We start from the raw sequence: 57,671 nt of genomic DNA, 5'->3' as shown, positions 1-57,671 counted from the left end.
ACCCACATTAAAGCCTTTAGAGAAACGAATCTTAAAAGATTTTGAGCTGTCCAAATTTGTAGTCTGTACAGATGCTGGACTTTCTTCGCATGAAAACCGACTGTACAACTCGATGGGTGACCGTGCTTTTGTAACCACGCAATCGATTAAGAAATTAAAAAAGCATTTGAAGGATTGGGCGCTAGATTCTTCTGGATGGCAGGTCGCTGATGCCAAGCAAGTGACCACTGACAAGAAGAAAAAGCGATGGATTGATCTGGATGATCTCAAACTTGAAACCGATACACAAGTGTATTACAAGGAACGCTGGATCAATGAAAATGGATTGGAACAGAAACTGATCGTTACCTTTTCACCGAAACATAAGCGTTATCAAGCAGCCATTCGGGAAAAACAAATTGAGCGTGCCCAAAAGAAGGTGAACAACCCTTCCCAGATCGAAAAGAAACGCGCAAATACCCCGGATCGTTTTATCCAATCCACCCATGTCACAAAGGACGGTGAAATTGCTGAAAAAAGCAGTCACACCATCAATGTTGCAAAGATTGATGAAGAAGCGAAATATGATGGCTTTTATGGGGTTTGTACAAATTTAGAAAGTACGCCTGAGGAGATTGTGAAAATCAATCGCAGACGTTGGGAAATTGAAGAGACCTTTCAAATTCTGAAAAGTGAAATGCGAACACGACCCGTTTTCCTCCAAAAAGATGAACGAATCAAGGCACATTTTCTAGTATGTTTTCTTTCGTTATTGAGCTACCGACTGATCGAGAAGAAAATTGACGAATCGGCTACTTGTTGTGAAATCATTCAAACGTTACGGGATATGAAGGTGCTGGAATATACAAACGAAGGTTATGTCCCCACCTACACCAGAACAGATGTAACCGACAAACTTCATGATGTTTTCGGTTTCCGAACAGATACGGAAATAGTGACCATTCAAAAGATGAAAAAAATTTTGAAACAAGTTAAAAAGCAGAAATAGTACTCACTTTTAAAGACCAAAAAAACCACAGAAACGCCCATTACAAAGGCATTTCTGTGGTTTTCGCTGTCAAACATGAGATATTGTGACCTGCCGGAGGTGAATGAGGATGAGTAAATTGACACTTGGTTCCCTCTTTGATGGCAGTGGTGGTTTTCCTTTAGGTAGTTTGCTTTGTGGCATCGAACCGTTATGGGCATCTGAAATTGAGCCGTTTCCTATACGGGTTACGACTAAACGCATCCCTCAGATGAAGCATTATGGAGATATAAACAAATTAAATGGTGCGGAGCTTCCGCCTGTAGATATCATAACCTTTGGCTCTCCCTGCACGGATATGAGTGTGGCGGGTAAAAGAGCCGGTCTGGACGGAGAGCAATCCGTCCTTTTTTATGAAGCAATCCGAATTATTAAAGAAATGAGGTGTAAGACCAATGGACAATATCCAAGATACGCAGTCTGGGAAAATGTCCCCGGCGCATTCTCGTCAAATAAAGGAGAGGACTTCAGGGCAGTCCTCGAAACGGTCATCGGTGTCAAAGAACCGAACACCTCGGTGCCTTTTCCTGAAAAAAGACGATGGCCTTACGCAGACATCTATATGGGAGACGGATGGAGTGTGGCTTACCGAACTATCGATGCGCAATATTTCGGAGTCCCCCAACGTCGTCGTAGAATCTACCTTGTCGCAGATTTTGCAGACAGATGTGCCGGAGAAATACTATTTGAGTCCGAAGGCATGCCAAGGAATTTTACGCCGAGCGGCAGCCCGTGGCAAAGAACTGCCGACAATGCTAAAAAATGCACTGGAAAAACAGGCGATAGCATAACTTGCCTAAATGACCAAGGCGGAAGAGTGATGTCTGTTTCGAAGGATATTACTGCAACACTTCGAGCAGAGGAACATGGACACCAGCCTTGCGTAATGCAGTCAAGCGGATTTTGTACTGAACACAGTGCCAAGAGCAGAAGTGTAGGATATGAGGAAGAACGCTCCCCTACACTTAGAGCAGGCGTTGTCCCGGGTACAGTCATGTCCTTTGAACCTGGTGCGGCTTCTCGCATTGGGGGACATACTGACGAAAACTTAAGTGGATCACTTCGTGCAAACATGGGAGATAATCAAACAGCTGTTGTAATAGAAAACCATCCAACCGATAGCCGTGTGAAACTCTCGGAGGATAATAAAGTACAGACGCTAACCTCTCGGATGGGAACTGGTGGCGGGAATGTACCCCTTATTATGAACACTCCTAAAACGTTAAAAATCCGCTCTGGCTGTGAAGGCGGTGGTAAGGGTGCATTGATACAAGATGATAAGTCTGCAACTCTTGGATGCAATAATGATCAAACCGTTTTTGTGCCTACCGCATATGGCATATGTTCTGATAAAAGCAATTCCATGCAGTCAAGCAATCCACATAGCGGTATATATGAAGCGGATACTTCTCGAACTATTGATGCCAATGGAGGAAATCCGGGGTGTAATCAAGGTGGTATTGCAGTAGTTGCTCTGCAAGGCTCGATGATTGGAAGAGAGGATAAAAATGGTCCCAAAGGAAGCGGTATAGATGAAGAGGTCTCTTTTACGCTTAATACCGCTGATCGCCATGCTGTTGCCTATGCCATGACTACCGGAGCCTATGCACAGGTTGAAGAAGATAAAGCACCAACGTTATTGTCGAGAGATTATAAGGATGCTCCTGTTGTGACTCAGCCTTCTTACGGTATTGATCGGGCGGCTTTTAATCAAGGAAAGAACGCTCTATATAAACCGACTATAGATGAAGAACAGCAACCTACGCTCACAGCTAAAGGTCCTGGAGCAGTGGCGCAACCAGCTTCGTTTTATCCTCAGATGAAAGCTGAAAGTCAATGCTACAGACAGGATGGTACATCAAATACGATTATCAATGGCACCAATCCAGGTTATCAAAATGGCTTGGTTGAACCGGACTATATTGTTCGAAGGCTTACACCAACGGAATGTGCAAGATTGCAAGGCTTCCCCGATGATTGGTGTGTTGACCTTGGTACGGAAAATCCTATAGAAGATGAAATTTCATTCTGGACGGAGGTTTGGGAAACTCACCGCAAAATTATAGGTAAAAGCAAAAAGCCAAAAACAAGAAATCAGATTATAAAATGGCTTAACAATCCTCATTCCGATTCAGCTGAATACAAAATGTGGGGTAATGGTGTAGCACTTCCATGCGTTTGTTTTGTGCTGACTGGCATTGTGTTATCTACACAAAATACCGCCGATTAATGGAACAGTATTTTCTACAGAAAGATGCTCTAAATGACTTGATATTAACAGCTTTTAGAGTGATATATGTACGTACCGAAAGTAGAAAGGCGGTATGAAAATGCAGATTAACTATAATGTTACAGGACCAAAAAGAAAAGCACTGGTTAACGCAATCAGCCAAGAACTAAATGCCCCTGTAAAATATCTCGGGGCACCTACATTTGCATATGAGGTGGCAGACTACAATGTTAACAAAAACGGGGTACTTAGCGGACCAGATAATAAGGAACTGGTCGATGATCTATTGGGACTTCACGACTTCAAAGCAATTTCAGAAGAATTTGACACACCATCTCCGAAAGTAGAAACCAATGAAACTGAAGAATCTATCAATCTGATAATTCAAATGCCAAGGGCGGATTTTACCGACACAGCAATCGAGAACCTAAAAGGATTAGTAGAAAGTAAAGCTACTCTTATAAAGAAAGCACTTGATACGGACTCCATTCCCATCATTGAAGATGAGGAATATGTCGCCTTCCCTTGGTTTCAAGGTGAGTGCTCCTCAGAAGAGGTTAAGGCATACACCCATTTTGTCACGGCACTTTGCGAAATGGCGAAAAAACAGACCCGTGTCAACACCACCGAGAAATCAGTAGAAAATGAAAAGTATGCTTTCCGTTGCTTCCTGCTAAGGCTTGGTTTTATCGGCCCAGAATATAAGATGGAACGAAAGATTCTTCTCTCCAAGCTGTCAGGTAGCTCCGCTTTCAAAAGCGGAACGGCAAAGCAGGAGGTGAGTGAACAATGAATATCATTCACCCAGAAATGTTAAAGCAACTTAGAGGCTATTACACTCCAGGGACACGTGTCATGCTACTTAAAATGAACGACCCCTATACCAAACTTCAGCCTGGAGCGAAAGGTACGGTCACTAGTGTTGATGACATAGGAACGATTCACGTCAGTTGGGATTCTGGTGGTTCCCTTGGAGTGGCCTTTGGTGAGGATTTATGCAAGAGAATCGAAGAGTAAACATGAATCGGAGGAGGTAATAAATGAATGAGATAATCAAAGAACAAATCCTTTCCATCCGAGAAAGTGGAGTCACAAATATGTTTGATGCAAACCGAGTTCAGTATGAAGCAAATGAACGAGGGTTTTATGAATTGGTAGTCTATTTAATAGACCATAAAACGGAATATGCTCATTTCATACTGACGGGGGAAGTGGATGAAAAGAAGTAAATAAAATTTAACTAGGATAAGGAGAAGGGCTTCATCTATAGGATTGAGGCTCTTTTCTTTTGTCCTTTTTCATAAAAGGGGCGGTGTTTATGCGGAAACTGAAGAAATATAAGCCGACCGCCTTTATAGCTGATGGGTCATATTACGATAAGGATGCTGCTGATTACGCTGTAGCTTTTATCGAAGCACTCTCCCATACGAAAGGTTTATGGGCAGGTAAGCCTTTTGAACTTATCGATTGGCAGGAGCAAATAATCCGTGATTTATTCGGAATTTTAAAGCCAGATGGATATCGGCAGTTTAATACTGCTTATGTAGAAATACCTAAAAAGATGGGAAAAAGCGAGCTTGCCGCAGCAATTGCACTTCTCCTCACTTGCGGTGATGGGGAGGAACGGGCGGAGGTGTACGGTTGTGCCGCCGACCGCCAGCAGGCATCAATTGTATTTGAAGTAGCAGCCGATATGGTACGGATGTGTCCGGCACTAAATAAACGTGTAAAGTTGCTGGCTTCGACTAAACGATTGGTGTACCTGCCAACCAACAGCTTCTATCAGGTATTGTCGGCTGAAGCCTACTCTAAACACGGCTTCAATATACATGGTGTTGTTTTTGATGAACTTCATACTCAGCCAAACCGGAAATTATTTGACGTTATGACGAAAGGATCTGGGGATGCGAGAACCCAACCACTCTATTTTCTTATCACCACTGCGGGAACGGATACCCAGAGTATCTGCTACGAAACACACCAGAAAGCGGTTGATATTATTGAGGGAAGAAAATACGACCCCACTTTTTATCCCGTAATCTACGGAGCCAAAGAAGAGGATGATTGGACAGACCCAAAAGTGTGGAAAAAGGCAAATCCAAGCTTGGGAATTACAGTGGGGATTGACAAGGTAAGAGCTGCTTGTGAAAGTGCAAAGCAGAACCCAGCTGAGGAGAACAGCTTCCGGCAATTGCGCTTAAATCAGTGGGTTAAACAATCTGTCCGATGGATGCCAATGGCAAAGTGGGATGCCTGTGCATTTCCAGTTATACCAGAAAGTCTCGAAGGACGGGTGTGTTATGGAGGTCTTGACTTATCTTCTACAACAGATATTACAGCCTTTGTACTAGTTTTCCCACCGGAGGATGAAACAGATAAATACATTGTTCTTCCGTATTTTTGGATGCCAGAAGACAACATTGACCTCCGAGTTCGAAGAGACCATGTACAATACGATCTTTGGGAGAAACAGGGATATATTCTAACCACTGAAGGCAATGTAGTGCATTACGGCTACATTGAGCGGTTTATTGAAGAACTTGGAGAAAAGTATAACATTCGAGAGATTGCTTTTGACCGATGGGGTGCTGTTCAAATGGTTCAGAACCTTGAAGGAGCAGGCTTTACTGTCGTTCCATTCGGTCAAGGCTTTAAAGATATGTCACCACCAACCAAAGAACTGATGAAATTGACATTAGAAGAAAGAATAGCGCACGGTGGGCATCCAGTGCTTCGATGGATGATGGACAACATTTTTATAAAAACTGATCCGGCAGGCAACGTGAAACCGGATAAGGAAAAAAGCACAGAAAAGATAGATGGCGCAGTTGCGACTATTATGGCGCTCGACCGTGCAATCCGTCGTGGCTCAGGTAATAGTGGAGATTCGGTATATGACGATAGAGGTTTGATTATCTTTTAAACCTTAATGGTTGACACAATATTGTTAGTTTTTTATTCGGAGGTGAAGCCTATGAATCTAATAAAAGGACTGTTTCGGTCAAGGGACAAACCGCAAAACCGTGTAGGTAGTGCATTTTCCTTCCTGTTTGGTGGTACGTCATCTGGCAAAACAGTGAACGAGCGTACTGCAATGCAGGCAACAGCAGTGTATGCCTGCGTAAGGATACTAGCTGAAGCGATTGCAGGACTGCCACTTCATGTATATAGATATCGTTCTGATGGAGGTAAAGAAAAGATTCCTTTCCACCCGCTGTATTACCTTCTTCATGATGAACCAAATCCAGAGATGACTTCATTCGTGTTTCGAGAAACACTGATGAGTCATCTTTTGCTTTGGGGAAATGCCTATGCACAGGTGGTCAGAAACGGTCGTGGGCAGGCAGTTGCACTTTATCCCCTACTCCCCAACAAGATGGAAGTTAGCCGAGCAACAAACGGAGAGCTTGTCTATACCTATTACCGTGATACGGACGAAAGTGGTCTTAATCCAAAAGGTGGCTATGTCACACTCCGTAAAGATGAAGTCCTTCACATTCCTGGCTTAGGTTTTGACGGACTCATTGGTTATAGCCCTATCGCCATGGCGAAAAATGCAATCGGTATGTCACTTGCTACTGAAGAGTACGGTGCGGCATTCTTTGCCAATGGTGCTAATCCCGGAGGTGTTCTGGAACACCCAGGAGTAATCAAAGATATACAGAGGGTCAAAGATAGTTGGAATAGTGCCTACCAAGGCACAGGCAACGCTCACAAAATTGCTGTGTTGGAAGAAGGCATGAAGTTTCAAGCCATTGGTATCCCGCCGGAACAGGCGCAATTTCTTGAAACAAGGAAATTTCAAATTAATGAGATTGCGAGGATTTTCCGAGTACCGCCTCATATGGTGGGTGATCTTGAGAAGTCTAGTTTCTCCAATATTGAGCAGCAGTCTTTGGAGTTTGTAAAATACACACTCGATCCGTGGGTGGTGCGATGGGAACAAAGTCTCCAGCAATCGCTTATTTTGCCTTCTGAGAAAACTTCACTGTTTATCAAGTTCAATTTGGACGGTCTGCTTCGTGGTGATTACCAAAGTCGTATGAATGGCTACGCTACAGGTCGACAAAACGGCTGGATGTCAGCCAACGATATCCGTGAACTGGAGGATATGAACCGAATACCGGCTGAGGAAGGTGGCGATTTATATCTGGTTAACGGAAATATGACAAAACTGGCTGACGCAGGCGCGTTTGCCAAAACCGAAGGAGGTCAGTAAATGAGGAAGTTCTGGAACTGGGTGCGAGATTCTGATGAAGAACGTACCCTCAATTTAAATGGAGTGATATCCGAAGAAACCTGGTGGGGAGATGAGGTCACACCTAAGATTTTTAAAGATGAATTGCTGGCAGGCACCGGCGACATTACGGTGTGGATTAATTCCCCTGGCGGTGATGTGTTCGCGGCAGCTCAGATTTATAACATGCTGATGGAGTATACCGGAAAAGTCACTGTAAAGATTGATGGGCTTGCGGCAAGTGCGGCATCCGTTATTGCAATGGCTGGTGGAGATGTGTATATGTCCCCGGTTTCCATGCTTATGATTCATAACCCTTCAACTATTGCAATCGGTGACAGTGAGGAAATGCTGCGAGCAAAGGCTCTATTAGATGAGGTTAAGGAAAGCATTATTAATGCCTATGAGTTAAAGACAGGTCTTTCCCGAACAAAGCTCTCCCATCTTATGGACGCAGAATCATGGATGAATGCAAATAAAGCCATTGAACTTGGTTTTGCAGACAAGATCATGTTCATGGAAAGTGAAACACCGGATTTGACGGATAGTCTTATCTTTAGCAGGATGGCGGTTACTAACTCGCTTATCAGCAAACTGCCAAAACAACCAAAACAGAAAACAGGTACACCCATTGAGTCGCTGGATAAGCGGCTTTCTTTAATTTTGCACTAACTTAAAGGAGGAAATAACGATGAGTAAAATTCTTGAATTGCGTGAGAAACGCGCTAAAGCATGGGATGCAGCAAAGGCATTCCTTGATTCAAAACGTGGCGGTGATGGACTGTTATCCGCCGAGGACACGACAACCTATGAAAAAATGGAAGCCGATGTGGTGGCACTTGGTAAGGAAATCGAACGTTTGGAACGCCAAGCATCTATCGACTTAGAACTGTCAAAAGCAACCAGTAACCCAATTACGAACGAACCTACTAGAACTGGAGAGGAAAAGACCGGACGCGCAAGTGCTGAATATAAAAAAGCTTTCTGGAATGCAATGCGTGACAATGTCAGCTATGAAGTAAGGAACGCTCTAAAGATTGGCACTGATTCAGAAGGTGGATTCCTTGTACCAGATGAGTTTGAGCGTAATCTAGTAGAAGCCCTAGAGGAAGAAAATATTTTCCGTAGGTTAGCCAATGTCATCACAACATCTTCTGGCGACCGCAAGATTCCTGTTGTTGCAAGCAAAGGCACTGCAAGCTGGATCGATGAAGAAGGAGCCATTCCAGAAAGTGATGACAGCTTCGGTCAAGTATCGATTGGTGCTTATAAACTAGCAACGATGATTAAAGTCTCTGAGGAACTGCTAAATGATTCCGTGTTTAATCTCGAAAGCTACATCACGAGAGAATTCGCACGTCGTATTGGTAACAAGGAGGAGGAAGCCTTCTTTGCAGGTGACGGAACAGGTAAGCCAACAGGCATTCTTAATGCGACAGGAGGCGGCCAAGTTGGTGTTACTGCAGCAAGTGCCACTGCCATCACTTTGGATGAGGTTTTAGATTTATTCTACAGTTTGAAAGCACCTTATCGTAATAAGGCAGTATTCGTAATGAACGATGCCACTATAAAAGCTATCCGTAAATTAAAAGACGGTAATGGCCAGTACCTATGGCAACCTTCCATCCAAGCGGGAACACCTGATACTATTCTTAACCGTCCGCTGTACACCTCATCCTATGTACCTACTATTGAAGCAGGTGCAAAGACTGTGGTATTCGGTGATTTTAGTTATTACTGGGTGGCAGACCGTCAAGGACGAGTATTCAAACGATTAAATGAACTCTTTGCTGTCACAGGTCAAGTAGGATTTATTGCGACTCAACGAGTTGATGGAAAGCTTATCTTACCGGAGGCCGTTAAGGTACTCCAACAGAAAGCCTAACGGAGGTGCTTTATGAGTTATAACACGAAGAATTATACCGAACAAGGCGGAGAAAAAACTGTCATCGGAGGTGTTTTAGAAATTAAAGAAGGGGCCTCGGTTATGGGGCTTCCTGTTGCTGAAAACCAGGCAGACAGCACCGCCACCGATGTTGCTGGTCTAGTTACGGACTTTAATGCCCTGCTTGCCAAACTAAAAGCAGCTGGGCTTATGGAGGCTGACTAAGGTGGAATGTAAAGGAGGTTGGTGGTATGGCAGTGGCAGATAATCTCTTGCCTAAAGTTAAAGCGAACTTAATTTTAGCACATGATCAGGATGATGCCCTCCTTATTGGATTTATCACTGCTGCAGTCTCCTATGCACAGAGCTATCAGCACGTTCCTGAAAACCATTATGAAACACATGCTATGCCTCCAACAACAGAACAAGCAGTGATCATGTTGTCGAGTCATTTCTATGAAAGTAGAGATGGCTCGACGGCAGGTTTCTTTGCTGATAGCGTACAGGCGGGACAACAAGTATGGAATACAGTGAACTTGCTTTTACGACTTGATCGAGAGTGGGGTGTTTAGTGTGAGCTTTGGGAAGATGAACACCTTTATCGATATCATTTGCACGATACCCACAAAGGATAAGGAAGGCTTCGCCACAAAAGATGACAACATACTCGCAAGTGTACTTGCTTACAAGGAAGATCGGCATGGCAGTGAGCGATGGACGAATATGGCATCATTTTCATCTGCAACTTCCCTATTCAGGTTTAGAAAAATCTTCGGACTTAAGGTGACCAATGAAATGGTTATCGTCTGCGATGATGGCAGATATCAAATTTTAAGTGTTGAGGATGTAAGAAATCGAGGTATGTATGTCGAGGTTTTAGCCGAAAAGCTAGAACCAACTGTGAGGTGATGGATATGGCAAAAGTGAATATAAAGATGCCAGAAGAATTCCTTTTAAAGGTATCCCGATTAGCTGACCAGACCGATGTGATTCTTCCTAAGGTTTTGGAAGTTGGCGGTGAAGTGGTGCTGGATAAAGTCAAGGGAAATCTAAGTAAGGTGGTAGGCAATGGCACGAATTATCCATCCAAAAGCACTGGCGAGTTGCTATCTTCATTAGGACTCTCGAGTGCAAAGCAGGATAGAAATGGTAACTTCAATGTAAAAGTTGGCTTTGCTGAGCCGCGATCTGATGGTGAGAGCAATGCTAAACTTGCCAGCATCATTGAATATGGCAAACATGGTCAGCCTGCAAAACCCTTCCTAAAGCCTGCGAGGAATTCATCTAGGAAACCTTGCATCAACGCAATGGTCGCCAAGCTGGAGGAGGAGATTGAGAAGATATGAATATTTTAGAGGAATTGAATACCCTTGTTTCCACTATACCGCTCCCCGTGGAAACTGGGGTTTTTTCGGGTTTGGCACCAGATGAGTATGTCGTGATTCTCCCTCTTTCGGATATTTTTGAAGTTCATGCGGATAACCGTCCAGGCTTTGATGTGCAGGAAGCGAGGATATCACTGTTCTCAAAAAATAACTACCTAGAGCGGAAAAGACAGCTCACAACTGCTTTAATAAATGCAGATTTTACTTTGACCGAACGAAGATATATCGGTCACGAGGATGATACTGGATATCATCATTACGCCATCGATGTGGCGAAAAACTATAGATTGGAGGATTAACACATGGCAACGATTGGTCTTGATAGACTGTACTATTCAAAAATAACCGAGGACGCTAACGGTGAGGAAACTTATGCCCAACCTTCCGTACTTGCAAAAGCCATCACTGCTGAACTCTCGGTAGAACTGGTGGAAGCAATTCTGTATGCTGACGATGGTGCGGCTGAGGTTGTGAAAGACTTTAACAGTGGTACTCTCACTCTCGGTGTTGACGACATTGGTCCGACAGTTGCAGCGGATTTAACTGGTGCTTCTACAGATGACAACGGAGTATTAATCTCAGCCAGTGAAAATGTGGGTACACCAGTTGCAGTAGGGTTTCGTGCACAAAGGGCTAATGGAACATACCGCTATTTTTGGCTGTATCGCGTTAAGTTTGGACTACCAGCTACCAACTTACAGACAAAGGCTGATTCCATTACCTTTTCTACACCCACCATCGAAGGAACCGTTATGCGTAGGAATAAGCTGGATGGATTGGGCAAGCACCCATGGAAAGCGGAAGTTACAGAAGGTGATCCTGGTGTTTCATCGACCACCATAACAGGCTGGTTCACTGAAGTCTATGAACCTGTATATACACCTGAACCATAGGAGGGGAAATCATGGATAATGATAGAAGTGCCTCAATCAACATAGGTGACAAAGAGTATGAACTGGTTTTAACTACACGTGCAACAAAGGCCATTGCCGGTCGTTACGGTGGTCTTGAAAACCTTGGAGAAAAACTGATGAAATCAGAAAACTTCGAGATGGCACTGGACGAGATTGTTTGGCTAATCACGCTGCTTGCAAACCAGTCCATTTTGATTCGTAATCTTAAGAATAAGAACGCACCAGAAGAATTGCTTACAGAGGAAGAAGTGGAGCTTCTTACTTCACCGCTTGACTTAGCGGCATATAAAACTGCAATTACCGAGGCAATGTTCAAAGGTACAAAGAGAAATGTAGAAAGTGAGGAGGAAACTCCAAAAAACGTGGAAGTCGGGTAACGGACGCTGAGGTCTTTACCCGGCTTCTTTATTATGGAACAGTCCAGATGGGCATGGAGGCAGAGGAATTCTGGCTTCTGCCAATTGGACTGTTTTTTGATTTATGGGCTTGCCATAAGCAGTGGCATGGCATTGAAAAGCCAAAGAAAACTCAGACCATTGACGATATTATCCCACTAGGCATATAGGAGGAGGTGAAGGTATGGCGGATAATTTTGGATTAAAAATAGGTGTCGAGGGTGAGCGAGAATTTAAGAAGGCACTCTCCGAAATCAATCAATCATTTAAGGTACTAGGTAGTGAAATGGCCCTTGTAACCAGTCAATTTGATAAAAACGATAAATCCATTCAATCGATCACGGCTCGAAATGCCGTTTTAAATAAAGAAATTGACGCACAGAAAGAAAAGATTTCTACCCTTAAGGCTGCCCTTGATAATGCCTCCTCCTCTTTCGGTGAAAATGACCGTCGTACCCAAAACTGGCAGATACAATTAAATAGGGCTCAGGCAGAACTGAACCTTATGGAACGTGAACTTGAGGAGTCTACAATTGAAGCGGATAATCTCGGTGAAGAGTTAGAGGATTCCGGTAAAAGTGCAGAGGATGCTGGTGGCAGGTTTGAAAAGCTTGGCGGTGTACTCAAGGGAATTGGTGTGGCGATGGGTGCGGTTGCCGTTGCCGCTGGAGCCGCGGCTATTAAGTTAGGTAAAGAGGTAGTTACTCAGTTTGGAGAATTAGAACAAAACCTAGGTGGATCGGAGGCGGTTTTTGGAGCATATGCTGCATCGATTCAGAAAACTGGTGAGGAAGCCTATAAAAATCTAGGTGTTTCCCAAAGTGAGTACCTTGCAACTGCCAACAAAATGGGCGCGTTATTCCAAGGTTCTGGTATACAGCAACAGAGAAGTCTTGAGCTAACTGAAAAGGCTATGCAACGTGCGGCAGACATGGCATCTGTTATGGGTATTGATATGTCCTCGGCATTGGAGGCAGTCACTGGGGCGGCAAAGGGTAACTTTGATATGATGGATAACTTAGGTGTTGCGATGAACGCTACAAACATCGAAGCCTATGCTCTCGCAAAGGGTCTGGATTTCACTTGGAATACTGCAACACAAGCGGAAAAAGCCGAAGTCGCAATGCAAATGTTCTTTGAGAACACAGAGCAGTATGCAGGTAACTTTGCAAAAGAATCATCCGAGACAATCTCTGGTTCTATTGGGTTACTACAGGCCGCACTTGGTTCATTTACAGCTGGACTCGGTAATGCCAATGCTGATATGACGAATCTGACTGAGAATCTTGTTGATGCTTTCGAGGCGGTTGTCACTAATATTGTACCGGTTTTAGAAAATATCGTAGCCGCCTTGCCAACAGCGACAGGCGCAATATTAGCGGCGGTTGCAGAATTGCTACCAATGCTTCTTGAATTAGTTACAAATATATTCACGCAAGTACTGGAAACAATGTTAAATCTTTTACCGGAACTTATCCCAGCTGCAGTAAGTGCTCTAATGACGATTGTCGGTGCATTAATTGATAACCTTCCACTGCTAATAAATGCAGCAATTGAATTAGTAACAGCACTTGTGGAGGGAATCGGCATAGCGTTACCACAACTCATCCCTGCGGCAGTTTCTGCAGTTATGCAGATTGTCCAAGGATTGATGGATAACCTACCACTCATTTTGGATGCCGCTTTGCAGTTGATTTTAGGATTAGCACAGGGATTGGTAGATGCCATACCCCAGCTTACTTCTGCATTGCCTGTCATCATCAAAGCAATAGTGGATTTTATCATTAAATCTATTCCGCAGATTATTGAAGCGGGTATTCAATTATTGTCCTCACTGGTTACAGCTTTGCCTACCATTATTACAGCAGTTGTGGAAGCAATTCCGCAAATTATCGACAGTATCATCAATGCTGTTATTGGCTCGATTCCTTTGATTATTGATGCAGGTATCCGGCTTCTAGTTTCACTCATTCAGGCATTGCCGCAGATTATTACTACTGTTGTAGGTGCTATTCCCAAGATTGTTAGCTCGCTGGTCAATGCCGTTATTGGTAACATCGATAAGATTATCTTAGCGCGGGTGTACAACTGTTTGTGGCATTGATTGCAAACCTACCAAGGATAATCGTGGAGATTGTTAAAGCAGTACCGCAGATTATCTCTGGACTGATCAAAGCCTTTACTGGCTATATCGGTCAAATGGCTCAAGTGGGTGGCAATCTGATTAAAGGTCTATGGCAAGGTATTTCAGACGCAGGGGCATGGCTATGGAGTAAAATATCTGGATTTTTCGGAAATGTTGTTTCAAGGATTAAAGACTTCTTCGGTATCCGCTCTCCTTCAACCCTATTTGCTGGAATTGGCCGCAACATGGGTGAAGGTATCGGTGTAGGTTTTGAGGATGCAATGACAGCAGTTTCAAGGGATATGCAAAATGCAGTGCCAACCAGCTTTGACTTTAATTACAGAGGTGTATCTGGGCAAGGCAATGCCACTGGTGCAAGTATCACTCAAAACATTTCTGTAGTGACACCTAAGGCTCTATCAGAAAAAGAACTAGCACGGGAGTTTAAGAACCTATCCCGTAAACTGGCACTTGAATTGTAAAGGAGGTACGGCAATGGAACTAACATATACCAATAGAGATGGAGAGAGTATTACGCTAAAGCAAAGCCGACCGTACTTTCTTACGAAGATAGATGGTACTGGCAACATCCGTCAAACTGTTAACACTTTCAAGGCGCCAGACCAAGATGGCGCTTTTTATATTTCCTCCACACTAGATATGCGAAACATAACGATTGAAGGTACGGTTGTTGCTGATACTCCCGATGAAGCTTATAAAAGGAGACAACACTTCCTTCAAATATTCAGCCCAAAGCTACTAGGAACCCTTCAATACCGTGAGAGACAGATTTCCTGTGTGGTAGAGGAAGCAGGTTTTAGTGTTTCTAATCGGCAACGAATACCAAACTTCTTTGTCAGTCTGCTCTGCCCATCCCCTTTCTTTGAGACATTAAATGAGGTGCGAGAGGAACTGGCATCATGGATACCGCTATTTGAGTTTGAATTGGAAATTCCAATGACTGGGATGGAGTTCGGAATGCGTCAACCTAGCCAAATCATTACGGTGGAAAATATAGGGGATGTATCTTGTGGATGCGAGATAGTGTTTAGGGCCTTAGGTACTGTGTCGAACCCTGAACTATTAAACATAGACACGGGAGAATATATCCGACTTCTCACTACAATGAGCGCTGGGGATGAACTTCGTGTATATACCCATTTCGCTGGTAAGCGTGTGATCCAAGTTGATGGTTCAACGGTTACAAATGCTTTTTCACTGTTGGATACCAATTCGGTGTTCTTTCAACTGGCGGCAGGCCTTAATACACTGAGATACGATGCTTCTGTCAATATGGAATTGTTAGAGGTTAGTATTTACTTTCGTCCGCAGTTTCTGGGGGTGTGAAAATGGAACTGTATATCTACAATTCAAACCGGGAGCTTGCAGGCATTGTTGAATCCTTTGAGTACTTACGCTGGACGAGACGCTATTCCCAGTGTGGCTCATTTGAGTTAAAGGCGATAGCAACTCCAGAGAATACAGAACTCTTAAAGGAAGGGAATATCATCTGGAAAAATGATGATGAGGAAGCCGGGATCATTGAGCATCTGGAACTTTCTCAAACCGAGCATGAAATTATTACTGCAAGTGGTCGTTTTGCAACTTCCTTCCTCTCCCGCCGCATTGTTTGGCAAACGGAGAAACTGTCTGGTGACATATCTGTCTGTGTGGAGCAGTTGATAAATAATAATCTTATCAATCCTTCTGATACAGCAAGGAAGATTTCAAACATAACCTTTTCTGCTCCAAACTTAAATGTTCCCATCAGCACACAAATATCGTATAGAAATTTGATGGATGCGGTGACAGGACTATGTGTTGCTTCAGATATTGGCATTAAGACCGTGTTCTCTCCTGCGACAGGGGGATTTACCATATCGTTGTATAGAGGAAAGGAATCACAAGCAGTATTTTCTAAGGAATATGAAAATCTTACTGAACAGATTTATACGATAAGTGCAGGAGATTATGCCAACACTGCCCTTGTTGCTGGTGAAGGAGAAGGCACAGAGCGAACCTTTATTTCGATTACAGGTGGCTCAGGTGAGACAAGACATGAAATTTTTGTGGATGCTAAGGATTTGCGGGCGGAAGACTTTGGTTCGGATTACATTGATACACTAATCTTTCGAGGTCAAAGTAAGCTTAGTGAGCAGGCCATACGATATTCATTTGATACATCTATCAATCCACACGGCAATTTAACATATAAGATAGACTTCGATCTTGGGCAGACCGTCAAAGTTATTTCCAAAGCATGGGGTGTATCCATGACGACACGTATCACCGAAGTCGAGGAAACCTATGACGCAGACGGCCAGAGCATCAGTGTAGTGTTTGGAAAAGCGGAGTTAACGATAGCACAAAAAATCCGCTCTGACTTAAGCGAGGTTAAAACAGCGATATTTGCTCCAACGGGCATATCCGAAATTGCACAGGCTATAGGGACCGTGGAGGAAACGTTGGGAATTGTGGAGGAAACCTTAGGTGACTTGACTGAGGTAGATTCAGAGATTCAAGGAGACAGCGTAGCATCTACTATCAATAATCTGTATGGTAAACTACCAGCACTCGAAATCAATGTGGGCGGAGGTACTATATCCATTGGACAATATGCGTTGTACCATATGAACTCTGGGGATGCCTTTTATTTCACCTCATGGAGTGGCAATAAGTTTAGTGACCAGCCAAGTGATGACGGTCATGTCTTTTTGGTAAAGCATAACGGGGATAACACGGGGAATGGCTATCAGCGGGCAATGGGTTTCTTTATTTCTCGTAATACCATGACATTTTATGTGATTTCTGTTTTCGTATTTAACAACCCTTCTGGTCAAGCAAACTGGCTTAATATCAATAACGAACCTGTAACTACTGCAAGGATTGCCAATGGAGCAGTCACTGGCTTGAAAATTACAGACCGTACAATTACAGCCGCTAAACTGGCTTCTTCCTTTAGCGACTACTCAACTACAGAACAAAACACAGGGCGGCTATGGATAGATGGCAAGACGATTTATCGTAAAGAGATAAATCTCGGTTCGCTTACGGATACAACACCAAAACATGTACCTCATGGTATAGCAAACCTCAGCACTGTTGTCAGTTTAACCGGTTTTGTCACGAATGGGAGTGTTTTCTTGCCACTGCCCCTTGCTCGTTACAACAACTTTGCATCTCAAATCGGACTCTTCGTGAATATGACCGACATTGTAGTCGAACCAGGCAATGATAGAACTGCATATACAGGCTATGTAGTTATAGAGTACACAAAAACCGTTTAGTAAGGAGGGAATAGTTTATGGAGAAAAGTGGATTTTTCAACTCATCTGATGGAGATAGAATCTATGACGCAACAGATTTCGCTGCATATTTTGGAAGCCTTGTCTCGAATGGTGTATTTTATTCTACACCAACAAACCTTCTGGTGTCTCCAGGGATTGGGTTGGTAGTGAGCATAGCAGCGGGCAGTGCGTGGATTAATGGTTATCGATATGAAAATACGGATGTTTTAAACAAACCACTTTCTACAGCAGACGGAAGCAATCCTCGCATAGACCGGGTTGTGGTTCGCTTAAGTCAAATTACGAGGAGCATTCAGCTTGCCATTGTCACGGGTACTCCCGCAGCAACACCCATAGCTCCAGAGTTGACAAGAACAAGCGATGTCTATGAACTTGGCATCGCTGATGTTTTAGTACCTTCGGCTGCCACATCGATTTCAGCAAATAACATTATAGATACCCGATTGAATACTAGCCTTTGTGGGCTGGTAAACTCGCTAGTTTCGGCTGTTTATGAATAGGAGGAGGTGAATGTAAGTGGCGGATATTAATGGCATCACTCTGCAGGCGGGTTCTAGCCCGACCGTCCATTACACAATTACTTATACCAAAAGCCGACCTAATAATAGTCAGATGACATACAACTTCACCATATCCGCTGCGTTAGGTTCATCAGGTTCCTTTATCCGTAGTGGTTATGCATTGCTTTGCACTATGACTGTAAATGGATCTTCTTCACAGGTACGTATTAAAGCGGCGGATGGAGATAACTGGGAAGGGACCACACCAAGGCTCAGATATGTTTCGGTAACCTGCGCTTCTACTACAGGTAATGCAACCCAGCCAGTCACATTCAAAGTGGTATCTGATGGACGATTGCCATTATCCTCTGGTGTAATTACCAATTCAAGCTATACGGTACTAAGTGCTCCATTGCTTACTACAGCTTGTGGAGCCCCAACATCTTGTACTGTTTCTCCAACACTTGCGGAAGGGAATGTGACTCTTTCTTGGAGCGGTGCTTCTGGAGGCATCAATAATACGATTTCCAGTTATGAGATTCAATATAGTGATTCCGCCGATAATGTCACATGGGGAGCATGGACTGCTCTGACAACGGTGACCACCACAGCGACAAGTGGTAGTGTATCCGTTGCACCGCCTCCTACCCGAGGTAATTATCGTAGATTTCAGGTACGAACCCGTGGTACAGCAGGTGCTAGTTATTACTCTAGCTGGAAAGTATCCACAAACAGCATCCGCAGAAATACGGTGCCAAAGCCAGCGACGACTGCTGTTGCCTCCCCGGCAGCATATAGCGATGAGACTATCACGCTTAATTGGAGCGGAGCATCTAACGGTACCAGTCCAATTAAGGGATATCAAATTGCCAGTCGCACATCTACGGATAATAGTACTTGGAGTGCGTGGAATGTGTTGACCACGTTGACACTGGCGGCAAGCGGAGGGAGCTATAACCCAATAGTTTCAAGGACTCCAGGAACATATACTCAATTTGGTATTTGGACAATTGATACATTGGATGTTTATTCAATAGAAAAAGTCAGCAATAGTATCTATTGTAATGTCACAGCTTGTGCAGCACCGACCCTTTGCACGGTAAGTGCAACATTATCTGAAGGAAATGTCACTCTTTCTTGGAGCGGAGCATCTGGCGGTGCAGGTAACCCTATCACTTCCTATGAAATACAGTACAGTGATTCACATGATAACATCAATTGGGGTGCCTGGCTGGCATTGGCTATAGTCAATACTTCTGCAACAAGCAGTATTTTAAATGTCAGTCCACCTGCTACACGTGGCCATTATCGTCGGTTTCGAATAAGAACTCGTGGTACGGCTGGTGAGGATTATTACTCAGACTGGACTATTTCCAGCAATACTGTTCGTAAAAACATACTGCCCATACCACCGACTATTTTTGCCGCAAACCCTCCTATATATGAAGCTAATACAATAAATCTTTCATGGAGTGGGACGGTACCTGGAACCAGTGCGATTAAGCAGTATGTCATACAACAGTCTACATCGACAGATGGTGTGAATTGGTCGGCATACGTAGCACTGACGACTATTATTTCAAGCAATACCTCAGGTAGCCTTCAGGTAAATGCTTCACAAATAGCTGGTCGGTATACCCGTTATCGAATCAGTGTTACAGATGCACTTGATGCAGTTTCTGCCTTTGTAGTTAGCAACATGGTAAAGAAAAACAGCCCACCTGCATCACCAGTAGTGGACTGTCCAATGTCTGGCAATTTTACTTATAACTCTACACCACGTTTTATGATTACAACAGGGATTGAACCAGATGGACAAACACAAATAGTGGAGGTAAGGATTGACTCTGGTCCATGGCAAAATAGCGTGGACAATCCTGAGCGGTTTTCTGTAAGCGGCTATCTTGGTAATGGTGTCAAGACGATTTACCAAGCAGAACCTCTTTCTGTAGGAAATCATACCGTTACTTTTCGTTGCCTTGACAGTGATATCGAGTCAGCAAGCACAGAAGTTGTTCGTACCTTCACGATTTTAGCATTACCTTTTGAAATCATCACCGCTAATGTGACACATGTAAAGGCAGCGCATATTAAGACGTTTCGAACTGCTATAAACAGGGTACGTAGCTATTACAATATGTCCCCTGCAACTTGGAAAGAGGAGATCATCGCAAGAAAGACCACTGTTAAGAATTGGCCATTCCATATCGTTGAAATGCGTAAAGCTATTGATGCGATTATTATGATGATTAATAGTTTCGATTCTTCCCATGCATTCGATACACCACCTGTCACATGGCTACCTATTGGTACAGGAAGACCTAGGGCAGATGTGATGCAACAAATTCATGACCTAATAAAAATAATGTAAAAATAAAATTCAGCGCTCTTGTCATTTGCAGGGGCGCTTTTCTATATGGAAATACACGAAACGGAGGTGTCTTTAATGAAAGAAATTTGGAATTGGATACAGCTGGCTATTGCCGCAGTCGGTGGATTTCTTGGGTGGTTTCTCGGCGGTTATGACGGATTTCTCTATGCACTGGTAGCTTTTGTGATCATTGACTACCTGACAGGTGTCTTTTGTGCAATTGCAAACAAAAAACTGTGTAGCGAAATCGGTGCTAAGGGGATTTTCAAAAAGGTACTCATCTTTATAATGGTAGGCATCGCTCATATTATCGATACACAAATTTTGGTTAGTATTGGAGAAAATAGTGGCATTTTACGAACAGCAGTAATCTTTTTCTACCTAAGTAATGAAGGAGTATCCATTTTGGAGAATGCTGGACATATTGGACTGTCTATCCCAGAAAACCTAAAATCGGTTCTACAGAAACTACATGGACGTGATGGGGAACCGCCTAAGCCTGGTGGTGGAAGATGATTGACTTAATATTTGATTAGAGGTGATTTTAATGAAGTTACGCAAACTATTACTTACGAACAATGCCTGCTATAAAGCGGGTAAAACCATAACGCCAAAAGGTATTATGGTTCACTCGACTGGTGCAAACAACCCATGGTTGAAGCGCTACGTTGGCCCAGACGATGGCTTGCTAGGAAAGAACCAGTATAACAACCATTGGAATCAAAACAAACCTGGAGGGCGTCAAGTTTGTGTCCATGCCTTCATTGGTAAATTAGCAGATGGTTCCATTGCTACCTATCAAACCTTGCCTTGGAATCACCGGGGTTGGCATGCTGGAGGAGATGCGAATAACACGCATATAGGATTTGAGATTTGCGAGGACGGTCTAACCGATACCTCGTATTTTTCTGCTGTTTATAAGGAAGCAGTGGAGCTTTGTGTACATCTTTGCAAACTCTATGGACTTAGTGAGAAGGATATCATCTGTCATAGTGAAGGCTATAAGCAAGGTATAGCCAGTAACCATGCGGATGTGATGCACTGGTTTCCTAAGCATGGCAAGACCATGGATACCTTTAGAGCGGATGTTAAGAAACTTCTAAGCGAAGAAGAAAAATCAGCAGAACCAGTGAAAAAGAAATATTACCGTGTACAAATAGGTGCATACACTGTCAAAGCAAATGCTGAGGCAGAGCTTGCCAAAGCTAAAAAGGCAGGCTTTACGGATGCATTTATTAAGTATGATTAATCAAAAGGGCGAGTTTAAAACGGTGTTTCTTGATTTTCACAAAGTCTCTCAAATAAATTATTAAACAATTAATTTATCTAGCCTGTGGGGGTTCTTCCCTTGCAGGCTCTTTTTTTATGCTCTGATTCAAATTAATTCTTACAAATCCTCAACTTCGACCTGTTCCCACGGCTATTAGGTAGGAGGTGATTCCTAGTGAATCAGCACGAGGATAAAAAAATTACAAAGATTTCAGATGAGATTATAGACAAAAGCGTTGAATTAAAGAAAGTATCACAGGAACAGCTACAGCGTGAGTTTGATTATATCCAGGCAGAAAAGATGCTGAGAAAGATGCTCGGAAAAGGCTTAATAACTGAAATAGAATTCCACAAGATAGACGCACTAAATCGCCAAACTTTCTCCCCTTTTTTAGCAGAGATAATGCCCTGAAATCGTTGATATATAAGGGTTTCAGAGGTAATATGAGACCTACCAAGAAGGAGGTGAGAGGATGAAAAAGATAACGAAAATAGAAGGAAATCTAGCCAACTCTTTTATTAAGCCAAAAACACGAGTAGTTGCCTACTGCCGAGTTTCAACAGATAGTAATGAACAGCTAGTCAGCTTGCAAGCACAAAAGGCCCATTATGAGACCTACATAAAGGCGAATCCAGAATGGGTATATGCAGGCCTATATTATGATGAGGGAATCAGCGGTACGAAAAAGGAAAACCGCTCTGACCTGCTTAGGATGTTATCAGACTGTGAAACTGGGAGAATTGACTTAATCATTACAAAGTCCATCAGCCGATTTGCGAGAAATACTACAGACTGCTTGGAGATGGTTCGAAAACTGATCGACCTTGGGGTTCATATCTATTTTGAGAAGGAAAACATCAATACAGGTTCAATGGAAAGTGAATTGATGCTCTCCATTTTAAGTGGGCTTGCAGAAAGTGAGTCAATTTCCATTTCTGAAAATACTAAATGGGCCATTCAAAGACGATTTCAAAACGGGACCTTTAAAATTTCCTACCCGCCATATGGTTATCAAAATATTGGCAGTCAAATGATAGTAAACCCCAAGCAGGCTGAAGTTGTGAAGTATATTTTTGCAGAAGTATTATCGGGCAAAGGTACACAGAAAATTGCAGATGATTTGAATCAAAAAGGTATCCCATCAAAAAGAGGTGGCCGTTGGACGGCTACAACCATTCGAGGGATTCTGACCAATGAAAAATATACTGGCGATGTTATTTTGCAAAAGACTTATACTGACAGTCATTTTAATAGGCACACCAATTATGGTGAGAAAGATATGTACCTAGTAGAAAACCATCATGAGGCAATTATCAGCCATGAAGACTTTGAAGCTGTGGATGCTGTTCTCAATCAGAGAGCAAAGGAAAAAGGTATCGAAAAGCGCAACAGCAAATATCTAAACCGATATGCTTTCTCTAGCAAAATTATCTGCTCAGAATGTGGCGGTACCTTTAAAAGACGGATTCATTCATCCGGTCCAAGAAAGTACATTGCTTGGTGCTGCAGTAAGCATATAAGCAATATAACGGAATGTTCTATGCAGTTCATTCGAGATGAAGATATAAAGACTGCATTTGTTACGATGATGAATAAACTAATTTTCGGTCAGAAATTCATACTAAGACCACTTTTGAATGGGTTACGTAACCAGAACAATGCAGCAAGTTTTCGCAGAATTGAAGAGTTGGAAACTAAGATTGAAAACAACATGGAGCAGAGCCAGATGCTGACGGGTTTAATGGCCAAAGGATATCTGGAACCTGCTCTGTTTAATAAAGAAAAGTATTCACTGGAAGCAGAAAGAGAAAGGCTTCTTGTCGAAAAGGATCAACTTACTCGTTCCGTCAATGGGAATTTTGCAAAAGTTGAAGAGGTTGACCGTCTGCTTAAGTTTGCAACTAAGTCCAAAATGCTTACAGCCTATGAGGAAGAGCTGTTTGAAAATTACGTAGAAAAGATTATGGTCTTTTCATGAGAGAAAGTTGGGTTTGAATTAAAATGTGGAATCACATTGAAGGAAAGGTTGGTGAATTAGATGGGTCACACACCCTATGGATATAGAATTGAAGATGGAAAGGCTGTTGTAGATGATATAGCAGCAGAAAAAGTAAAAGAATTATTTTCAGGGTACTTGGCAGGACTTTCTTTGAAGGGTGCCGCTAAAAAAGCTGGCATAGACTGCTACCATGCCACTGCAGGAAAGATGTTACAGAATAAGCACTACCTTGGAGATGAATTCTACCCTCCAATTATTGATGGGGAAACCTTCGAAAAAGCCAAAGTAGAAAAGCGAAGACGAGCAGAAAAGCTAGGAAGGATATGGGAACCTAAAGATGAACCGGAAACTTATTATCCTATAAAGTTCAAAGCAAAACCTCTAGTGCAAAAATATGACGACCCATACAAGCAGGCGGAATATGCCTACAGTTTGATAGAAAGCGAGGTGTAAAAAGTGGCAGTGAGTAGGAATGTAACAGTCATTCCGGCAATTCAACGAATCGGAAATAATAAAAATAGTGAAAGCAAACCCAAAATACGAGTGGCCGCTTACTGTCGTGTTTCAACGGATAGTGAGGAGCAGGCTTCAAGCTATGACATTCAGATCGAGCATTATACAAACTATATTAAGAAGAACAAGGAATGGGAATTGGCAGGAATTTTTGCGGATGACGGCATCACAGGCACAAATACAAAAAAGCGTGAAGAATTCAACCGTATGATTGAAGAGTGTATGGCAGGAAAAATAGACATGATCATCACAAAGTCCATTAGCCGATTTGCCAGAAATACGTTAGACTGCCTTAAATACATCCGTCAGTTAAAGGATAAAAACATTGCTGTGTTCTTCGAGAAAGAGAATATCAACACCATGGATTCCAAGGGTGAAGTCTTGTTGACCATTATGGCATCCCTTGCCCAACAGGAAAGCCAATCCTTAAGCCAAAACGTAAAGCTAGGTATTCAGTATCGATATCAACAAGGTGAAGTTCAGGTCAACCACAAGCGTTTCCTTGGATACACCAAGGATGAAAACAAGCAGCTAGTGATTGATCCAGAGGGAGCTGAGGTGGTTAAACGGATTTATAGGGAGTACCTTGAGGGGGCGAGCCTTTTACAGATAGCAAGAGGACTAGAAGCAGACGATATTCTAACAGCGGCAGGTAAATCAAAATGGAGGCCAGAAACGCTGAAAAAAATACTACAAAATGAAAAGTACATCGGTGATGCCCTTCTACAAAAAACATATACGGTTGATTTCCTTTCTAAAAAGCGAGTCAAGAATAACGGCATCGTTCCCCAGTATTATGTAGAAAACAGCCATGAGCCTATCATTCCACGCGACCTTTTTATGCAGGTTCAAGAAGAGATGGTTCGAAGAGCAAATCTTCGGGGCGGCAAAGGCGGTAAAAAGAGAGTCTATAGCAGCAAGTATGCTTTATCGAGTATTGTTTACTGCGGTCATTGCGGCGATATTTACCGACGAGTACACTGGAATAACAGAGGTTACAAGTCTATTGTTTGGAGATGCGTCAGCCGTTTGGAGGAAAAAGGGTCTGAATGTACGGCCTCTACCATAAACGAGGAAATATTACAGACAGCAGTGGTCAAGGCTATTAACGAACTTTTGGCTAACAAAGAACCCTTCCTCTCAACGTTACAGAAAAATATAGCCACCGTACTTAATGAAGAAAATGATAATGCCACCGTTGATATTGATGGCAAATTGGAAGAATTGCAACAACAGCTTCTAATCCAAGCAAAGTCCAAGAATGACTATGAAGATGTGGCTGATGAAATTTATCGGCTTCGTGAATTGAAGCAAAATGCACTAGTTGAAAATGCAGAGCGAGAAGGAAAAAGGCAACGAATCGCTGAAATGACTGATTTCTTGAATGAACAATCCTGTGAGTTGGAGGAATATGATGAACAGTTAGTAAGGCGACTTATTGAGAAAGTAACGATATATGAAGATAAGCTCACCGTTGAATTCAAGTCTGGGATTGAGATTGACGAAGAGATATAGAATATTAACCGCCAATTAGGGGCTAGCACCCTTTGGCGGTTAATATTGGATTTTTTTAATTTTAAAGTTGCTTAAAACGACTTGTTGTGTTAAAATATACGCTGATACAAATAAGAATTTAGGAGGAACCGAAACTATGACAGCCTCAATGCGTTTAAGATAAGCTGGCAATAAAAAAAGCAGAATCTATCCCCGATGATAGGCTTTTTTGTTGTGCTTATTTATACGATATTGAGCATTCATTAGTTACGGTGAGGATATAGGTCATTTAACTATACCTTTATTTAACTATGTCTTTATTATGAATGTTTCCATATTGTATGTATGCAGACCAAAAGCCACATTGTGGATTTAGGCCTGCATTTTTTATTGCCTAGAATGCTATTCAAAATAGAAATTCAAGCAAAATAATATGCAGGAGATAATATAAATGGAAAAATACAACAATTGGAAACTTAAGTTTTATACAATATGGGCAGGGCAGGCAGTATCATTAATCACTAGTGCCATCCTGCAAATGGCGATTATTTTTTACCTTACAGAAAAAACAGGATCTGCGATGGTCTTGTCTATGGCTTCACTTGTAGGTTTTTTACCCTATGCGGTCTTTGGACCAGCCATTGGTGTATTAGTGGATCGTCATGATAGGAAGAAGATAATGATTGGTGCTGATTTAATTATCGCAGCAGCTGGGGCCGTGCTAGCTATTGTTGCATTGTATATGGAGTTACCTATCTGGATGGTTATGGTAGTATTGTTTATCCGTAGCATTGGAACAGCTTTTCATACCCCGGCTCTCAATGCGGTTACGCCACTTTTAGTACCAGAAGAGCAGCTTACGAAATGTGCAGGCTATAGTCAGTCTTTGCAGTCTATAAGCTATATTGTTAGTCCGGCGGTTGCAGCATTGTTATATTCTGTTTGGGAATTAAATGCTATTATTGCCATCGATGTATTGGGTGCTATGATTGCGTCTATTACGGTAGCAATTGTACGTATTCCTAAGCTAGGCGATCAAGTGCAAAGCTTGAAACCAAATTTCATAAGAGAAATGAAAGAAGGAATGGCTGTACTACGGCAAAATAAAGGATTATTTGCTTTATTACTCGTTGGAACATTATATATGTTTGTTTATATGCCCATAAATGCATTATATCCTTTAATCACTATGGAATATTTTAATGGTACACCGATGCATATTTCTATTACGGAGATTGCTTATGCCTCTGGTATGTTGATAGGGGGTCTATTATTAGGGTTATTTGGGAATTACCAAAAGCGAATCTTATTAATAACGGCATCAATTTTTATGATGGGGATAAGCTTAACCATTTCAGGATTACTTCCTCAAAGTGGATTTTTCATATTTGTAGTCTGCTGTGCAATAATGGGGCTTTCGGTGCCATTCTATAGCGGTGTGCAAACAGCTCTTTTTCAGGAGAAAATTAAGCCTGAATATTTAGGACGTGTATTTTCTTTGACCGGAAGTATCATGTCACTTGCTATGCCAATTGGGTTAATTCTTTCTGGATTCATTGCTGATAGAATCGGTGTAAATCATTGGTTTTTACTATCAGGTATTTTAATTATTTGCATTGCAATAGTTTGCCCAATGATAACTGAGATTAGAAAATTAGATTTAAAACAAAATTCATAGGAGGGCCATTTTTATGTATTTAATTTTCATGTAATTTTTCCTGCTAAAATCGCAGGGTTTTCCCTGCGTACAAGCAAATGAAAACATGCGATTATAGACAGGAGGAAAATGTTATGGAATTGATATTAAAAGCAAAAGACATTCGTGTGGAATTTAAAGGACGCACTTGTTTAGATATAGATGAATTAGAAGTGTATGATTATGACCGTATTGGTTTAGTAGGAGCAAATGGTGCAGGAAAAAGCACGTTACTCAAGGTACTTTTAGGAGAATTAACTCCCCCAGGATGTAAAATGAATCGTCTGGGTGAACTTGCCTATATCCCTCAGTTGGACGAAGTAACTTTGCAGGAGGAGAAAGATTTTGCACTTGTGGGTAAGCTCGGTGTTGAGCAATTAGATATACAGACCATGAGCGGTGGTGAAGAAACAAGACTTAAAATAGCACAGGCCTTATCGGCACAGGTTCATGGTATTTTAGCGGATGAACCTACGAGCCATTTAGACCGTGAAGGAATTGATTTTCTAATTGGACAGCTAAAATATTTTACAGGTGCACTGTTAGTTATTAGCCATGACCGCTATTTTCTTGATGAGGTAGTAGATAAAATATGGGAACTGAAAGATGGCAAAATCACTGAGTATTGGGGAAACTATTCTGATTATCTTCGTCAGAAAGAGGAAGAACGCAAGAGCCAAGCTGCAGAATACGAACAATTTGTTGCGGAACGTGCCCGATTGGAAAGGGCTGCGGAGGAAAAGCGAAAACAGGCTCGTAAAATAGGACAGAAGGCAAAAGGTGCTTCAAAGAAAAAAAGTACTAAAGGCGGAGGGCGTTTAGCTCATCAAAAATCAATAGGAAGTAAGGAAAAAAAGATGCATAATGCCGCTAAATCCCTAGAACATAGGATTGCGGCCTTAGGAAGTGTAGAAGCTCCAGAAGATATTCGTAGGATTCGTTTCAGGCAAAGTAAAGCATTGGAGCTCCACAATCCATATCCTATTGTCGGTAAGGAAATTAATAAAATATTTGGAGATAAGGTACTGTTTGAAAATGCATCTTTTCAAATTCCGCTTGGAGCAAAAGTGGCGTTAACTGGTGGTAATGGAACCGGAAAAACAACTTTAATCCAAATGATCTTAAACCATGAAGATGGAATTTCTATTTCACCTAAGGCAAAAATAGGTTACTTTGCACAAAATGGTTACAAGTACAACAGTAATCAGAAAGTCCTGGAGTTTATGCAGGAGGATTGTGATTACAATGTTTCAGAAATTCGTTCCGTGCTAGCATCCATGGGATTTAAGCAGAACGATATTAGAAAAAGCTTATCTGTTTTAAGTGGCGGCGAAATTATGAAATTATTGCTAGCTAAAATGCTTATGGGTAGATATAACATCTTACTAATGGATGAACCCAGCAATTTCCTTGACATACCAAGCTTAGAGGCTTTGGAAATACTAATGAAGGAGTATGCCGGAACTATAGTGTTTATCACCCATGACAAACGGCTGCTTGATAATGTGGCTGATGTGATTTATGAAATCAAAGATAAGAAATTAAACTTAGTCCGATAATTATTTTACTTTTCGTATTTGACAGATCGTAAGTAGGCCAGTGAAAGAGGTTATTGATTTTATCTAAACGTTAAGTAGGTTAGACCTCTAATCAGGGAAAATAAGGCCTTCAAGATGAATTTTGAAGGCCCCCTTTCCATAGAAATATACGTAAAGCATAAGGAACACATGGCAAAAAAGGCGTTTCTCAGCATGGGATATAGCTTTTGATATTGAAAGGAGTGATTCAGTATGATAGATAATATTATTCAATCAGTGACAGAAAAATTATCCTCTTTGCCTTATATAGAAGGCATCGTATTAGGGGGTTCCCGTGCAAGAGGCACCCATACAGAGGATTCTGATATAGATATCGGAATCTATTACAAATCAGAATCATTTGACATTACAGCGATTAATCAAATTGCTACAGAGTTGGATGATGAGAATAGAAATAACCTTGTTGTACCTCCCGGAGCGTGGGGTGATTGGATTAATGGCGGCGGATGGTTAGTTATAAATGGGTATCATGTTGACTTGATTTTACGTGATATAAAACGGGTGGAACAAATAATCAAAGATACGGAGCAAGGAATTGTTACTGCTAATTATCAGACGGGGCATCCCCATGGATATATAAGTGCTATGTATCGAGGAGAATTAGCGATTAGCAAAATACTATATGCTAAGAATGAAAGCTTATGCGAATTAAAAAAGCAGGCAGAACGTTATCCAACCGCTTTGCAGAAAGGATTAACCGAATTTTTTATGTTTGAGGCAGGTTTCTCATTAATGTTTGCTGAGAACAATATAGATAAAGACGATGTATCCTATGTTTGTGGGCATTGCTTTCGAAGCATATCTTCCCTTAATCAAGTCTTATTTGCAGTAAACAAAGAATACTGTATAAATGAAAAAAAGGCTGTTAAGATGATTGAAGATTTTAAGATCAAGCCAAGCGATTACAAGGAAAGGGTCGATAAGGTTATTTCCTTAATATCAACTGATGTAGAGTGTACAAGAAAAGGAATAGAGATTCTTCAAAGACTAGTAAACGAGGTTGAATACCTGAAAGGAGCTGATATTCAATGAGGGGACCAGATAAGAAAAAGCTTTATCCGAATGAAAATCTAAAGACGGTTTGCTATATAAGCAACCTACCTAAAAGACCAAATGTTGAGATTGGCGAATATACCTATTATAGCGATAATAACAAGTCTCCAGAAAAATTTTATGATAATATAGAGCACCACTACGAATTTCTAGGGGATAAATTGATAATAGGCAAGTTCTGTGCAATTGCAGCGGGTGTTAAGTTTATCATGAATGGTGCAAATCATAGAATGGATGGAATTACAACCTATCCCTTTAATATCTTCGGCTGTGGGTGGGAAAAGGTGACTCCTACAATCGAACAACTTCCTTTTAAGGGTGACACAGTGATTGGTAATGATGTGTGGATAGGTCAAAATGTAACCATAATGCCAGGTGTTAAAATTGGAGATGGTGCGATTATTGCTGCTAACTCAACAGTAGTAAAAAGTGTTGAACCCTATTCAATATATGGTGGGAATCCAGCTAAGTTTATCAAAAAACGCTTTAGTGACGAAAAGATTGAATTCTTGCTAAAGCTTCAATGGTGGAATTGGAGCGAAGAGGAAATATTTAATAATCTTGAAATGTTAACATCCGAAGCAGGGTTAGAGCAATTAATGAATAAACAAATGTAAACTAAAGGGTTTCCCGAATAAGGTGAGTCGACTACATTGTGCACAGATTGTCGGATGGGTAAATGCATCCTCTGATAATATTGATGATGAAAGGAGGTTGTTTGATGGATTCTTTAAGAAGTATGAATAATGCATTGGCATATATTGAAGAGCACTTAACAGAGGAAATTGATTATAGTGAAGTATCTAAAATCGCTTATTGTTCAGAGTATCATTTCAAGCGGATGTTTTCTTTTTTAGCAGGCATAAGTTTATCAGAATATATTCGGAGAAGAAGACTGACGTTGGCTGCACTTGATCTGAAAGATAGGGATTTGAGAATAATTGATGTAGCCGTCAAATATGGCTATAATTCGGCTGATTCATTTTCCCGTGCTTTTCATTCCCTGCATGGCATTCTCCCTTCTGAGGCAAGGAGTGAGAATACACAATTAAAAGCTTATCCTCGAATGACCTTTCAATTATCAATTAAAGGAGGATGCGAAATGAACTATCGTATTGTTGAGAAAGGACCTTTTAAGTTAGTAGGATTTAAGAAGAGAGTTCCAATTATTTTTAAAGGTGTCAATCCAGAGATTGCAAAAATGACTGAACTTTTAACCACGGATGTTATTAAACAATTAAAAGCAATTTCAAATGTAGAACCAACAGGTATTATTAGTGCTTCCACTAATTTCTCGGAAGGAAGAATGGAAGAAAGAGGAGAACTAGATCATTACATCGGTGTAGCAACTTCAAGTGATGAAACAGCAGAATTTGATGTATTAAAAATTGATGCTAGTACTTGGGCTGTATTTGAATCGATTGGACCATTCCCGGAAACACTTCAAAATGTGTGGGGTAGGATATATTCAGAGTGGTTTCCATCATCAGGATACGAGGCGGTTGAAGGTCCTGAAATTTTATGGAGTGAGAGTCCAGACACTGGGAATCCTAAGTATAGAAGCGAAATTTGGATTCCAGTAAAGAAAAAAGACTATTAATTACATCAATGTTTACGAAAAGGGCGCTCCTATTAAGAGTGCCCTTTTCGTAAACGGTACGATTGGTGAATGTTTGGCGTAGCTAATTTCGGGTTGTGCTAGGCACCCCCGAAACAATAAAAGCTTAACTTCACTGATAATATACTCTTCCTCACTTTAATTATAACATATACAAAATTGCAAATATAGACTGTTCGTTCTGAATTTCAACTGCTATACTTCGATAGTATATTAGTGAGATTTGTTGGGGGATTTGGGATAGTGATTATTTTGGTCTGCTTCATTAATCGACGAATTGGCAAAAGGCAAGCCAATGGAGAAGATCTTGAGCAGTTGAAGTTCTGGATATACTCATCATAACATTCAATTAATTTGGAGGTAAGATTAGATGAATAAAAAATTTGATCCAAATAACGTTATTATTAAAATCTGCATGAGTGGGATGGGATTGGAGGACTGTGGAAACAGTGAGGGTGCGATTGCGATGTTTCATAAAGCATGGCACGAAGCAACGGATGACTATGAAAGATTTATCGCAGCTTATCATTTAGCTCGTATACAAGAAAATATTACAGATAAATTAAAATGGATGGAAACATCCTTACAGTGTGCACAAAATATAGATGATGATAACGTTAAGAGTGCTTACTCCACGTTGTATATAAACATTGCCAACTGTTATGAGGAGTTGGGTGATTCTGAACAGGCAACTAGAAATTATGAATTGGCCAAATCATATAATGGTGCACTAACAGATAAAGGCCCATTTTACCATGGGACAAAGGCAGATTTGAAAGTTGGTGATTTTCTGATAGCGGGTGGAAATTCAAATTACAAACCTGGGCTTAAAATGAACCATATTTATTTCACTGCTAATGTCAATGGGGCAGGTCTTGCAGCAGCATTAGCAAAAGGAAAAGGAAGAGAACGCGTTTATATAGTAGAACCTACAGGTGAATTTGAAAACGACCCAAATGTTACTGACAAAAAGTTCCCTGGTAACTTAACGCGTTCTTATCGCTCACAAGAACCTTTAAAAATTATTGGTGAAGAAACAGAGTGGACGAAACCGACAGCTACTAAGCGACGAGAATGGCATGAAAATTTAGCTAAAAACAAAGGCGATATTATTAACTAAACACATTTAATGGTGTGATAGTTGAAGGTCGATATGTTTCCGTCTACCGATAGTGTAAAAAACGCAGTAGATATGTTTCCGAGAACGGACATAATCAAATGACATTCATTCTATCCTCTCAAGCCATGTTGAAGCGGTTTGTTGGTTGGAGAGGAAGTTGTAGATCAATAATAAACATTTGCTAGTCATAATAAACTCTTGCTAATCCCAACACCAATTCTGTAATAATAAACATTTGCTTTTTTCAATACGAATCCAATAATTTCTCGGGTTTTCCTCACCAGGAGCCCGAGTTTTTTCATGCATTTTCCAATACCTTTTCAATACAGTTATGTTCCTAACCCATTGATATTACAGGTTTTATCCAATATTCTATTCAATAAAATCAATACATTTTCAATATTTTTATCTTTATTCTAGCCTTCTTTTCTCCACTATCTATCCTCATATTTATCTTCATTCTATTATCAAAACTTTATTCCAACTCCGAAAAAAACCGTGAAAAAACAGCCGAAAAACACCCAAAATAGGGGTTCCGTAGCAAAACTTTATTTTAACGGAAACGGTGGAATGCGGGTTGGAGGGGTGGGATTTCGGAGATGATTATTTTAACTTCACAGAAGTTTGTCTAACTAAAATAAACATTTCCGATTTCCGGGTCTTTTTTCTATTATCCCTTGCCCTGACTGTCTTTTCTCGATATTCTCTTCCTTCTTTTATCGAAGATCTTTATTTTAACTGAGGAAAAAGGGTGAAAAAACATGAGGTAAAGGACAATGTAAAAGTTGCATGAGAAGCCTCTGAGCGTCTTCTGAAGATACCAAGATAAGTTATAGGAAGTGACAATAAACTTTTACTAAGAACTGATAGGAGGTCTTTAGTATGACAGATAACAAAAACAATCGATCAAAGAGGAAATATGCGTGGATGGATGAGTACATAAAAAGAACCGGGGAGGTGGCCATGGAACAGGCAAAAAAGAATAATACGTATATTGTATACGAGAAGGCTGGCAAGATTATTCCATTAAACGAGGAGGAAGAAGGATAATAGCATTTTTGTCAGGAACATCATACTGGCACATATCCCCGAGACTACAGAACCGTTTTTGGAAAAGTCCTATACAATTGTTGGGAATGATTGGATGTGTGTTGTATAATTTTTATGGACAACAGCAACAATCCGAAGCTTATGGAGGTAACGCTGCGTGAAATTTAAATTTGTAATTTTTCTGATGCTCACAACACTGATTATAGGAGGATGCAATGTGAGTAACGGAAAAGAATCCCTCTTCCCTTCAGAGATGGATCAAAAAGACTTGCTGGACGTGCCGGCTTTCCAGGATGAATTGACGAGAGATTACTTAGAATCAACTGAACCAGTTAGAGAAGGTTATTACACTCTGGAATCAGCTAGTAATACTTTCACTCTTGATTTTCCTGAAGACATGGTTGTAGACGAAACAAGTATGGCGGGTAATGAAGAAAACTCAGAATCTCTTATCTTTTATTATGATGACAATAATGCAGATGTAATGGATGAATATATTGTTCATTACTACAGTTCCATACCTGACATTGAATACAGTAAAGATTTAATGAATAGGAAAGCTGGAGAAGAACTAGATTTTAAAAAAGTACAGACCGAGAATGAGAACCAACATCTTGAAATTGCAGAAATGGATTCCGATAATACAGGAAGTTATATAGCTGCACTGGTAAGAAACGAAAAGAATCAAGAAATACAAGTGTTTGTTGATATTATTTGCAGAGATGATATTGCGGAAGACAAGTGTAATACGCTGAAAGAACAAGAGAAAAAGAAAGTAACAGAGGTTCTAAAATCAATCCAATTTAAAGATGACAAAGGTAAGTAAATGCAATGGCGAAGGGCATACTTAATCAAGAGCTGATAGCTTTGCGACTTACAAACGAAGAATACAAAAATATGACTGCAGAAGAATTAGAGTCAACAGTACGGCAAGTGTACTTAGAAGAAACAGGATCACTGTTAGATGCGGATATTGAAATTTTCCACTCTTCCGAAACTGGAGATAGCTTGATAAATCAAACTGGATATAATGGCACAGCTATATATGTTGATGCCGGCAGACAAGAGGAAATGTATGTTATTTATCAAGGAACTACCAATGGCCCAGACTGGTCTTTTAACGGAAAAGGTCCACTGGCAGGTGAATCAATTGATCAACCATTAGCAACAGACTTATTTGTTGAACAGGCAAAGACAGAACTTGCTGCAGACAATGATACAAAGATAATTTCATGGGGGCATTCATTGGGGCATCATAATAACGAACAAGCTTATTTGGGATATGACACATTTGATGAAGTCTATGGAATGAATGGTGCTCAAGTGAACGCCTATCAGCTTTACGATATGAACCGTGATTTCAGGAATGCAATTAAAAACGAATTTAATATTAGTAATAAGGAAGATCTTCGAGAAGCGGTACCAGTTGAAGATTTTGAAGTCTTTACAGAAGAATTCTTTAAAGACAAAGCTAATGGTATTCATCAGATTGTTTCAGCAGATGACCCGCTAAATGGGTTGACCCCTTTTGTTCCAGGGATGGTAGAATTGGGGCAGATTGAAGTTGTTGACACCAACCCCGATGTCTCGGGAATTAAATAGTTAGCAAAAGACATTCCTCCTGAAGTTATAAAGGATGTACAGGACTTAGCTTTAATTTATGCAAAAGCAGATAATGCGGGTGGCACAAAAGAGGTCGCTAATCAGCTCTTTGGGGTGAATATGGACTATCTAAAAGATGTAAACAGCTTCGGGAGTTTCTTGAGTTGGTACACGTTTAATCAAGGAGAATTTGATGAAACGGTGAAAGCTCTAAATAAGAGTGTCCCGCCCTTACTGGATAAAGTAAGAGTCGTTTTGGATAACAAGGACTTGATTTTCGGACGGTTACAAGAAGCGGGTTATATATCCCTAAAAGAAAAAGATACGATGATTGAAGAACTGGAACTTATAGAGTCTCACCTTTCAACGATAGAAGATGGATTGAATACTAATTCCAGTTTGTCTGGCGTTCAATTTTTGCAAGATATCTCTACGGTTGCATTTGGCGGAAGCCTGGTATGGATAAAGTCATCGCTAACGTCATCAATAGAGCGCATGAAAGATAGCGGTTTTTTTGAGAGTCTAAATAAAATAGTAGCCAGCCAAAGCATTCCGGAACTACTTGCTGATATGTCGGGAGGCAATAAAGGCTATTTCGGTACATATATGGTCTACACAGCAACTAAAGGAGATCCTATCAACGTCAACATCTCCGCAGCACTCCGCATGTATAGAGAGACCCTCCCCATCCTAGAAGATACATAAATGCCATTTGCTCATTTATGGAAGAAATGGGCTTAAATAGGATATATGTAAGAGCCCTGGAGGAATGGTCTGACGAGGTTAAACATCAAAGTGCTAGTGAATTCTATCAAAGACTTGGGTTGGCAAAGCCATAACGGATCAGGAAGCCCAAGAGTTAGCTAGGTTGACATTACGAGAGATGATTTGGTGCAAATTAGGCTTTAAAGACCAATTCTTTGTTCATTTTGGATACGATTACTATATATATTGGGGCAAGTAGAGAATGTTCGGAAGCGATAGATGCTGTCACTAGATCTGGGTTATACGTTGAAGAGTTTGACTCTTCTTACCTATCTACACGATGACGAATGAGGGATTTGAATATGTTAAAGCTAAAATTTGAATTAGATACAACGAATTTTATCGAGACAAAACTAATAAAAAAAAGAGACGGTAAGTTATTAGTTGATATACAAGGTAGATTAGAAGTATTCGTGAATGATCAGTGTTTCTTTTTAGAACCTTCTCTTGCCTTGCTTGAGTTTGGAATTGCTTTAAAGAAATGGAAGCGAGATAAGGATTTTTATTACTATACAATGGAACACGATGAAAGAGAAGGTCCTATTTTAGCATTCATTAAAGAAGGGGAAAATCACTGGACAATATTTTCAATTTGGCAACTGTATGAATCTAGGGAGCTACTACCTTTTGATAGAATTATTGATGCAGTAGATTTATTTCTGATCGAATTAGATAGAGAATTACTAAATAATTATGGATTTAATATAGATGATTTTATAAAAAGCAAGTGGATATTTTAATGTTAAGGGTGAGGCAGGAGGAAATATTTGGAATAACGTTATTATTTAGGGAGAGATGTTAAGCTAACGGAGCATAATTGGGAGGGCTAGCTATATTAAAGAACATAACCCATGTCTTTAAGACAGCTTGAGAAACCTTATACTTAAACTGGGGCAATTGTTTAAGAAGGAAATCGCTTTTATCATTATTATGGCAGGGTTGCTGAACAAGCAGCAGTCGCTAATTTTTTATCTAGGCTGTTTAGTAAAAGAATCCAGATTGGTCTTTGTTCGGCAATCGGGCCTTTTTATGAATTAAGGATTGTTTAAGGTACATTTCATAAATTCCCTATAACTGGGGTAAATTAACTCCTAAAGATAGTAAGGGAGGTAATTAGTATGAAAAAAGTGAAACCATTTTTGATTTTAATGACGGTTCTTTCTTGGTTTTCACTTGCTTTTGCGGGCAAGAAATCCATTAAACGATATCTTCCCGTATCTCTTCTTATGGCTATTGTAGTGACCTTGGTTCAATTTATAGCGAAAAAGAGAAAGTGGTGGCTGTGGTATGGAAAAAGACAACCTTCCGTTTTGGCGTCATTTCCTTTTACATGGGGTTCATTCTTTGCCAGTTCTTTATGGATTATGAAATATACTTACGGCAATTTTAAAAGATATATTAGGTTGAATTTAATCTGGCATTTAGCTTTTACGTACGTTGGTGAACCTATCCTTAAAAGGTTTGGTATTGCATCATTGGTGCGTATGAAAAAAATCCAGTTAATATATGTTTTAATGATATTAGCACTTACTTTATATGGATTTCAATTTGTTAAAGAGAGTAAATTAGAAAAAAGAAATGTACTTAACTAAAATTGAATAATTCATTAAAGGTAAATTTAAGCAAAAATAGTTAAAACAAGTTCTTTCACAATAGGATCAGATTGTTTACAATTTTTTTGCAAAGGTTTATTTTTAGGTTAAAAAAGGGGATTAATCTGTAGTTATCTCATTCTTCACCGTGCTAAAAATAAAAGGTTCCTACCTGCTAAAATAGTTGGTATATTACGTTTATTCTACTAAAATTTAACAAAATTTTCAAGCCGGATCCAATATTAGGGTTGTTGGCCTCCTTCGCTAAAATTTCCTAATACATATATTCTACCTTAGGTGGCTTTAATTTCTCTTAAACAAAACATAAAGAAATCATAAAGAAATTAAACTAGCATGAAGCCTATTCCCCAAACTGTTTTTATATACTCATCTGAAGTGACTTCGGCAATTTTTCTTCGAAGATTGGAGACATGAACACTAATGGTATTGTCATCTCCTAAATAGGTACCTTTCCAAATTCTTTCATAAATTTCTCTTTTGGAAAACGCACGTTCTGGATAACTTATAAAAATAGATAGAATATCAAATTCTGCATTTGTTAGCTTTAACTCGTTTTCTGCTAATGAAACAGATCTTCTTTCTGAATTGATTTTAAGTTCACGCCATACTTTCTCCGCCATTCGTGATGAATGAGTTCTTGATTTTCGCAATTGAACTTCAACTCTTTCTAAAACCTCTTCTTTATTAAAAGGCTTCGTTATATAATCGTCCGCCCCCATTTTCAATACTTGTACTTTGTTTTCCATGTCAATCTTGGCTGAAATCACAATAATTGGTATAGAATTATCCACCCTGATCTGTTCTATTAATTCTTCCCCACTTTTGCCTGGTAACATCAAGTCTAATAAAATTAAATCGAACGTGTTATTTTGTAACTGTAACAGCCCTTCTGTACCAGAATAAGCTACGACCGAATCCATGCCTACTTTTGTTAAAATTACGCTTAATAGTTTACTAATTTCTTGATCATCTTCAATTATTAAAATTCTTTTACCTTCATTCATAACCATCACCCATTTTTGAAAAACATTTATATTAATTATAACTAATTATAGTTTGTTTTGGTTGACCAAATATCATAGCTAGAAAACGCATTGAGCGAAAATTTAGGGGGAGAAAATAAATTAATGGAATTGGGCTATTAAGATAGTACATTTGGAAAAAGGAGTTAAAATTGGGGATCATTCTTATTTCTTTATATTTTTTTCTATTATAATAGCTGGGAGGAGAAGAGGGGGATTATGTGGAGGAAATATCGTATTACTATTTTTTAACATTAGACAAGAAAACGGAAATAGGTAGTGGATGAATAAGAGCTGTAAATTTATTGATTATCTCTATAGTATTTGGAAGAAAAAAATAAAGAAATAAGTCACACAAACGGAGGAGTAAAAAAAGATGATACATATTCTATCCAGTGCATCAGCTTCGAGTAGTTTGCAATTTGCTTTAAAAAAGATGGGTCTTGATAAAAAGGAAAGGGTAATTTCCTTTTATGATATATTCTCAATAGGACCAGTCTGGAGATTAACTGAAGAGATTGGCGTAAAATCAAGAGATGAGTGGATGAAACAATCCATGAGCGATAAGTTTTTTGAATACAATGGTTACAGGGAACACTTCGAAATGGTAATGAATCAAATCAACCTTATACCTGAAGGCGAGCATGTGACCATTTGGGTTTCCGATAACGCTAATGAACAAACAGGGATGCGGTATATTGTATATCTTTTAAAGGAGAAAAACATTGATATCACGTTGATTAATACGACAGAAGCGTATAAAGAACTTTTTCAGGTAAAAAAGGTAAAATACAAGGTACTTCATACAGGTGAAATACCTCCCGAAAAATTACAATTTATTTATGAACAGGATTTTGGTCAGTTTTCAACATTATTTACAGATCATGATCGAGAGGAGTTAGAAAGGGAATGGCTTTCTCTTGGTGAAAGTCATGAAACGTTAAGAATATGGCGGAATGGAAGGATTCAAAGTATCACTGAAGATTACTATGATGATTTTATTGTAATAAAGGCAAAAAGGCTGTGTGGTAAACAAAATAAATTTATACATGTAGCTAGAGTAATTGGAGAAGTGATAGGGCATTTAGATCAATATATAGGGGATGCTTTTATCGAATATCGAATAAGGAAGTTGATTGATGCTGGGGTATTTGAACTAGAGGGTAATCTGAAGTCAAAATATTTTTATAGTTTGAGGTTAAAAAGAAATTAAAGTGACAGGTATTATATGGTTGATGAAGTCAATTCAATAATTGTGAAAGAGAAGAGCTGTTTATTAATAGGGGATATTATTACAAAAAGGTTTTAGGAGGATACATTGGTACTGTGAAAACGGATAAAGAGGCATATGGCAAGTTACAGAAATGGGTTGATGAAGTTTTTTATCCCTGTCGAAATAAAGAAGAACATACATCATATGAGGAAACACAATGAAAATGTTGACTTTACGGAATATAATTTGGTGTAAATTAGGCTATAAAAATCAATTCTTTGTCCATTTTGGATATGATTACTATATGTATATTGGGGCAAGCAGACAATGCACGAAAGCGATAAATGCTGTAACAAGATCTGGTTTATTCGTTGAAAAGTTTGATACTCCTTATTAAAGGGTTTATTTACAGACGAAAAATAAGGAAAAACAAATGTGAACTTTTCTAACTATATCTTGAATAATTAGTATTTCAATGGTTGGACTAAGGATAGTAGTGAGTGGTAATAATCCAATATCTAACTGAACAGTCTAGATTGTTGAGCTAAACTTTCGGAAAGGAGTTAAGATATTTGATTCTCTTTGCAGATATTTTACAAGCAATAGCAAATGTACTATTTGTTTTTATTGGAGTTTTCTATATACGTCACTTGGACAAAGTTAAAAGGCAGAGGAAACTTTCGTCTTTCGAATCTACAATGTATATAATCACTCTAATCGCATTTAGCTTTCTTGTAGTCAGTGTAATACTTTTAAGATTTGCTGGTTAATCAAGTTATTTATTCATTACAGCAAATCAGCTATTTTAATAACTTTTCTTATTATTGGGATTGTCTTAATATAAAAAAACAAGGTCTTATGAAATTTTAAGAATATATATTCCTTTTCATTTTAACATAGGTGCGTGCTAAAGAAGATTACTTGACTAATAAATAAAGCCCTAAACCATTGTTGAAAAGAACTTGGGGTATCTTCTAAAGGTGTATTTTTATTGTAACAAATAATCTTTATTACACTTGAAGCAACAGGGTGGATACCTAAATATAGGGATATTGATGGAACGTTATTTGGAAGAATTGTTGAATCCCCAATGTTCAGTGAGTGGTTTACTTTTTATGAGACACAACATTTCAATTTACTAACTGTCTTTTTTGGCATCTGTTTTCTTGTGCCTGAAATAATAAGGGCTATAAGGAATGTTTTTGTATCAAAGTAGTCACGATCATAAATCTACTAAATTGGGATACTGAATTTAAATTAATTTCGTAAATTATAAAAGGTGGGATGTACGTATGTCCGATAAACGAAAAGCAATAAGATGGATTGCCCCTCTAGGGATATTTCTTGGTTTGAACTTGATTATGCTCCTCTTTGATAGTACATCGTGGACACTTAATTTTCGAGAGGGAGCATTTATTGAAAGACTGATGAATTCTAAATTCTTTTCGGAATGGTTCACTCCTTATAGTACACCGGAGTTTAATGTACTAACCGTACTTTTTGTGATAATTTTTCTTCCGGAGACTCTTATCAAATTAATCGAATTCATTAAAGCCAGAAGACAAATTTCCAATTAACTAGATTAGACTTTTTATGTGATTATGAAGAAGTACTTAAATTATTTGCCGTCCCTACTACTTGGAACATCTTGATGGGATTTGAGATCGTGCCAATCATGAAGTTTCCCTTCTGTTTATTAGTTATGGAGGAAGTGCGATCGTCTTTTATGCTGCTGTTTTAGGGCTAATATTAAATGTGTATCGAAGAAAGGATATTGTAGAACCCACGATAGCAGATTTTTAAGTAACGAATCATTAGTAATGAGGACTCTAAATTAGATTCCAAAACTCCGACGACATCAGAAATGTTACTCAAGATTAAATGTGTTGTCCATGCAAAAAGACGCTTTCTTATGAAAGAAAAGCGCCCGATTGTGGAAAACCCTTTTTTATTGAATAGTATCGTTTACTGCGCAACTGGAAAGTTGTTCTTATTAAAAATAAGTGCCCTACAGATCAAAAAGAGATAGTGAGTTAATCCTTTACATCTTCCTTGTATATTTCACTAACTAGCTGCCAAAACGCGTTGTTTTCTTTATTTTCGGTCCAAGCCTATTACAATTTTCATATTGAGGCTTGGAATTCTTTATTTTTTGAATTAAACTCTATTAAGTTTTTCAGAGGTAACTACTTATTATGTCGTTTGTTAACTTCAATCGTAATGAACTCCGGCAAATAGCTGGGAGTGCATCCTTTTGCTACTATTTCATCTTTGTAAAGACCCGTTTTCTCACCAAGTTTAATACAACGTTCGCGATTCTCTTCATCATAAACGCCTATCCAGCCTGCTGTGAAATTCATAGCCCATTGAACTTCCGGTTCCTCCTGCGTAATATTAGCTTCTAATGCAGATAGCAAGTCTGCGGTGTTATCAGGCGGTGTTTGTCCAGTCCATCTCAATCGTCCTTGGTAATACCAGAAAGCTCGCCTTTGAAGAGCAGAAGGACTATTTTCCCATGACTCCATCAATGCAATTTTTTTCTTGTCTTTCGTGAGCTGATTAGCCATTAACCAATCCATTAATTTATTTCGCTCATCAAAAGTGTGAGTCTGCATATCCTTATCAAGCTTATTTAGCACATCTTGTGAAAGAAGTTTTTTGTCCATAATTAAGATTGCTAATAGTCTGGGCAAAAACTCTTCGGTTGACCAAAGTTCCATAGCTAGTTCGTGATCTTTTTTAATTTCCTTCGCGATTTTTCGTAAGTCGCCTAGCTTAGTTTTACTATTGATCTGAGGGAGAATGTTTTCTACTTTTGAAGAGCGTTTTATTTCTGTACCTTTATTTTCATTCATTTTATACAACCCCTTTATTAAAGCACTGTTTCATAATATGTCCCTTGACAGGATATACCAAGAACTTAATTCCGGTATAAGTCTCATTGCAGTGGTGTGCCTCCAAAGTTCTATGTGTAAAATAGTTCCCGGGAATTTGAAACAAAATTCTAGAAAAAAAGAAAAGGCGCTCTATCATAAATGTATGCTTAGCCGGCAAATACATTAGAAAGAGGCCTTTTCATGAATACAATTATATCAAAAATTAGCGAATTATTAAAGGATACAAATGAATTTATATTGTGTCAGCTATTCTTAGGAAGATATAATGTGCTAGTTTTGGACGAGCCAACAAACTTTTTGGATGTTTTCTGTATTGAAGCATTGGAACGATTTTTAAAAGGATATGAAGGAACTGTTCTCCTTGTATCGCATGATCGCACTTTTATTGAAAGAGTGGCTGATTGTGTTTATGTTATGAAAGATAAAAAGCTAATGTAATAATGAGGAGCAGGGGAAACTTCTTTTATACTTTTTTCTCCTTGTTTTATTTTTTATCCCCCTGTTAATTTAAAATACCACTTGAACCTCCAGTTACTGGATGTTTTATAATGAATTTATACCTTCGGATGGGAGGAATTTTGATGGAAAGACATAATATGTTTTCCATTGGGGAATTTTCAAGAAAGACAGGAATATCGATCCGAAATTTACGTTACTATGATGAGATAGGTCTCTTAGTACCAGAGAAGCACCCTACATCAGGGCATCGTATGTATAACGATAAAGACGTTTTAACCCTGCAAAAGATTCTCAGTTTAAAATTTCTAGGATACAGCTTGGATAAAATCACTGATTTGAATGAAACATTATCTCTCCACTTAAAAGCCTTAGAAGAGCAAAAAAAAACTGATAGAAAAATCAATGAATACGATAAAAAGGGTTATCCATTTACTAAAAGAAGAAGGAGAAGTGGATAGCACTTTATTATTTAGCCTTATTTTGGGTTTACCAACTGAAGATTTACAAAAGGATTGGTTGGAGCGCCATAAATTAACGGATGTTGTGGAAGAGTTGTCAAAGAAATCAGTTGAAGAGAGCATGAATTTAGATAAAACCTTTGTAGAAATGTCTAAAAAAGTAAAACAATTGTATGGTAAACCAATTAAAGACCCAGAAGTACAAGAAATGGTTGAATCGTATATAGAAGAAACTCTTTCATTTCTTGGTGAGGATGTAATGCAAAAGTTAGCCAATGTAAACGTGGAAAAACAGGGTCTACAAGAACTCGAAGAAATGACTCCTTCCCCCTTTACTGAAGATGAGCAGAAATGACTCAGGCTATTGATTATTATATGGTGCAGTCCGAAATGGGAAATATGCAATAGAAGTACAAGGTACCACGGTAACTATTTAGGGGGTGTTTTTAATAAAAAAATACTATTTATCCATTTTGCTCGTGATATTGGTAAGTTTTATGGGAGGGAGTTACTTTATTTTAAGATTAAATAATATTAGTAATGTTATCGTCATTTTAGTAACGTTGACATTACTAATTTTACCTCCAATAAGCATCCATTGGTTACTGATACGACCGAGGTCAATGCCAAAATTATTGGTATATCTTTCATTTATTATTTGTTTAGGAATCTCTTATTTGATAATCCCTCATTCGCACAAGGGATTTTTTAATCAAATATTGATTTGGATTCTACCCATCCTGGAAATAACTATCGTAATTGCAGTTTTCTATAGTATCATTAAAAGCATTATTCGCTATAGGGCAAGTAGTAAAACTAAAGGAAAAGACTTACTTGAAATAACGAGAATGTCACTTGAGCCCAAATTGGGAGATGGGTTTGTTTTAGGTGCAATTTTATCAGAACTAAGCGTCTTCTATTACTCAATTATAGGATGGTTTAAAGAGTCAACTGTGAACAATAATGAAAGGGTTTATTCCTATCATAAGACTTCACAGGTAAACATTATTATAGTCGTATTTTCGATCCTAATAATATTGGAAGGAATATTATTCCACTTTCTTATCCTGTTATGGAGTGATGTTGCCGCATGGGTTTTTACGATCCTAAATATTTACGCCTTGCTTTATATGATAGGGCTATATAATTCTGTGAGATTTTTACCTCATGTTGTTTCTTTTGACCAACTTATCATTCGCTTTGGATATCAAAGCAGTATTAAATTGGATATCAGGAATATAGACTGTATTAAAAAAGCTAAAGATAAAGGTGGAATTGGGGGAAAGGCACCTAAAGAAACATACATGCCATGTTGAATATGGATTCTCCACAGTATGAAATCTTTTTAAAAGAACCTGCTCTAATGGAAAGCTCATATGGGAGAAAAAAATATGTTAAAACTGTTATATTCAGGGCAGATAATCCAGCAAAAATGATTGAGGAGATAAAATCTAATATGAAGTTATTAAGTAATGAGTAAATAATTATACACCTGTCAAAATCCTCTTCCCCTCCCCCTGCTTTATAGTTGGTATCCAAACTAGAAAGAAGCTGGGGAGAAATGGTGACTGTATTTAACTTAATTCGAAACTACACCAATTAAGGCTGAATCAATAGTGGTTCAGTCTTTTACTTTTCCAAATAATCCTTCAATCTTTTATCCAACACGGATTCAATCGAATTTTGTTTTCTTATCTTCTCACTTCTAAGTACGTGCATTATTATTGTGATGTCATTCATCAAACCTGACGTGTTATACATTTTGTAACTACAAGAAAGGTATTATTTGCCATAATCAAGTAAGAAAGCGAGAGGGCCAAATATATTTAATAGTTGTAGAACAACAATTATTGCCTGGGTTTAGAATACATTTTTAGAGTAGGATATTTTATTAAACTTCCATTAATAGCATGATAGAAACGGATTGAATGTGAATTGTTTTAATTTAGGTATCTAATGAAATTGTTAGTGGCATGGGTACATACGCTTATAAAGAATATGTTAAAACTCTGGAATATAGTTAATTAGCAATACAGGAGGTGTTGATATGTATAATCGTAAAGATGAAATTATCACAGGTTTAGTGTTGGGCAGTTTATCTATTGCTTTAACTGGAAGTATTATCTTTTGGTATTTTGGAGATCCACAAAAATTTATCGAGCATAGATTAGGTGTTAATGCAGAAGCATTTAATAACCCTATTGTTTGGATATTAACAATTATAATTGCATTTGGATATATTATGTACACGGTTAAAGTAATCCCATTTGTACGTGATCATTTATTTACATTTTCATGGCTTAAAGTGATTGGTGTTTGGGCTGTATTCGTTTCTAGCATTGTAGAAGAGATTTTGTTTAGGCAAGTATTGATGGATTGGCTAATGGGTTTAGATTATTCAATACTTATACAAGTATTAGTTTCGGCTTTTATCTTTGGATTAGCACATGGGGCATGGGTATTTCTTGGAGGAGAGTTGAGAATAGCACTTCCAGTGATACTCTCCACTACAATTCTTGGTGGTTTACTAGCTATTCTGTACATTATAGCTGATCGTAATATACTTGCACCAATTGTAGCTCATATATTGATAAACTTATTCATTGAACCTTGGCTTATACTTTCAGCAGTTACGAGGAAATGGGATAACAATATAAAAGAAAATGAAGATAATTAACCATGCCGATCGTGATTACTTTTTGAAAGCCCTTATAGCAAATTTTGTTTTATACAAGTCTATCGAAAAAACAAAAGGAAATCTAAAGATATTGCCTGCTCATTTACAAGAAATCGTATTTAAGTTACCTTATGGATGACAATGAGTATTGTTATTTGTATGTAGCGATTAGTATTGTAACTTATGTGGGATTTGACCTTGTTTCTTATTATTTATAAGTTTTCAAGGATTTTAAGATTTGGTCTGGCGGTTAATAGAAGTTATTGTATGTTACCACGTTTCTAAAGAAAAAGGATAGTTTGGGGGCATGATGATGAAGGTGAACATCGAAATTGACGATAAGCATGCAGAACCATCCATAACCATTCAGACAAATGAATGGTCCGATGAACTGGAAGAAATAGTTGCAATTATTAAACGGAAAAATCGAAAGCGTATACTTGGGATTGAGTCAGATCAAACGGTACTACTTGACCCCAATCAGGTAGAATTTGTATATGCTGAAAAAAGAAAAATTCTTGCATGCATTGGTAAACGGAATATTGAAGTAAGGATGAAGCTCTATGAAATAGAAGATGTTTTAGCTCCTTATGGCTTTATGCGTTTTTCAAAATCAGTCATCGGCAATCTTAATCATATTGAACGTTTTGAGTTATCATTTAATGGAAATCTCTGTGTTTATTTTCATTCTGGAAATAAAGAGTTTATTACACGAAAATATGTGAAATCAATCAAAGATAGATTGGTTATGGGAGGGCAGTCAGATGATTGTTGAAGCAGTTAAAAGAAGTATGATGGGGATAGCTCTAGGTGGTATTTTTACATTTATTGCCCTTACTGTTGTAATGTTTACCAGCACGGACGCTGCTATCTCACAAATATGGATTTATATGCTCTGTTCTTTTATTCTTGGTATTTATTTTGGATTGGCCTCGTTTTTGTTTGAGGATAATGGCTGGAGTTACCTGAAAAAAACCGCTATTCATTTCTGCTTGTCGATAGCTGTTTACTTTACAATCGCCTTGTTTATTGCTGACTGGATTCCATTTAGCTTAGCAGCAATTTTAATAAGTTTTCTGGTTTTTATATTTGTTTATGCTGTTTTTTGGATGGGGTATTATCTATATTACAAAAAGGTGGAAGCATCGTTGAACGCTAGTTTGAAGAAGAAAAATGATATATTCAAGTGAGTAGAATCCATATACTATATTGGGTAAATTCAATAAATGAGTAGCTTTTTCAACAGCATATTTTTGGCATATGACTCTATTCATTAGTTATTGAACTGATGAAATTCTTTTCCCTATGTTAAAAAAGTTTGAAACACCTGCTTTAAAGTCTGGTATCTAGAGTGGAAAGAAGAGGGTGGAGAAAGAGTTAGATTGTGGTGCAAGTAATAGTGATTCTGATGGGTGGTTACTGTAGTGAAATTTTGGAAAGGTACGAATTAATTGAAAGAGCAATAGAAACTTTTCATGAAATTTTTACGAAGATTGAAGAAAACAGTGGTGTATCTGTGATATACACTATGCCTAAAAAATAAGTGTCAAATTGTTCAATTAAAAAGGTCATTCCTTAATGAAACTTTTATTTTTCTAATCCGTACATAAGGTTATGTGATTATTGTAAATGATGGAGGTGTCAAATGTGTCTAAAGAAGTTATTTTCATCTTAGTTATAGCATCTATGGCTATATGGATTACGGTTTCTCGAGAGGCTGTAAAACCTTCAAAAAAGATAAACTGGCGAAAAATGATAACATTACTGTCTGCTGGATCTTTATCTGCATTAGTTATAACCATTACACTTTTTCAAAGCTTGCTGTTTTAGTTCTGTTTCCGGGTACGTTATTTCAAAAAAGTGGCGATGATTTTTTAGTAATTGGCAGTATAGTTAAATGAAATTTATTTCGGTTGGAGAATGGAGAGAGAAATAAGGTGAAAAAACGATGGTATTTCTGGTGGATTGGTAACATATTTTGGATTATCATTTTTGTAATTGGATTAGCTATTATTTGGTTAAGAGAGGTCGATGGTGCTGGGGTTACTCAAACACCTGAGCTTAAATTATTGGCATTTATAGTCTTATTGATTGCGTTTATAATACCAACGATTATTCAAGGTGTGTGGCTAATTGTTAATTTGAGAATTAGCAGTAGTAAATAAACAAATACGATGTTATTATATAGGGCAGTTTTCTTCAATAACTGAAGCATTTTTTCTATGAAAGCAAGTTTAATAAAGGAAGAACAAGTAGTCTTCAGCTTTTTACCCGTATTATGTTCTCTTCTTTTGGAAACGTTTATATTCATTTTTTATGTTGACATATATTCTTTAATCTAAAACAAAAGATATGGTAAAGTAATATTGTAAGTGAATAATAGAATCTGCGTATTGGCAGGAGAGGTTCGAAATTCCATCCCTCTATAAAAAACTAAGGAGCTAGGACAGCACCTTCTTTAGTGTTGTCTTTTTTGTCTAGCTCCAGCGCCCAGCGACTAGCGAGACTTCCCTCACCTCCGTACGATAAGTCAACATCGACTCACTCCGTTCGTCGTGTTTCCTTTATCTCCTACGGCTCAGTCCAGTCCGTACGTCGCTAAACGGGCGCTTACGCTTTTCTTTATTGGATGGATACAAGCTCCCAAAGATACAAAATAAACGAAGGAGTGATGATTCATGATGCAACAGATTTATCCGGTTACAGAACATCCCTATGCATATGAACTAAATAAAGATTTTCAATTTGCTGCAGCTCATTATGTACCACATGAGGATGCTGGGAAATGTCAAAATATGCATGGGCACACCTATTTTACCAATATCACCATTGCTGGAAACGAACTTGATCACACAGTTTTTTTAGTTAATTTTAAAAAAATAAAAGACTTAATTCACAAGAGATTTGATCATCATGTGATGAATGAAGACACCAAATTCTCCGACCAAGACGCTGAATACTTTCCGACAACAGAAGTGGTTGCCCGGACTATCTATGAAATCATTCAGGAATACCTAAACACCCTACAGAATAAGCCAACTTGTGTTCAGGTATATTTAAGGGAAACGCCTACGAGCTATTGTATTTACCGACCAAAGGAGAAAACATTATGAGAAAAATACCTGTACTTGAAATATTTGGCCCAACTATTCAAGGGGAGGGAATGGTCATTGGCCAAAAAACAATGTTTGTCAGAACGGCCGGCTGTGATTATTCCTGTTCCTGGTGTGATTCGAAATTCACCTGGGACGGTTCAGAAAAGGAATCGATTCAAATGATGGAACCGCAGGAAATAGTGGAAGCATTATATGAAAAGGGAGGCGGACGATTTCAACATGTTACCATCTCTGGAGGAAATCCAGGATTATTGGCTCAATTGAATGCATTGGTAGATTTACTTCATGAAAATCAGGTGAAGGTTGCATTGGAAACACAAGGTAGCAGATGGCAGGAATGGTTTACAAAGATAGATGATCTAACGATTTCGCCTAAGCCGCCAAGCTCTGGAATGACTACAAATTTTGAAACATTGGATTTTATCATCCGTTCATTAAAGGAAAAACAACAGGGGGATTTCAGTTTAAAGGTAGTCGTCTTTGGGAAAAAAGATTTGCAATATGCCATCAACATACACAAAAGGTATCCTGATGTAAAATTGTTTTTGCAAGTGGGTAATGATGATTTAGAAACGGGAGAACAGGAGAAGTTGTTAGCCTATCTGCTTGAAAAATACGAACGATTGGTTGATCTTGTAATGAATAGTTCAGAATTGAACGATGTTCGGGTATTGCCGCAACTTCACACCTATTTATGGGGAAATAAACGTGGTGTTTGATATAAAAACTTTAACCTTACTCTTCCAAAGTAGTGGGTTCAAGCATTTTGTCTAAAGGAATGTGTTCGGTGAGATTCTTTTATTGGAGTTGAACATATTTGGGAAAACATTTTATTAAGAATCGCTTATTAGAAAGGATTATAGGGGCGAGCTTTTCAATATCAATCTTTTTTATCGTCATAATTAGCAGTAGTGGATTTAATTTTTTTGAATTCCATGAACTGATTACAATACCGGCGATTTGGGCTTTATTTTTTGGCTACGGAATAATTAGTTCCATTTTCATAGATGTTATTGGGAAATTCATACCCAATTTTACAGGTAAACAAATTTTGCTTTATTTTTTGATTGGATATCCCCTTTTCTTGGTTTTGATGCCAATAGAATACGCGTTAATCGCTGGAACAATTGGTGGCTTTTTCTCTCTTCTCTTTTTATTTGGTAAAGAAAAGTTAAAGCCTTTAAAGTGGTATAGCTGGATTGTAATTGTTATACCGCTTGTTTGTTTGGTGATGATTCCTATGGATCATACAAGTAAAGTCGGGTGGAATGAAGTGACAGGAGATACATTTGTAGAGGTGGAATACGAATATTTTAATGGGGAGCACTTGATACCTATTCATGGAGAACAAGGTGAACGAATTTACTTTGACGTAGAACATCATTTTAAAAATGGAAATAGCTATGGCATGTCTCTTTATGATGAAAATGGCGATTATGCAGGAATGAATGAAGAAAATGACGATGTATCAAGCGTGGATTTTAAAAAAACAGCAACAAAATATATTGTTGTTCAAGCTATTAATGGGGAACAAGGACAATTTCGGGTGAGGTGGTGGAAGGAAGGGGAGACAGTGCCTGATTGGGCTAAGTGACTTTCAACTTATTGCCGATCTATTTGATGTCTATAGAAAATAGGAAAAGGGGAAATAAAATGATACCGATTATTTTATCTATAATACTAATACTAGTACTGATTTTTTCCATAATTCTTGTGGTCCGAAAAAGAAAAAGGGCTGGTATAACAGGGATAAAAAGTGCTTTAACTCCAATTTGTTTTTATATTATTGGTATTACAAACCTTTTAGCCTATTGGTTTAACTTTATGGGAATATTGAATTGGTCTATTTCTATGATTTTGCTAATTTTAGGTGCTTATTTTACAAAATATATGCCGGTTTCTGAAAAATGACTAGTTCAATTATAAAATGTTGATTTTATTTAATTGAAATGAAATGGGATGGGATTAAACATGACGAAGAAATATACCACATTTGGAAAGGTAATTTATTGGTTAGGTTTTCTATTTTTTATATCAGGATTATTCTTTTTTAGTGAGAGTGGTGTGTTGGCAGAAGATATTCCAGAAACCTTCTATCCTTTTGCATTACCATCAACCATAATAGGGATTATTCTACTCCTTATTTCTAATTTCTTTAAAAAAAGGAACGTTTAGTTGTTTCGAATTTAATTTGTATATAAAAATATTCAGGGGGGAGATAATTTGAAGAAGGTTCTAGTATTAATACTTTGCTATATTATTCTTTTCGCGACTTTAGCTGCGTGCCAAAAAGAATATACTGAAGAATACATAGAGTGGGGAGAAAAGACAAATGGCAATGTTGCTGAACTGTTAGAAAATAATGATATACCATATGAGATAAGAGATGGAATCATATATATACCGGAAGATGCTTTTGATAAAGCTATTTATTGTTGTGCTTAGTAGAAAATTGTAATTTAACAGATGCGGTTGCCGGACAAGGAGGATGCTGTGCGTAAGGAAGTCGCTTACCGTGTTAAAGGGGGGGTTATTAAAAGAAAGTAACGAGACATTATCGTTACTCTCTTTCCCATCAAAAAGATTTGTTGTAGAATCATAGTCTAATTTTTCACTTAATTGAGTGTATATTCGTATTGTTTCGCTCTTTCGTGTCCAAGTGTGTAGACAATACTCATTCTATGAGGCGAAATACTTTTCTTTGTTACCTCAATAAATGTAAGGGCATATGTTAAAATATTAGATGTTTATCCTTGTAGCGTTATGCATTCCTTCCATTCCTTCCAATCCTTCCCCAATAAGGTTTTTAACATTTTATCAAATCATCCTTTATTCTATTCCTTTATAATCCCACTGTATATACATCAAGGTATTCCCTACGTTCTCTAATATCCCCTACATGACTATTCTAAAAAACTTAAGGTTTTCTTAAGGAATCTATTAAGGTCTTCTTATGTTTTGGTATGTAAATTGAACATATCAATTATTTCTATGGTAACAGACAAGGGGAATGATTATGACAGAGAGAAAGGTGTATATTCTTTTAACGGATACTGGTACATTTTTTACAAAGTTGATAAAGCTATATACAAAGAAACCTTATAACCATGCATCAATATCTTTTGACTCTGAATTATCAGAAGTATATAGTTTTGGAAGAAAAAAGGTTTGCAACCCATTCAATGGGGGGTTTGTAAAAGAAGATGTGAGACAAGGTATATTTAAAGAAGCAGATTGTGCGGTTTATTCCCTTACAGTTACAGAAATTCAAATGCAAAACATGAAGCGTTATATACAGGAGATCGAAGGACATAAGGAATACTATCGCTATAACTTTTTAGGTTTATTCGGGTTTATATGTAAAAACCCAATAGAAAGAGAAAAAGCATTATTCTGTTCTCAGTTTGTTGCTTCAGTGCTAAAAGAATGTAACATCATTGATTTTGAAAAGCCACTATCACTAATAGCGCCAGATGAATTTCAAGAAGTAACTGAATTGCAACTGGTGTATAAAGGAAATTTAAGGGCTTATGCTAGTAAAGAGGAAGGGAATAAATTGCCTATTCCTGTTCAGTATATACCAGCCGAATTGTGATCCATCTTCTAATAAATTAAACGAAAAGGAAGAAGTTAAAGTGAATCAGACGATCAATATTTTAGTTGTTGAAGATGACAATGATATTAACCAATTATTATGCCGAATTGTAAAAAAGAGCCAGTATCATCCACAACCTGCTTATTCTGGTACAGAGGCTCTGATTTATTTAGATAAACAGAATTGGGACTTAATTTTACTTGATTTAATGCTTCCAGGTATGGCCGGTGAACAAATTCTTGAAAAAATAACAGAAAAAGGTTCGATTCCAGTTATTATTATTTCAGCAAAAAGTGAAAAGGAAACAAAAATTAATAGTTTAAGATCAGGTGCGGATGACTTTATTTCTAAACCTTTTGATGTTGATGAGGTATCTGCTCGCATTGATTCGCTCCTTCGTAGATATAGACGTACGAATGAAACTCCTAAACAAGTATTAACTCACAATGGTATTCATCTTGATTTGGAAACAAAGGCCGTTTATGTAGAAGGGGGAGAAATCACGTTAACCGTTCGAGAATACAAGATATTAAAGCTTCTAATGACTACACCTAAAAAAGTCTTTTCTAAATCTAATTTATTCGAAAGTGTATGGGACGAGCCTTTTCATGGGGATGACAACACGGTTAACGTTCACATGAGTAATTTGCGAAATAAGCTCTTAAAGGCAAATCCGAATAAAGAATATATAGAAACGATATGGGGGATGGGATATCGTATGAAAACTTAAGTTTTTCTTAAGATTTGTCTTAATCCTTTCTTAAGTTTTAGAGACCATACTGGACTGGTGAACAATTATGGAGGGATAAATTAATGGATGAATATATTCTAAGAACGAATAAGCTAACAAAAAAGTATACAAATGATTTTGCCCTTGAAAAGGTTAATATCTCCATTAAAAAAGGTGAAATTTACGGATTCATTGGTAAAAATGGTGCAGGTAAATCAACGATGCTACGTTTAATAACGGGGCTTGCCTTCCCAACAAGCGGTTCAATAGAGTTATTTGGAAATGATAATCGAAATGAGCTAATTAATGCACAAAAAAGAATGGGCGCCATTATCGAGAATCCTGCTCTTTTTCCGAATATGAGTGCCTATGAAAATTTAGAAGTCCATCGATTACAAAAAGGCATTCCTGGAAGTGTTTGTATCCAAGAAACATTGGAGCTTGTCGGACTTTCTAATACTGGAAAGAAAAAGGCAAAAAATTTTTCACTTGGAATGAAGCAAAGGCTTGGTCTTGCGATTGCCTTATTAAGCGATCCTGAATTCTTAATTCTTGATGAGCCAACAAATGGATTGGACCCAATGGGAATTGTTGAGTTGAGGGAATTAATAAAAAAGTTAAACCGTGAAAAGGGATTAACCGTTTTAATATCAAGCCATATATTAAGTGAACTCCATCTTCTCGCAACCAGTTTCGGAATCATTCATAAAGGTAAACTACTTGAAGAGCTTACTGCTAAAGAACTGGATGAAAAATGCAGACAACATTTAAGAATAAAGGTTGATGATCCGATAATGGGTGCAACCGTACTGGAACAGAATCTATCAACGACTGATTTTGAAGTGATGCAAGATGGTACATTAAAACTTTACAAGTATCTCGATGATGTACGTAACGTTTCACGTGCACTAACAAATCATGGTCTTGTTATCGAACATCTCTCGCAAAATGGTGATAGTCTTGAAAGTTATTTTTCAAAATTAGTAGGGGGCCATAAGGAATGACTAATCTTATTAGAGCCGAAATGTTCAAATTACAACGGAATAAGACATTTTGGGTTTTATTACTAACCATAATAGTATTAAGTACTTTGTTACATTACCTCATTATAATTGACTGGTGGCAAATTAATGAAACTTCATTTGATACTGCTGGATTAAGCGAATTAAATGCTTTATCAATCTTTACAGTCCCTCTATTTTTCAACTTAATTGTCAGCACACTCGCTGGATTTTTTATCTCAATCGAATTCTCACAAAGCGGTGTAATTAAAAATCAGGTAATAAGCGGTAATAAAAGATCAACTATTTTTATGGCAAAGTCTTTTATCTTTTCACTGGGCGCCATCGTTGTTACAATACTGATTCCATTAGTAACAGCTATCATTTTGGTCATCTTAACTGGACACGGAGATATAATAGATAGTTCTAATTTGATGTATTTAGGGAGAGCTTATGGGTTATTTACACTTCAATTTCTAGGTTATACTGCTATTATTATGTTATTATCCATTATTACGGATGATAGTGGAAAAACAATTATTATCTCTATTTTATTCACAATCGTGATGTATGCAGTTGAAAAACTTTCTAAGCCGCCGTTGATTGAGATGGTATATGAGAATTCTATCTTTCAGCAATTTAGCGAAGTATTTAAATACACCATGACAAAAGGTGAAATCATAAAGTCCATGCTTATTGGGGTAGTAACGATAATAATTGTTACTTTATGTGGAGTATTCTATTTTAATAGAAAAGAAATTAAATAATATATAGGTAAGCGGGTGGGAACCATGTTTTATGTAGTCATATTCATATTCTTAATAACAGTTTTTTTACTCACTCGCTTATTTGCTTTAAAAAAAGAAGTGAAAAACATAAGTAAGCAGTTAAAAATCTATAATGATCGAAAAACTAACAAAAAAATACATATGGCTCTTTTGGATAAAGATGTGGAAAGTCTAGGGTTGGAAATTAATAAACTTATTGATTTATACATGTCTGAGAATAGAAAGAGAGTCAGATTTGAAAGGGAACAGAAACAAGCAATTGCTAATATATCCCATGACTTGAGAACTCCATTAACTTCTATTTTAGGATATATTCAGATGGCTGAGGAAGATGATGTTACAGCTGCTGAGAGAAAAGAATTATTATCTATTGCAAACAAACGAGCAAAAAGGCTGGAGATGTTGTTAAAGGACTTTTTTGAGTTGAGTATTATCGAGTCTACAGATCATCAACTAAAGTCTGAACGAATCAATCTGAGGAGCATAACAATAGATGTCTTGATGAGTTTTTATGACCGTTTTTATGAGAGGAATATGGAACCCACCATTCACATACCTGAAAGCGATGTATTTATAATGGCTGATGAGTCAGCAGTTACGAGAGTCATTGAAAATCTAATTTCCAACGCCATTTCTCACTCAGATGGAAATATTATTATAAGTCTTGAGGAACGAGATTTTATGGTTGCACTAGTTGTAAAAAATGATGCACATTCCTTGACTGAACAGGATGTGGACTTCATGTTCGACCGGTTTTATAGGGCAGATCAATCACGTTCTGGCAAAAGTACTGGACTAGGCTTGTCGATTGTGAAGAGCTTTATGGAAAAAATGAATGGAACAATTATGGGACAGTTAAGTGATGGACAATTATCTATCGTTTGTGAATGGAATTCGGTGGTAATTAAAGATTAAAATGAACCGGTGAATCAGCTTATGTTGTGTTAAGTTAATCTTTCCCTAATTAAATTATAGCATATAAAAAATAGCAAATATAGACTATTTATTTTCATTCCCTACTGTTAGAATCAACAATACATTAATGGATAGGGGAGATTGGATGAGTTCTTTGGTTCTCGGTTTAAAGGAAATAGAAAATTCACAGCTTTTGCTTGTTGGAGGAAAGGCGTTAAATTTAGGGAAGTTATCCAAAATCCAGGGAATTCAGGTACCGGAAGGATTTTGTGTTACGTCAGAGGTTTATCAAAAAGTCCTCAAACATAACGTAGACTTCCACGCATTGTTGGATCAACTAAATCTAGTAAAAGCAGAGGAACGTGACAAAATTAGTGTCATCTGTCAGAGGATTCGACAAACTATTATGGAAGTAGAAATTCCTTCCGATGTTGTGAAAGCAGTTGACCATTATCTCTCCAGGTTTGGTGAGGAACAGGCTTATGCAGTGCGTTCTAGTGCAACTGCTGAAGATCTACCATATGCCTCTTTTGCTGGCCAACAAGACACCTATTTAAATATCATCGGTAAAAATGAAATTTTACAACATATCAGTAAATGCTGGGCTTCTCTATTTACTGATCGTGCAGTGATTTATCGTATGCAAAACGGATTTGACCACAGACAAGTATATTTATCTGTTATTGTTCAACGGATGGTGTTTCCACAGGCTTCAGGAATTTTATTCACTGCTGATCCGATTACCCATAACCGAAAGATACTATCAATCGATGCCAGTTTTGGACTTGGAGAAGCACTAGTCTCAGGTTTGGTCACTGCTGATTGTTATAAAGTTAAAGCAAATAGAATTATTGATAAGAGGATAGCAACTAAAGAATTAGCTACCTATGGACGAAAAGAAGGAGGAACGAAGACCGAGCAGATCGATCCGGATAAGCAAAGGTCTCAAACACTTTACACCTGCTTCTGTCAAGTAGACAGTACCAAAGTGTCTCAAAAAACTTTTCACAATACCTTTGTTTCCGATAGTTT

The 57,671-nt window shown here is 38.4% G+C and carries 64 protein-coding genes, 3 pseudogenes and 1 riboswitch (1 of these 68 running past the window's edge); of the genes and pseudogenes, 65 read left to right on the top strand and 2 right to left on the bottom strand.

Annotated elements, in window-relative coordinates:
- The 40 genes from ACFQ18_RS12955 to ACFQ18_RS12760 all read left to right on the top strand — a co-directional run.
- Positions 1–988: the 3' portion of an IS1634 family transposase gene (locus ACFQ18_RS12955; RefSeq protein ID WP_204798841.1), read on the top strand. The gene continues 755 nt to the left of window position 1, outside the view; the window shows 988 of its 1,743 coding nt (coding positions 756–1,743); its start codon lies beyond the left edge, outside the window; the stop codon is at positions 986–988.
- A gap of 109 nt (positions 989–1,097) precedes the next feature.
- Positions 1,098–3,257, top strand: a complete 2,160-nt coding sequence (locus tag ACFQ18_RS12950; RefSeq protein ID WP_204798481.1) for a DNA cytosine methyltransferase — start codon at positions 1,098–1,100, stop codon at positions 3,255–3,257.
- A gap of 94 nt (positions 3,258–3,351) precedes the next feature.
- A complete protein-coding gene (locus ACFQ18_RS12945) occupies positions 3,352–4,050 on the top strand; it encodes a virulence protein (protein WP_379566510.1) in 699 nt (232 codons plus the stop codon).
- The gene (locus ACFQ18_RS12940) at positions 4,047–4,274 is read left to right on the top strand and encodes a DUF4314 domain-containing protein (protein ID WP_027625337.1); all 228 of its coding nucleotides are present in this window, start codon (positions 4,047–4,049) and stop codon (positions 4,272–4,274) included. Before ACFQ18_RS12945 ends, ACFQ18_RS12940 begins: the two co-directional genes overlap by 4 nt.
- 23 nt (positions 4,275–4,297) lie before the next feature.
- A complete protein-coding gene (locus tag ACFQ18_RS12935) occupies positions 4,298–4,486 on the top strand; it encodes a DUF5049 domain-containing protein (RefSeq protein WP_015926203.1) in 189 nt (62 codons plus the stop codon).
- Positions 4,487–4,575: 89 nt separating this feature from the next.
- Entirely contained in the window at positions 4,576–6,180 is a 1,605-nt protein-coding gene (locus ACFQ18_RS12930; RefSeq protein WP_204798479.1) for a terminase large subunit, read from the top strand.
- Positions 6,181–6,231: 51 nt separating this feature from the next.
- On the top strand, positions 6,232–7,476 hold the full coding sequence (locus ACFQ18_RS12925) for a phage portal protein (protein WP_015926201.1): 1,245 nt from the start codon (positions 6,232–6,234) through the stop codon (positions 7,474–7,476).
- Positions 7,477–8,166 carry a head maturation protease, ClpP-related gene (locus ACFQ18_RS12920; protein WP_035197489.1) on the top strand — a complete coding sequence of 230 codons (690 nt, stop codon included), beginning with the start codon at positions 7,477–7,479 and terminating at the stop codon, positions 8,164–8,166. It begins immediately after the preceding gene.
- 19 nt (positions 8,167–8,185) lie between these two features.
- Positions 8,186–9,379 carry a phage major capsid protein gene (locus ACFQ18_RS12915; protein ID WP_204798478.1) on the top strand — a complete coding sequence of 398 codons (1,194 nt, stop codon included), beginning with the start codon at positions 8,186–8,188 and terminating at the stop codon, positions 9,377–9,379.
- Positions 9,380–9,391: 12 nt separating this feature from the next.
- Positions 9,392–9,604: a head fiber protein gene (locus ACFQ18_RS12910; protein ID WP_000121277.1), complete on the top strand. Its 213-nt coding sequence runs from the start codon at positions 9,392–9,394 to the stop codon at positions 9,602–9,604.
- A 26-nt stretch (positions 9,605–9,630) separates the two neighbouring features.
- Entirely contained in the window at positions 9,631–9,951 is a 321-nt protein-coding gene (locus ACFQ18_RS12905; RefSeq protein WP_063442158.1) for a head-tail connector protein, read from the top strand.
- 1 nt (position 9,952) lies between these two features.
- Positions 9,953–10,288, top strand: a complete 336-nt coding sequence (locus ACFQ18_RS12900) for a head-tail adaptor protein (protein ID WP_019155112.1) — start codon at positions 9,953–9,955, stop codon at positions 10,286–10,288.
- A 5-nt stretch (positions 10,289–10,293) separates the two neighbouring features.
- Positions 10,294–10,725 carry an HK97-gp10 family putative phage morphogenesis protein gene (locus ACFQ18_RS12895; RefSeq protein ID WP_204798477.1) on the top strand — a complete coding sequence of 144 codons (432 nt, stop codon included), beginning with the start codon at positions 10,294–10,296 and terminating at the stop codon, positions 10,723–10,725.
- Positions 10,722–11,063 (top strand): hypothetical protein, encoded by a 342-nt coding sequence (locus ACFQ18_RS12890; protein WP_019155110.1) that lies wholly within the window; start codon positions 10,722–10,724, stop codon positions 11,061–11,063. The genes ACFQ18_RS12895 and ACFQ18_RS12890 overlap by 4 nt, the downstream gene beginning before the upstream one ends.
- 3 nt (positions 11,064–11,066) lie before the next feature.
- The gene (locus tag ACFQ18_RS12885) at positions 11,067–11,657 is read left to right on the top strand and encodes a major tail protein (RefSeq protein WP_018664396.1); all 591 of its coding nucleotides are present in this window, start codon (positions 11,067–11,069) and stop codon (positions 11,655–11,657) included.
- An 11-nt stretch (positions 11,658–11,668) separates the two neighbouring features.
- Positions 11,669–12,055, top strand: a complete 387-nt coding sequence (locus tag ACFQ18_RS12880) for a hypothetical protein (RefSeq protein ID WP_019155108.1) — start codon at positions 11,669–11,671, stop codon at positions 12,053–12,055.
- Between the two features lie 202 nt (positions 12,056–12,257).
- Positions 12,258–14,177 carry a phage tail protein gene (locus ACFQ18_RS12875; protein WP_379566504.1) on the top strand — a complete coding sequence of 640 codons (1,920 nt, stop codon included), beginning with the start codon at positions 12,258–12,260 and terminating at the stop codon, positions 14,175–14,177.
- Positions 14,168–14,680, top strand: a complete 513-nt coding sequence (locus ACFQ18_RS12870; RefSeq protein ID WP_379566502.1) for a phage tail protein — start codon at positions 14,168–14,170, stop codon at positions 14,678–14,680. Before ACFQ18_RS12875 ends, ACFQ18_RS12870 begins: the two co-directional genes overlap by 10 nt.
- Positions 14,670–15,545 carry a phage tail family protein gene (locus ACFQ18_RS12865; protein WP_379566500.1) on the top strand — a complete coding sequence of 292 codons (876 nt, stop codon included), beginning with the start codon at positions 14,670–14,672 and terminating at the stop codon, positions 15,543–15,545. Before ACFQ18_RS12870 ends, ACFQ18_RS12865 begins: the two co-directional genes overlap by 11 nt.
- A gap of 2 nt (positions 15,546–15,547) precedes the next feature.
- Positions 15,548–17,485, top strand: a complete 1,938-nt coding sequence (locus ACFQ18_RS12860) for a siphovirus ReqiPepy6 Gp37-like family protein (RefSeq protein WP_204798476.1) — start codon at positions 15,548–15,550, stop codon at positions 17,483–17,485.
- A gap of 17 nt (positions 17,486–17,502) precedes the next feature.
- The gene (locus ACFQ18_RS12855; protein ID WP_018664403.1) at positions 17,503–18,006 is read left to right on the top strand and encodes a hypothetical protein; all 504 of its coding nucleotides are present in this window, start codon (positions 17,503–17,505) and stop codon (positions 18,004–18,006) included.
- Between the two features lie 112 nt (positions 18,007–18,118).
- Positions 18,119–20,377 carry a hypothetical protein gene (locus ACFQ18_RS12850; protein ID WP_379566498.1) on the top strand — a complete coding sequence of 753 codons (2,259 nt, stop codon included), beginning with the start codon at positions 18,119–18,121 and terminating at the stop codon, positions 20,375–20,377.
- 75 nt (positions 20,378–20,452) lie between these two features.
- Positions 20,453–20,893: a phage holin family protein gene (locus ACFQ18_RS12845; protein ID WP_204798474.1), complete on the top strand. Its 441-nt coding sequence runs from the start codon at positions 20,453–20,455 to the stop codon at positions 20,891–20,893.
- 31 nt (positions 20,894–20,924) lie between these two features.
- On the top strand, positions 20,925–21,626 hold the full coding sequence (locus ACFQ18_RS12840) for an N-acetylmuramoyl-L-alanine amidase (protein WP_124763838.1): 702 nt from the start codon (positions 20,925–20,927) through the stop codon (positions 21,624–21,626).
- Positions 21,627–21,821: 195 nt separating this feature from the next.
- The gene (locus ACFQ18_RS12835; protein WP_124763839.1) at positions 21,822–22,058 is read left to right on the top strand and encodes an SHOCT domain-containing protein; all 237 of its coding nucleotides are present in this window, start codon (positions 21,822–21,824) and stop codon (positions 22,056–22,058) included.
- A gap of 61 nt (positions 22,059–22,119) precedes the next feature.
- Positions 22,120–23,625, top strand: a complete 1,506-nt coding sequence (locus ACFQ18_RS12830) for a recombinase family protein (protein WP_204798473.1) — start codon at positions 22,120–22,122, stop codon at positions 23,623–23,625.
- 60 nt (positions 23,626–23,685) lie between these two features.
- Positions 23,686–24,099, top strand: coding sequence for a serine integrase family protein (locus ACFQ18_RS12825; RefSeq protein ID WP_042357461.1), 414 nt, complete (start codon positions 23,686–23,688; stop codon positions 24,097–24,099).
- Between the two features lie 3 nt (positions 24,100–24,102).
- Positions 24,103–25,674 carry a recombinase family protein gene (locus tag ACFQ18_RS12820; protein ID WP_204798472.1) on the top strand — a complete coding sequence of 524 codons (1,572 nt, stop codon included), beginning with the start codon at positions 24,103–24,105 and terminating at the stop codon, positions 25,672–25,674.
- A gap of 430 nt (positions 25,675–26,104) precedes the next feature.
- Entirely contained in the window at positions 26,105–27,331 is a 1,227-nt protein-coding gene (gene mef(A), locus ACFQ18_RS12815) for a macrolide efflux MFS transporter Mef(A) (RefSeq protein WP_012102963.1), read from the top strand.
- 113 nt (positions 27,332–27,444) lie between these two features.
- Positions 27,445–28,908 carry an ABC-F type ribosomal protection protein Msr(D) gene (msr(D), locus tag ACFQ18_RS12810; RefSeq protein WP_012102962.1) on the top strand — a complete coding sequence of 488 codons (1,464 nt, stop codon included), beginning with the start codon at positions 27,445–27,447 and terminating at the stop codon, positions 28,906–28,908.
- 231 nt (positions 28,909–29,139) lie between these two features.
- Positions 29,140–29,979: a nucleotidyltransferase domain-containing protein gene (locus tag ACFQ18_RS12805; RefSeq protein WP_040036558.1), complete on the top strand. Its 840-nt coding sequence runs from the start codon at positions 29,140–29,142 to the stop codon at positions 29,977–29,979.
- Positions 29,976–30,617, top strand: a complete 642-nt coding sequence (locus tag ACFQ18_RS12800) for a Vat family streptogramin A O-acetyltransferase (RefSeq protein WP_204798471.1) — start codon at positions 29,976–29,978, stop codon at positions 30,615–30,617. Before ACFQ18_RS12805 ends, ACFQ18_RS12800 begins: the two co-directional genes overlap by 4 nt.
- Before the next feature lie 104 nt (positions 30,618–30,721).
- On the top strand, positions 30,722–31,600 hold the full coding sequence (locus ACFQ18_RS12795) for an AraC family transcriptional regulator (protein WP_039236463.1): 879 nt from the start codon (positions 30,722–30,724) through the stop codon (positions 31,598–31,600).
- Between the two features lie 724 nt (positions 31,601–32,324).
- A complete protein-coding gene (arr, locus tag ACFQ18_RS12790) occupies positions 32,325–32,738 on the top strand; it encodes an NAD(+)--rifampin ADP-ribosyltransferase (RefSeq protein WP_069955805.1) in 414 nt (137 codons plus the stop codon).
- An 882-nt stretch (positions 32,739–33,620) separates the two neighbouring features.
- Complete coding sequence (locus ACFQ18_RS12785; RefSeq protein WP_204798470.1) at positions 33,621–33,788, top strand: hypothetical protein; 168 nt, start codon at positions 33,621–33,623, stop codon at positions 33,786–33,788.
- 217 nt (positions 33,789–34,005) lie between these two features.
- Positions 34,006–34,614: a hypothetical protein gene (locus tag ACFQ18_RS12780; RefSeq protein WP_204798469.1), complete on the top strand. Its 609-nt coding sequence runs from the start codon at positions 34,006–34,008 to the stop codon at positions 34,612–34,614.
- Positions 34,615–34,619: 5 nt separating this feature from the next.
- On the top strand, positions 34,620–35,390 hold the full coding sequence (locus tag ACFQ18_RS12775; RefSeq protein WP_204798468.1) for a DUF6792 domain-containing protein: 771 nt from the start codon (positions 34,620–34,622) through the stop codon (positions 35,388–35,390).
- A gap of 120 nt (positions 35,391–35,510) precedes the next feature.
- A complete protein-coding gene (locus ACFQ18_RS12770) occupies positions 35,511–36,095 on the top strand; it encodes a hypothetical protein (RefSeq protein WP_204798467.1) in 585 nt (194 codons plus the stop codon).
- Between the two features lie 362 nt (positions 36,096–36,457).
- Positions 36,458–36,895, top strand: coding sequence for a DUF7878 domain-containing protein (locus ACFQ18_RS12765; protein ID WP_204798466.1), 438 nt, complete (start codon positions 36,458–36,460; stop codon positions 36,893–36,895).
- Positions 36,896–37,273: 378 nt separating this feature from the next.
- Positions 37,274–37,747, top strand: coding sequence for a hypothetical protein (locus tag ACFQ18_RS12760; RefSeq protein ID WP_204798465.1), 474 nt, complete (start codon positions 37,274–37,276; stop codon positions 37,745–37,747).
- 344 nt (positions 37,748–38,091) lie between these two features.
- Here ACFQ18_RS12760 and ACFQ18_RS12755 read toward each other — a convergent pair whose 3' ends face one another.
- Positions 38,092–38,772 (bottom strand): response regulator transcription factor, encoded by a 681-nt coding sequence (locus ACFQ18_RS12755; protein ID WP_204798464.1) that lies wholly within the window; start codon positions 38,770–38,772, stop codon positions 38,092–38,094.
- Positions 38,773–39,166: 394 nt separating this feature from the next.
- Here ACFQ18_RS12755 and ACFQ18_RS12750 point away from each other — a divergent pair, with 394 nt between their 5' ends.
- From ACFQ18_RS12750 to ACFQ18_RS12730, 5 genes and pseudogenes are all read left to right on the top strand, one after another.
- On the top strand, positions 39,167–40,003 hold the full coding sequence (locus ACFQ18_RS12750) for a DUF1835 domain-containing protein (RefSeq protein ID WP_204798463.1): 837 nt from the start codon (positions 39,167–39,169) through the stop codon (positions 40,001–40,003).
- Positions 40,004–40,220: 217 nt separating this feature from the next.
- A complete protein-coding gene (locus tag ACFQ18_RS12745) occupies positions 40,221–40,400 on the top strand; it encodes a hypothetical protein (RefSeq protein ID WP_204798462.1) in 180 nt (59 codons plus the stop codon).
- Positions 40,401–41,003: 603 nt separating this feature from the next.
- Entirely contained in the window at positions 41,004–41,219 is a 216-nt protein-coding gene (locus ACFQ18_RS12740; RefSeq protein ID WP_379566518.1) for a YfzA family protein, read from the top strand.
- Between the two features lie 76 nt (positions 41,220–41,295).
- The gene (locus ACFQ18_RS12735; RefSeq protein WP_204798461.1) at positions 41,296–41,580 is read left to right on the top strand and encodes a YfzA family protein; all 285 of its coding nucleotides are present in this window, start codon (positions 41,296–41,298) and stop codon (positions 41,578–41,580) included.
- Between the two features lie 41 nt (positions 41,581–41,621).
- Positions 41,622–41,806 (top strand): annotated as a pseudogene (locus ACFQ18_RS12730) (FtsW/RodA/SpoVE family cell cycle protein); the annotation flags it as partial.
- A 383-nt stretch (positions 41,807–42,189) separates the two neighbouring features.
- Here the strand turns inward: ACFQ18_RS12730 and ACFQ18_RS12725 are convergent.
- Entirely contained in the window at positions 42,190–42,858 is a 669-nt protein-coding gene (locus ACFQ18_RS12725) for a DNA alkylation repair protein (protein WP_060668746.1), read from the bottom strand.
- A 276-nt stretch (positions 42,859–43,134) separates the two neighbouring features.
- Here ACFQ18_RS12725 and ACFQ18_RS12720 point away from each other — a divergent pair.
- The 20 genes and pseudogenes from ACFQ18_RS12720 to ACFQ18_RS12625 all read left to right on the top strand — a co-directional run.
- Positions 43,135–43,338: pseudogene (locus tag ACFQ18_RS12720) on the top strand (ABC-F type ribosomal protection protein); the annotation flags it as partial.
- 143 nt (positions 43,339–43,481) lie between these two features.
- Positions 43,482–44,225 (top strand): annotated as a pseudogene (locus ACFQ18_RS12715) (MerR family transcriptional regulator).
- A 311-nt stretch (positions 44,226–44,536) separates the two neighbouring features.
- Positions 44,537–45,133 (top strand): hypothetical protein, encoded by a 597-nt coding sequence (locus ACFQ18_RS12710; RefSeq protein ID WP_379566489.1) that lies wholly within the window; start codon positions 44,537–44,539, stop codon positions 45,131–45,133.
- 731 nt (positions 45,134–45,864) lie between these two features.
- Positions 45,865–46,494 (top strand): CPBP family intramembrane glutamic endopeptidase, encoded by a 630-nt coding sequence (locus ACFQ18_RS12705; RefSeq protein ID WP_060668747.1) that lies wholly within the window; start codon positions 45,865–45,867, stop codon positions 46,492–46,494.
- Between the two features lie 313 nt (positions 46,495–46,807).
- Complete coding sequence (locus ACFQ18_RS12700; protein WP_047184046.1) at positions 46,808–47,269, top strand: LytTR family DNA-binding domain-containing protein; 462 nt, start codon at positions 46,808–46,810, stop codon at positions 47,267–47,269.
- On the top strand, positions 47,259–47,684 hold the full coding sequence (locus ACFQ18_RS12695; RefSeq protein WP_060668748.1) for a DUF3021 domain-containing protein: 426 nt from the start codon (positions 47,259–47,261) through the stop codon (positions 47,682–47,684). The genes ACFQ18_RS12700 and ACFQ18_RS12695 overlap by 11 nt, the downstream gene beginning before the upstream one ends.
- Positions 47,685–48,141: 457 nt before the next feature.
- Entirely contained in the window at positions 48,142–48,324 is a 183-nt protein-coding gene (locus ACFQ18_RS12690) for a hypothetical protein (RefSeq protein ID WP_047184044.1), read from the top strand.
- 107 nt (positions 48,325–48,431) lie between these two features.
- A complete protein-coding gene (locus tag ACFQ18_RS12685; protein ID WP_047184043.1) occupies positions 48,432–48,659 on the top strand; it encodes a DUF3923 family protein in 228 nt (75 codons plus the stop codon).
- A 231-nt stretch (positions 48,660–48,890) separates the two neighbouring features.
- Positions 48,891–48,937: riboswitch (PreQ1 riboswitch) on the top strand.
- Positions 48,938–49,172: 235 nt separating this feature from the next.
- Complete coding sequence (locus ACFQ18_RS12680; protein ID WP_204798460.1) at positions 49,173–49,607, top strand: 6-pyruvoyl trahydropterin synthase family protein; 435 nt, start codon at positions 49,173–49,175, stop codon at positions 49,605–49,607.
- The gene (gene queE, locus ACFQ18_RS12675; protein ID WP_257455672.1) at positions 49,601–50,329 is read left to right on the top strand and encodes a 7-carboxy-7-deazaguanine synthase QueE; all 729 of its coding nucleotides are present in this window, start codon (positions 49,601–49,603) and stop codon (positions 50,327–50,329) included. The genes ACFQ18_RS12680 and queE overlap by 7 nt, the downstream gene beginning before the upstream one ends.
- A 98-nt stretch (positions 50,330–50,427) precedes the next feature.
- Positions 50,428–51,204: a hypothetical protein gene (locus ACFQ18_RS12670; RefSeq protein ID WP_060668749.1), complete on the top strand. Its 777-nt coding sequence runs from the start codon at positions 50,428–50,430 to the stop codon at positions 51,202–51,204.
- A gap of 59 nt (positions 51,205–51,263) precedes the next feature.
- Positions 51,264–51,521, top strand: coding sequence for a hypothetical protein (locus ACFQ18_RS12665; RefSeq protein WP_047184038.1), 258 nt, complete (start codon positions 51,264–51,266; stop codon positions 51,519–51,521).
- 60 nt (positions 51,522–51,581) lie between these two features.
- Positions 51,582–51,785 (top strand): hypothetical protein, encoded by a 204-nt coding sequence (locus ACFQ18_RS12660; protein WP_204798459.1) that lies wholly within the window; start codon positions 51,582–51,584, stop codon positions 51,783–51,785.
- Between the two features lie 48 nt (positions 51,786–51,833).
- Positions 51,834–52,055: a hypothetical protein gene (locus ACFQ18_RS12655; RefSeq protein ID WP_047184037.1), complete on the top strand. Its 222-nt coding sequence runs from the start codon at positions 51,834–51,836 to the stop codon at positions 52,053–52,055.
- A 571-nt stretch (positions 52,056–52,626) separates the two neighbouring features.
- Positions 52,627–53,205, top strand: coding sequence for a hypothetical protein (locus tag ACFQ18_RS12650; RefSeq protein ID WP_204798458.1), 579 nt, complete (start codon positions 52,627–52,629; stop codon positions 53,203–53,205).
- A 40-nt stretch (positions 53,206–53,245) separates the two neighbouring features.
- Positions 53,246–53,935 (top strand): response regulator transcription factor, encoded by a 690-nt coding sequence (locus tag ACFQ18_RS12645; protein ID WP_047184035.1) that lies wholly within the window; start codon positions 53,246–53,248, stop codon positions 53,933–53,935.
- 83 nt (positions 53,936–54,018) lie between these two features.
- A complete protein-coding gene (locus ACFQ18_RS12640; protein WP_204798457.1) occupies positions 54,019–54,939 on the top strand; it encodes an ATP-binding cassette domain-containing protein in 921 nt (306 codons plus the stop codon).
- Positions 54,936–55,703: an ABC transporter permease gene (locus ACFQ18_RS12635; RefSeq protein ID WP_047184033.1), complete on the top strand. Its 768-nt coding sequence runs from the start codon at positions 54,936–54,938 to the stop codon at positions 55,701–55,703. The genes ACFQ18_RS12640 and ACFQ18_RS12635 overlap by 4 nt, the downstream gene beginning before the upstream one ends.
- A 24-nt stretch (positions 55,704–55,727) precedes the next feature.
- Positions 55,728–56,639 carry a sensor histidine kinase gene (locus tag ACFQ18_RS12630; protein WP_047184032.1) on the top strand — a complete coding sequence of 304 codons (912 nt, stop codon included), beginning with the start codon at positions 55,728–55,730 and terminating at the stop codon, positions 56,637–56,639.
- Between the two features lie 145 nt (positions 56,640–56,784).
- A partial coding sequence (locus ACFQ18_RS12625; RefSeq protein ID WP_379566482.1) for a PEP/pyruvate-binding domain-containing protein occupies positions 56,785–57,671 on the top strand: 887 nt, incomplete at its 3' end.

This window comes from Oceanobacillus caeni (genome assembly GCF_042678465.1).
In the GTDB taxonomy this organism is placed as follows: domain Bacteria; phylum Bacillota; class Bacilli; order Bacillales; family Amphibacillaceae; genus Oceanobacillus; species Oceanobacillus caeni.
Note: the sequence above shows the minus strand (reverse complement) of the source record. Positions and strands in the feature narration are given on the sequence as shown.

What these genes read in the sequence shown, in the direction of transcription:
- ACFQ18_RS12950 (WP_204798481.1), top strand. Translation starts at nt 1,098, where the DNA reads ATGAGTAAATTGACACTTGGTTCCCTCTTTGATGGCAGTGGTGGTTTT.
- ACFQ18_RS12945 (WP_379566510.1), top strand. Translation starts at nt 3,352, where the DNA reads ATGAAAATGCAGATTAACTATAATGTTACAGGACCAAAAAGAAAAGCA.
- ACFQ18_RS12940 (WP_027625337.1), top strand. Translation starts at nt 4,047, where the DNA reads ATGAATATCATTCACCCAGAAATGTTAAAGCAACTTAGAGGCTATTAC.
- ACFQ18_RS12935 (WP_015926203.1), top strand. Translation starts at nt 4,298, where the DNA reads ATGAATGAGATAATCAAAGAACAAATCCTTTCCATCCGAGAAAGTGGA.
- ACFQ18_RS12930 (WP_204798479.1), top strand. Translation starts at nt 4,576, where the DNA reads ATGCGGAAACTGAAGAAATATAAGCCGACCGCCTTTATAGCTGATGGG.
- ACFQ18_RS12925 (WP_015926201.1), top strand. Translation starts at nt 6,232, where the DNA reads ATGAATCTAATAAAAGGACTGTTTCGGTCAAGGGACAAACCGCAAAAC.
- ACFQ18_RS12920 (WP_035197489.1), top strand. Translation starts at nt 7,477, where the DNA reads ATGAGGAAGTTCTGGAACTGGGTGCGAGATTCTGATGAAGAACGTACC.
- ACFQ18_RS12915 (WP_204798478.1), top strand. Translation starts at nt 8,186, where the DNA reads ATGAGTAAAATTCTTGAATTGCGTGAGAAACGCGCTAAAGCATGGGAT.
- ACFQ18_RS12910 (WP_000121277.1), top strand. Translation starts at nt 9,392, where the DNA reads ATGAGTTATAACACGAAGAATTATACCGAACAAGGCGGAGAAAAAACT.
- ACFQ18_RS12905 (WP_063442158.1), top strand. Translation starts at nt 9,631, where the DNA reads ATGGCAGTGGCAGATAATCTCTTGCCTAAAGTTAAAGCGAACTTAATT.
- ACFQ18_RS12895 (WP_204798477.1), top strand. Translation starts at nt 10,294, where the DNA reads ATGGCAAAAGTGAATATAAAGATGCCAGAAGAATTCCTTTTAAAGGTA.
- ACFQ18_RS12890 (WP_019155110.1), top strand. Translation starts at nt 10,722, where the DNA reads ATGAATATTTTAGAGGAATTGAATACCCTTGTTTCCACTATACCGCTC.
- ACFQ18_RS12885 (WP_018664396.1), top strand. Translation starts at nt 11,067, where the DNA reads ATGGCAACGATTGGTCTTGATAGACTGTACTATTCAAAAATAACCGAG.
- ACFQ18_RS12880 (WP_019155108.1), top strand. Translation starts at nt 11,669, where the DNA reads ATGGATAATGATAGAAGTGCCTCAATCAACATAGGTGACAAAGAGTAT.
- ACFQ18_RS12875 (WP_379566504.1), top strand. Translation starts at nt 12,258, where the DNA reads ATGGCGGATAATTTTGGATTAAAAATAGGTGTCGAGGGTGAGCGAGAA.
- ACFQ18_RS12860 (WP_204798476.1), top strand. Translation starts at nt 15,548, where the DNA reads ATGGAACTGTATATCTACAATTCAAACCGGGAGCTTGCAGGCATTGTT.
- ACFQ18_RS12855 (WP_018664403.1), top strand. Translation starts at nt 17,503, where the DNA reads ATGGAGAAAAGTGGATTTTTCAACTCATCTGATGGAGATAGAATCTAT.
- ACFQ18_RS12850 (WP_379566498.1), top strand. Translation starts at nt 18,119, where the DNA reads ATGACATACAACTTCACCATATCCGCTGCGTTAGGTTCATCAGGTTCC.
- ACFQ18_RS12845 (WP_204798474.1), top strand. Translation starts at nt 20,453, where the DNA reads ATGAAAGAAATTTGGAATTGGATACAGCTGGCTATTGCCGCAGTCGGT.
- ACFQ18_RS12840 (WP_124763838.1), top strand. Translation starts at nt 20,925, where the DNA reads ATGAAGTTACGCAAACTATTACTTACGAACAATGCCTGCTATAAAGCG.
- ACFQ18_RS12830 (WP_204798473.1), top strand. Translation starts at nt 22,120, where the DNA reads ATGAAAAAGATAACGAAAATAGAAGGAAATCTAGCCAACTCTTTTATT.
- ACFQ18_RS12825 (WP_042357461.1), top strand. Translation starts at nt 23,686, where the DNA reads ATGGGTCACACACCCTATGGATATAGAATTGAAGATGGAAAGGCTGTT.
- ACFQ18_RS12805 (WP_040036558.1), top strand. Translation starts at nt 29,140, where the DNA reads ATGATAGATAATATTATTCAATCAGTGACAGAAAAATTATCCTCTTTG.
- ACFQ18_RS12800 (WP_204798471.1), top strand. Translation starts at nt 29,976, where the DNA reads ATGAGGGGACCAGATAAGAAAAAGCTTTATCCGAATGAAAATCTAAAG.
- ACFQ18_RS12795 (WP_039236463.1), top strand. Translation starts at nt 30,722, where the DNA reads ATGGATTCTTTAAGAAGTATGAATAATGCATTGGCATATATTGAAGAG.
- ACFQ18_RS12785 (WP_204798470.1), top strand. Translation starts at nt 33,621, where the DNA reads ATGACAGATAACAAAAACAATCGATCAAAGAGGAAATATGCGTGGATG.
- ACFQ18_RS12775 (WP_204798468.1), top strand. Translation starts at nt 34,620, where the DNA reads ATGGCGAAGGGCATACTTAATCAAGAGCTGATAGCTTTGCGACTTACA.
- ACFQ18_RS12770 (WP_204798467.1), top strand. Translation starts at nt 35,511, where the DNA reads ATGGACTATCTAAAAGATGTAAACAGCTTCGGGAGTTTCTTGAGTTGG.
- ACFQ18_RS12765 (WP_204798466.1), top strand. Translation starts at nt 36,458, where the DNA reads ATGTTAAAGCTAAAATTTGAATTAGATACAACGAATTTTATCGAGACA.
- ACFQ18_RS12760 (WP_204798465.1), top strand. Translation starts at nt 37,274, where the DNA reads ATGAAAAAAGTGAAACCATTTTTGATTTTAATGACGGTTCTTTCTTGG.
- ACFQ18_RS12755 (WP_204798464.1), bottom strand. Translation starts at nt 38,772, where the DNA reads ATGAATGAAGGTAAAAGAATTTTAATAATTGAAGATGATCAAGAAATT.
- ACFQ18_RS12750 (WP_204798463.1), top strand. Translation starts at nt 39,167, where the DNA reads ATGATACATATTCTATCCAGTGCATCAGCTTCGAGTAGTTTGCAATTT.
- ACFQ18_RS12745 (WP_204798462.1), top strand. Translation starts at nt 40,221, where the DNA reads ATGAAAATGTTGACTTTACGGAATATAATTTGGTGTAAATTAGGCTAT.
- ACFQ18_RS12735 (WP_204798461.1), top strand. Translation starts at nt 41,296, where the DNA reads ATGTCCGATAAACGAAAAGCAATAAGATGGATTGCCCCTCTAGGGATA.
- ACFQ18_RS12725 (WP_060668746.1), bottom strand. Translation starts at nt 42,858, where the DNA reads ATGAATGAAAATAAAGGTACAGAAATAAAACGCTCTTCAAAAGTAGAA.
- ACFQ18_RS12705 (WP_060668747.1), top strand. Translation starts at nt 45,865, where the DNA reads ATGTATAATCGTAAAGATGAAATTATCACAGGTTTAGTGTTGGGCAGT.
- ACFQ18_RS12700 (WP_047184046.1), top strand. Translation starts at nt 46,808, where the DNA reads ATGAAGGTGAACATCGAAATTGACGATAAGCATGCAGAACCATCCATA.
- ACFQ18_RS12695 (WP_060668748.1), top strand. Translation starts at nt 47,259, where the DNA reads ATGATTGTTGAAGCAGTTAAAAGAAGTATGATGGGGATAGCTCTAGGT.
- ACFQ18_RS12680 (WP_204798460.1), top strand. Translation starts at nt 49,173, where the DNA reads ATGATGCAACAGATTTATCCGGTTACAGAACATCCCTATGCATATGAA.
- ACFQ18_RS12665 (WP_047184038.1), top strand. Translation starts at nt 51,264, where the DNA reads ATGATACCGATTATTTTATCTATAATACTAATACTAGTACTGATTTTT.
- ACFQ18_RS12660 (WP_204798459.1), top strand. Translation starts at nt 51,582, where the DNA reads ATGACGAAGAAATATACCACATTTGGAAAGGTAATTTATTGGTTAGGT.
- ACFQ18_RS12650 (WP_204798458.1), top strand. Translation starts at nt 52,627, where the DNA reads ATGACAGAGAGAAAGGTGTATATTCTTTTAACGGATACTGGTACATTT.
- ACFQ18_RS12640 (WP_204798457.1), top strand. Translation starts at nt 54,019, where the DNA reads ATGGATGAATATATTCTAAGAACGAATAAGCTAACAAAAAAGTATACA.
- ACFQ18_RS12635 (WP_047184033.1), top strand. Translation starts at nt 54,936, where the DNA reads ATGACTAATCTTATTAGAGCCGAAATGTTCAAATTACAACGGAATAAG.
- ACFQ18_RS12630 (WP_047184032.1), top strand. Translation starts at nt 55,728, where the DNA reads ATGTTTTATGTAGTCATATTCATATTCTTAATAACAGTTTTTTTACTC.